This is a genomic window from Pseudolabrys sp. Root1462 (genome assembly GCF_001426945.1).
GTDB lineage: Bacteria > Pseudomonadota > Alphaproteobacteria > Rhizobiales > Xanthobacteraceae > Pseudolabrys.
Map to the genome: position 1 here is coordinate 3,316,675 of NZ_LMFS01000001.1, position 55,653 is coordinate 3,372,327.

General features: G+C 64.1%; 55 protein-coding genes and 1 riboswitch (2 of these 56 cut by a window edge). Of the genes, 26 read left to right on the top strand and 29 right to left on the bottom strand.

The features are described from left to right. The 3 genes from ASD45_RS16035 to ASD45_RS16045 form a co-directional block, all read right to left on the bottom strand. On the bottom strand, positions 1 to 1,101 hold the 5' portion of the coding sequence (locus tag ASD45_RS16035) for a M3 family metallopeptidase (protein WP_056912397.1). The gene continues 948 nt to the left of window position 1, outside the view; 1,101 of the gene's 2,049 nt are visible here — the first part of the coding sequence; the start codon lies at positions 1,099 to 1,101; its stop codon lies off the left edge, out of view. A gap of 138 nt (positions 1,102 to 1,239) precedes the next feature. Next, positions 1,240 to 1,743: a ferritin-like domain-containing protein gene (locus tag ASD45_RS16040; RefSeq protein WP_056912398.1), complete on the bottom strand. Its 504-nt coding sequence runs from the start codon at positions 1,741 to 1,743 to the stop codon at positions 1,240 to 1,242. Between the two features lie 120 nt (positions 1,744 to 1,863). Beyond that, positions 1,864 to 3,693, bottom strand: a complete 1,830-nt coding sequence (locus ASD45_RS16045) for a heavy metal translocating P-type ATPase (RefSeq protein WP_056912825.1) — start codon at positions 3,691 to 3,693, stop codon at positions 1,864 to 1,866. A gap of 135 nt (positions 3,694 to 3,828) precedes the next feature. Here ASD45_RS16045 and ASD45_RS16050 point away from each other — a divergent pair, with 135 nt between their 5' ends. From ASD45_RS16050 to ASD45_RS16065, 4 genes are all read left to right on the top strand, one after another. After that, positions 3,829 to 4,071: a hypothetical protein gene (locus ASD45_RS16050; protein WP_056912399.1), complete on the top strand. Its 243-nt coding sequence runs from the start codon at positions 3,829 to 3,831 to the stop codon at positions 4,069 to 4,071. 538 nt (positions 4,072 to 4,609) lie between these two features. Then, complete coding sequence (locus ASD45_RS16055; protein ID WP_056912400.1) at positions 4,610 to 5,752, top strand: type III PLP-dependent enzyme; 1,143 nt, start codon at positions 4,610 to 4,612, stop codon at positions 5,750 to 5,752. Between the two features lie 146 nt (positions 5,753 to 5,898). Continuing rightward, a complete protein-coding gene (locus ASD45_RS16060; protein WP_056912401.1) occupies positions 5,899 to 6,477 on the top strand; it encodes an N-acetyltransferase in 579 nt (192 codons plus the stop codon). A gap of 123 nt (positions 6,478 to 6,600) precedes the next feature. Further along, complete coding sequence (locus tag ASD45_RS16065) at positions 6,601 to 8,037, top strand: homospermidine synthase (RefSeq protein WP_056912402.1); 1,437 nt, start codon at positions 6,601 to 6,603, stop codon at positions 8,035 to 8,037. A 33-nt stretch (positions 8,038 to 8,070) separates the two neighbouring features. On the opposite strand, the gene ASD45_RS16070 is transcribed toward ASD45_RS16065, so the two are convergent. Beyond that, positions 8,071 to 8,967, bottom strand: coding sequence for a LysR family transcriptional regulator (locus tag ASD45_RS16070; RefSeq protein WP_056912403.1), 897 nt, complete (start codon positions 8,965 to 8,967; stop codon positions 8,071 to 8,073). 115 nt (positions 8,968 to 9,082) lie between these two features. Between ASD45_RS16070 and ASD45_RS16075 the strand changes: the two genes are divergently transcribed. Then, on the top strand, positions 9,083 to 9,817 hold the full coding sequence (locus ASD45_RS16075; RefSeq protein WP_056912404.1) for an SDR family oxidoreductase: 735 nt from the start codon (positions 9,083 to 9,085) through the stop codon (positions 9,815 to 9,817). Between the two features lie 160 nt (positions 9,818 to 9,977). Here the strand turns inward: ASD45_RS16075 and ASD45_RS16080 are convergent, their stop codons facing one another. From ASD45_RS16080 to ASD45_RS16095, 4 genes are all read right to left on the bottom strand, one after another. Then, on the bottom strand, positions 9,978 to 10,988 hold the full coding sequence (locus ASD45_RS16080; RefSeq protein ID WP_056912405.1) for a hypothetical protein: 1,011 nt from the start codon (positions 10,986 to 10,988) through the stop codon (positions 9,978 to 9,980). A gap of 12 nt (positions 10,989 to 11,000) precedes the next feature. After that, positions 11,001 to 12,050 carry a GTP-binding protein gene (locus tag ASD45_RS16085; RefSeq protein WP_056912406.1) on the bottom strand — a complete coding sequence of 350 codons (1,050 nt, stop codon included), beginning with the start codon at positions 12,048 to 12,050 and terminating at the stop codon, positions 11,001 to 11,003. A 128-nt stretch (positions 12,051 to 12,178) separates the two neighbouring features. Beyond that, positions 12,179 to 12,448, bottom strand: coding sequence for a hypothetical protein (locus ASD45_RS16090; protein ID WP_056912407.1), 270 nt, complete (start codon positions 12,446 to 12,448; stop codon positions 12,179 to 12,181). Between the two features lie 104 nt (positions 12,449 to 12,552). Beyond that, positions 12,553 to 13,188, bottom strand: a complete 636-nt coding sequence (locus ASD45_RS16095; RefSeq protein WP_244485408.1) for a L,D-transpeptidase — start codon at positions 13,186 to 13,188, stop codon at positions 12,553 to 12,555. Positions 13,189 to 13,641: 453 nt separating this feature from the next. Here ASD45_RS16095 and ASD45_RS23585 point away from each other — a divergent pair, with 453 nt between their 5' ends. Beyond that, entirely contained in the window at positions 13,642 to 13,818 is a 177-nt protein-coding gene (locus tag ASD45_RS23585; RefSeq protein ID WP_156380888.1) for a hypothetical protein, read from the top strand. A gap of 25 nt (positions 13,819 to 13,843) precedes the next feature. Here ASD45_RS23585 and ASD45_RS16100 read toward each other — a convergent pair whose 3' ends face one another. Further along, entirely contained in the window at positions 13,844 to 14,062 is a 219-nt protein-coding gene (locus ASD45_RS16100; RefSeq protein WP_056912409.1) for a hypothetical protein, read from the bottom strand. 141 nt (positions 14,063 to 14,203) lie between these two features. Between ASD45_RS16100 and ASD45_RS16105 the strand changes: the two genes are divergently transcribed. From ASD45_RS16105 to ASD45_RS16115, 3 genes are all read left to right on the top strand, one after another. Beyond that, entirely contained in the window at positions 14,204 to 15,085 is an 882-nt protein-coding gene (locus ASD45_RS16105) for a zinc ABC transporter substrate-binding protein (RefSeq protein ID WP_200949687.1), read from the top strand. 152 nt (positions 15,086 to 15,237) lie between these two features. Next, a complete protein-coding gene (locus tag ASD45_RS16110; RefSeq protein WP_056912411.1) occupies positions 15,238 to 16,071 on the top strand; it encodes an ABC transporter ATP-binding protein in 834 nt (277 codons plus the stop codon). A gap of 44 nt (positions 16,072 to 16,115) precedes the next feature. Then, on the top strand, positions 16,116 to 16,916 hold the full coding sequence (locus ASD45_RS16115; protein ID WP_056912412.1) for a metal ABC transporter permease: 801 nt from the start codon (positions 16,116 to 16,118) through the stop codon (positions 16,914 to 16,916). A 63-nt stretch (positions 16,917 to 16,979) separates the two neighbouring features. On the opposite strand, the gene ASD45_RS16120 is transcribed toward ASD45_RS16115, so the two are convergent. Together ASD45_RS16120 and ASD45_RS16125 are read right to left on the bottom strand one after the other, a co-directional pair. Further along, the gene (locus tag ASD45_RS16120; protein ID WP_056912413.1) at positions 16,980 to 17,945 is read right to left on the bottom strand and encodes a TAXI family TRAP transporter solute-binding subunit; all 966 of its coding nucleotides are present in this window, start codon (positions 17,943 to 17,945) and stop codon (positions 16,980 to 16,982) included. A 106-nt stretch (positions 17,946 to 18,051) separates the two neighbouring features. Further along, the gene (locus tag ASD45_RS16125; RefSeq protein ID WP_056912414.1) at positions 18,052 to 20,259 is read right to left on the bottom strand and encodes a TRAP transporter fused permease subunit; all 2,208 of its coding nucleotides are present in this window, start codon (positions 20,257 to 20,259) and stop codon (positions 18,052 to 18,054) included. Positions 20,260 to 20,505: 246 nt separating this feature from the next. Here ASD45_RS16125 and ASD45_RS16130 point away from each other — a divergent pair, with 246 nt between their 5' ends. From ASD45_RS16130 to ASD45_RS16150, 5 genes are all read left to right on the top strand, one after another. Then, positions 20,506 to 22,344 carry an ATP-binding protein gene (locus tag ASD45_RS16130; RefSeq protein WP_162249443.1) on the top strand — a complete coding sequence of 613 codons (1,839 nt, stop codon included), beginning with the start codon at positions 20,506 to 20,508 and terminating at the stop codon, positions 22,342 to 22,344. 2 nt (positions 22,345 to 22,346) lie between these two features. Further along, the gene (locus ASD45_RS16135; protein WP_056912416.1) at positions 22,347 to 23,702 is read left to right on the top strand and encodes a sigma-54 dependent transcriptional regulator; all 1,356 of its coding nucleotides are present in this window, start codon (positions 22,347 to 22,349) and stop codon (positions 23,700 to 23,702) included. Between the two features lie 239 nt (positions 23,703 to 23,941). Then, positions 23,942 to 24,865 (top strand): TAXI family TRAP transporter solute-binding subunit, encoded by a 924-nt coding sequence (locus tag ASD45_RS16140; RefSeq protein ID WP_056912417.1) that lies wholly within the window; start codon positions 23,942 to 23,944, stop codon positions 24,863 to 24,865. Between the two features lie 124 nt (positions 24,866 to 24,989). After that, entirely contained in the window at positions 24,990 to 27,113 is a 2,124-nt protein-coding gene (locus ASD45_RS16145; protein ID WP_082540881.1) for a TRAP transporter permease, read from the top strand. Then, a complete protein-coding gene (locus ASD45_RS16150) occupies positions 27,113 to 27,496 on the top strand; it encodes a DUF1850 domain-containing protein (RefSeq protein WP_056912418.1) in 384 nt (127 codons plus the stop codon). Before ASD45_RS16145 ends, ASD45_RS16150 begins: the two co-directional genes overlap by 1 nt. Here the strand turns inward: ASD45_RS16150 and ASD45_RS16155 are convergent, their stop codons facing one another. After that, positions 27,497 to 28,012, bottom strand: a complete 516-nt coding sequence (locus tag ASD45_RS16155; protein ID WP_156380890.1) for a polymer-forming cytoskeletal protein — start codon at positions 28,010 to 28,012, stop codon at positions 27,497 to 27,499. It abuts the gene before it with no gap. 134 nt (positions 28,013 to 28,146) lie between these two features. Between ASD45_RS16155 and ASD45_RS16160 the strand changes: the two genes are divergently transcribed. After that, entirely contained in the window at positions 28,147 to 28,446 is a 300-nt protein-coding gene (locus ASD45_RS16160) for a DUF6494 family protein (protein WP_156380891.1), read from the top strand. A gap of 83 nt (positions 28,447 to 28,529) precedes the next feature. Here ASD45_RS16160 and ASD45_RS16165 read toward each other — a convergent pair whose 3' ends face one another. The 5 genes from ASD45_RS16165 to ASD45_RS23590 all read right to left on the bottom strand — a co-directional run bounded on the left by ASD45_RS16165 (position 28,530) and on the right by ASD45_RS23590 (position 36,092). Next, positions 28,530 to 30,143 carry a regulator gene (locus tag ASD45_RS16165; protein WP_156380892.1) on the bottom strand — a complete coding sequence of 538 codons (1,614 nt, stop codon included), beginning with the start codon at positions 30,141 to 30,143 and terminating at the stop codon, positions 28,530 to 28,532. Between the two features lie 17 nt (positions 30,144 to 30,160). Next, the gene (locus ASD45_RS16170; protein WP_056912422.1) at positions 30,161 to 30,853 is read right to left on the bottom strand and encodes an isochorismatase family cysteine hydrolase; all 693 of its coding nucleotides are present in this window, start codon (positions 30,851 to 30,853) and stop codon (positions 30,161 to 30,163) included. Positions 30,854 to 31,102: 249 nt separating this feature from the next. Beyond that, on the bottom strand, positions 31,103 to 34,228 hold the full coding sequence (locus ASD45_RS16175) for an efflux RND transporter permease subunit (protein ID WP_056912423.1): 3,126 nt from the start codon (positions 34,226 to 34,228) through the stop codon (positions 31,103 to 31,105). A 143-nt stretch (positions 34,229 to 34,371) separates the two neighbouring features. Beyond that, a complete protein-coding gene (locus ASD45_RS16180) occupies positions 34,372 to 35,469 on the bottom strand; it encodes an efflux RND transporter periplasmic adaptor subunit (protein ID WP_082540882.1) in 1,098 nt (365 codons plus the stop codon). Beyond that, a complete protein-coding gene (locus tag ASD45_RS23590) occupies positions 35,466 to 36,092 on the bottom strand; it encodes a TetR/AcrR family transcriptional regulator (protein ID WP_056912425.1) in 627 nt (208 codons plus the stop codon). Before ASD45_RS23590 ends, ASD45_RS16180 begins: the two co-directional genes overlap by 4 nt. A gap of 220 nt (positions 36,093 to 36,312) precedes the next feature. Further along, a riboswitch (Fluoride riboswitch) is annotated at positions 36,313 to 36,374 on the top strand. A gap of 90 nt (positions 36,375 to 36,464) precedes the next feature. Here ASD45_RS23590 and crcB point away from each other — a divergent pair. Together crcB and ASD45_RS16195 are read left to right on the top strand one after the other, a co-directional pair. Next, on the top strand, positions 36,465 to 36,839 hold the full coding sequence (gene crcB / locus ASD45_RS16190) for a fluoride efflux transporter CrcB (protein ID WP_056912426.1): 375 nt from the start codon (positions 36,465 to 36,467) through the stop codon (positions 36,837 to 36,839). Between the two features lie 146 nt (positions 36,840 to 36,985). Next, the gene (locus ASD45_RS16195; protein WP_156380893.1) at positions 36,986 to 37,234 is read left to right on the top strand and encodes a hypothetical protein; all 249 of its coding nucleotides are present in this window, start codon (positions 36,986 to 36,988) and stop codon (positions 37,232 to 37,234) included. A 20-nt stretch (positions 37,235 to 37,254) separates the two neighbouring features. On the opposite strand, the gene ASD45_RS16200 is transcribed toward ASD45_RS16195, so the two are convergent. Continuing rightward, the gene (locus ASD45_RS16200) at positions 37,255 to 37,653 is read right to left on the bottom strand and encodes an SH3 domain-containing protein (RefSeq protein ID WP_082540884.1); all 399 of its coding nucleotides are present in this window, start codon (positions 37,651 to 37,653) and stop codon (positions 37,255 to 37,257) included. Positions 37,654 to 37,807: 154 nt separating this feature from the next. Between ASD45_RS16200 and ASD45_RS16205 the strand changes: the two genes are divergently transcribed. The 8 genes from ASD45_RS16205 (at position 37,808) to ASD45_RS16235 (ending at position 42,781) form a co-directional block, all read left to right on the top strand. Beyond that, complete coding sequence (locus ASD45_RS16205) at positions 37,808 to 38,089, top strand: DUF3297 family protein (RefSeq protein ID WP_056912429.1); 282 nt, start codon at positions 37,808 to 37,810, stop codon at positions 38,087 to 38,089. A gap of 43 nt (positions 38,090 to 38,132) precedes the next feature. After that, positions 38,133 to 38,480, top strand: coding sequence for a hypothetical protein (locus ASD45_RS16210; protein WP_056912430.1), 348 nt, complete (start codon positions 38,133 to 38,135; stop codon positions 38,478 to 38,480). A 99-nt stretch (positions 38,481 to 38,579) separates the two neighbouring features. Further along, positions 38,580 to 38,825, top strand: coding sequence for a hypothetical protein (locus ASD45_RS16215; protein ID WP_056912431.1), 246 nt, complete (start codon positions 38,580 to 38,582; stop codon positions 38,823 to 38,825). Positions 38,826 to 38,997: 172 nt separating this feature from the next. Beyond that, positions 38,998 to 39,885: a LysR family transcriptional regulator gene (locus ASD45_RS16220; RefSeq protein ID WP_056912432.1), complete on the top strand. Its 888-nt coding sequence runs from the start codon at positions 38,998 to 39,000 to the stop codon at positions 39,883 to 39,885. Positions 39,886 to 40,181: 296 nt separating this feature from the next. Continuing rightward, positions 40,182 to 41,582 carry an OFA family MFS transporter gene (locus tag ASD45_RS16225; protein WP_056912433.1) on the top strand — a complete coding sequence of 467 codons (1,401 nt, stop codon included), beginning with the start codon at positions 40,182 to 40,184 and terminating at the stop codon, positions 41,580 to 41,582. A gap of 15 nt (positions 41,583 to 41,597) precedes the next feature. Continuing rightward, the gene (locus tag ASD45_RS24190) at positions 41,598 to 41,720 is read left to right on the top strand and encodes a hypothetical protein (RefSeq protein WP_280136406.1); all 123 of its coding nucleotides are present in this window, start codon (positions 41,598 to 41,600) and stop codon (positions 41,718 to 41,720) included. 147 nt (positions 41,721 to 41,867) lie between these two features. Beyond that, positions 41,868 to 42,149, top strand: a complete 282-nt coding sequence (locus ASD45_RS16230) for a hypothetical protein (RefSeq protein WP_056912434.1) — start codon at positions 41,868 to 41,870, stop codon at positions 42,147 to 42,149. Between the two features lie 2 nt (positions 42,150 to 42,151). Continuing rightward, on the top strand, positions 42,152 to 42,781 hold the full coding sequence (locus ASD45_RS16235) for a flavodoxin family protein (RefSeq protein WP_056912435.1): 630 nt from the start codon (positions 42,152 to 42,154) through the stop codon (positions 42,779 to 42,781). Positions 42,782 to 42,826: 45 nt separating this feature from the next. On the opposite strand, the gene ppa is transcribed toward ASD45_RS16235, so the two are convergent. The 3 genes from ppa to ASD45_RS16250 all read right to left on the bottom strand — a co-directional run bounded on the left by ppa (position 42,827) and on the right by ASD45_RS16250 (position 45,017). Next, the gene (gene ppa / locus ASD45_RS16240) at positions 42,827 to 43,423 is read right to left on the bottom strand and encodes an inorganic diphosphatase (protein WP_056912436.1); all 597 of its coding nucleotides are present in this window, start codon (positions 43,421 to 43,423) and stop codon (positions 42,827 to 42,829) included. A 186-nt stretch (positions 43,424 to 43,609) separates the two neighbouring features. Then, positions 43,610 to 44,296 carry a glutathione S-transferase N-terminal domain-containing protein gene (locus tag ASD45_RS16245; RefSeq protein WP_056912437.1) on the bottom strand — a complete coding sequence of 229 codons (687 nt, stop codon included), beginning with the start codon at positions 44,294 to 44,296 and terminating at the stop codon, positions 43,610 to 43,612. 112 nt (positions 44,297 to 44,408) lie between these two features. Next, the gene (locus tag ASD45_RS16250) at positions 44,409 to 45,017 is read right to left on the bottom strand and encodes a TetR/AcrR family transcriptional regulator (protein WP_056912438.1); all 609 of its coding nucleotides are present in this window, start codon (positions 45,015 to 45,017) and stop codon (positions 44,409 to 44,411) included. Positions 45,018 to 45,092: 75 nt separating this feature from the next. Here ASD45_RS16250 and ASD45_RS16255 point away from each other — a divergent pair, with 75 nt between their 5' ends. Continuing rightward, the gene (locus ASD45_RS16255; protein ID WP_056912827.1) at positions 45,093 to 45,671 is read left to right on the top strand and encodes an isochorismatase family protein; all 579 of its coding nucleotides are present in this window, start codon (positions 45,093 to 45,095) and stop codon (positions 45,669 to 45,671) included. A gap of 64 nt (positions 45,672 to 45,735) precedes the next feature. Here ASD45_RS16255 and ASD45_RS16260 read toward each other — a convergent pair whose 3' ends face one another. From ASD45_RS16260 to ASD45_RS16295, 8 genes are all read right to left on the bottom strand, one after another. Continuing rightward, the gene (locus ASD45_RS16260) at positions 45,736 to 47,430 is read right to left on the bottom strand and encodes a formate--tetrahydrofolate ligase (protein WP_056912439.1); all 1,695 of its coding nucleotides are present in this window, start codon (positions 47,428 to 47,430) and stop codon (positions 45,736 to 45,738) included. A 52-nt stretch (positions 47,431 to 47,482) separates the two neighbouring features. Next, entirely contained in the window at positions 47,483 to 48,412 is a 930-nt protein-coding gene (locus ASD45_RS16265; protein ID WP_056912440.1) for a methionyl-tRNA formyltransferase, read from the bottom strand. Between the two features lie 114 nt (positions 48,413 to 48,526). Beyond that, positions 48,527 to 49,810, bottom strand: a complete 1,284-nt coding sequence (frc, locus tag ASD45_RS16270) for a formyl-CoA transferase (protein WP_056912828.1) — start codon at positions 49,808 to 49,810, stop codon at positions 48,527 to 48,529. A gap of 312 nt (positions 49,811 to 50,122) precedes the next feature. Continuing rightward, entirely contained in the window at positions 50,123 to 51,850 is a 1,728-nt protein-coding gene (oxc, locus tag ASD45_RS16275) for an oxalyl-CoA decarboxylase (RefSeq protein WP_056912441.1), read from the bottom strand. Positions 51,851 to 51,931: 81 nt separating this feature from the next. After that, positions 51,932 to 52,693 carry a GntR family transcriptional regulator gene (locus ASD45_RS16280; protein WP_056912442.1) on the bottom strand — a complete coding sequence of 254 codons (762 nt, stop codon included), beginning with the start codon at positions 52,691 to 52,693 and terminating at the stop codon, positions 51,932 to 51,934. 225 nt (positions 52,694 to 52,918) lie between these two features. Beyond that, positions 52,919 to 54,439, bottom strand: coding sequence for a tripartite tricarboxylate transporter permease (locus ASD45_RS16285; RefSeq protein ID WP_056912443.1), 1,521 nt, complete (start codon positions 54,437 to 54,439; stop codon positions 52,919 to 52,921). Between the two features lie 60 nt (positions 54,440 to 54,499). Then, complete coding sequence (locus tag ASD45_RS16290) at positions 54,500 to 55,006, bottom strand: tripartite tricarboxylate transporter TctB family protein (protein WP_056912444.1); 507 nt, start codon at positions 55,004 to 55,006, stop codon at positions 54,500 to 54,502. Between the two features lie 77 nt (positions 55,007 to 55,083). Continuing rightward, on the bottom strand, positions 55,084 to 55,653 hold the 3' portion of the coding sequence (locus tag ASD45_RS16295) for a tripartite tricarboxylate transporter substrate binding protein (RefSeq protein ID WP_056912829.1). It continues 447 nt past the right edge of the window; 570 of the gene's 1,017 nt are visible here — the last part of the coding sequence; the start codon falls outside the window, past its right edge; its stop codon occupies positions 55,084 to 55,086.

Below are 55,653 nucleotides of genomic sequence, written 5' to 3' on the forward strand. Positions count from 1 at the left end.
TTCGATGATCTTGTCGAGCTGGAAGTACGGCTTGATCTCGGACTCGTCGAGGTCGTAGCGCGCCTTGCGCAGTTTCTCGGCGTAATAGCGCCAGTCCCACGGTGCCAGTTTGAAGTTGCCGCCCTCGTCCGTGATCATCGCCTGCAGCGCGTCGCGCTCGCGGCCGGCCTTGGCGCGGGCGCGACCCCACACCTCGTTGAGCAGCTTGCGCGCTTCGTCAGGCGTCTTGGCCATGGTGTCGTCGAGCCGGTAATCGGCGAACGATGAGAAGCCGAGCAGGCGAGCACGCTCGTCGCGGAGCTTTACCATCTCGGCGATGATGGCGCGGTTGTCGGTGGCGCCGCCGTTCTCGCCGCGCTTGATCCAGGCGGCGAACACCTTCTCGCGCAGATCGCGGCGCGCGGAGAACTGCAGAAAGCCTTCGCAGGACGAGCGCGCGAGCGTGATGGCATATTTGCCGGGATGGCCGCGATCCGCCGCGGCGGCGCGCGCCGCATCGCGGGCGTAGTCCGGCAGGCCGGCAAGATCGCCTTCCTCCAGGATCAGCGCCCAGGACTTTTCATCGGCGAGCACATTCTGGCCGAACTGGGTGCCGAGCGAGGCGAGCCGCTCGTTGATGGCGGCAAGCCGGTCCTGCCGCGCCTTGTCGAGCGCGCCGCCGGCGCGGACGAAGCGCAGGTGATAGCGTTCGAGCAGTCGCGCCTGTTCGGCGTTCAGGCCGAGCTTGTCGCGCCTGGCATAGAGATCGGCGATGCGGGCGTAGAGCTGGCGGTTGAGATAGAGCGCGTTGGAGTGGCGGGCGAGCAGCGGCGAGACATCGCGCTCGATCGCCTCGATCTCGTCGCCGGTGTCGGCGCCGGCCTTGACGAAGAACACGTTGGCGACCTTGTCGAGATCGCGGCCGCTTTTCTCCAGCGCCTCGATGGTGTTGGCGAAGGTCGGTGCCGCCTTGTCGGCCGCGATGGCATCGATTTCGGCGCGGTGGCGCTCGAGTGCGGCGTCGAAGGCCGTGCGGAAGTGTTCGGGCTTGAGGTCGGCGAAAGCCGGCAGGCCGAAGGCCTGGGTCCAATCGGCGAGCAGCGGATTTTCGGCAGCGGTCATGAGGCACTCGTTCCGGACGCGGGGGGCGTGAAGCCCCTCATCTAAGGCCACCGTGCCGGTTACGCAAAGCGCCCATACAAAAAGACCCTGACCGAAGGTCAGGGCCTTTTCGGGCCGCAGNGCCTTCGAGAGGCGGTATCACGCGGCCTTGGCGTTGATGCCGCGCTCGGCAAGACTCGTGAGCTTGGCGTCCGCAGCCTTTTCTTCCTTCAACGTCTGCTCGAGCAGGCTGGCAACGTCGGCGCGGCCGAGCTGCTTGGCCCAGGCGATCAGCGTGCCATAGCGGGTCATTTCGTAGTGCTCGACAGCCTGACCGGCAGCGATCAGTGCAGCATCGAGGACGCGCTTGTCATCGACCTCGCCGGCGATCTCGTTGGCCTCGTCGAGAATACCGTCAATAGCCGGACAATCGACGCCTTCAGGTTTCATGCCCATGAGCTTGAAAGCCTGATCGAGACGGGCGACGTGGTTCTTGGTCTCGGCAAGGTGGCTAGTCAGTCCCTGCTTGAGACCCGTATCGCTGGCCTTTTCGATCATGTCGGGCAGCGCTTTCAGAATCTGGTTCTCGGCGTAGTAAATGTCTTTGAGGGTGTGGACGAACAGATCGTCCATGGTCTTGATGTCGCTGCTGAACAATCCCATTGGGGACCTCCGTGTCGGCATGTTTATGAAAGCCGGAGCATCCGGTTGTGGAGTCAATGCGCAACGCGCGAGGCCGTTCCTGTTCCAGGCGAACGATATCGCGCCATGGCGTCGCGGAACTCAGCCCCGCAACGCCCTGAGCGCATTGAAGATGACGGCGACATCGATCGCCTCCTGCAGCAGGGCACCCTCGACCGGCAGCAGATAGCCCCCGGCGGCAGCGAGCATCGCCAGGATCGAGAGGCCCATGCCGGCAACCACGCTTTGTACGGCGATGCGGCGCGAGCGCCGGGCGATGGCGATCGCGGGGAGGATGCGGTCGAGCTGATCGACCAGGAGCACGACGTCGGCAGCCTCGGAACTGGCGGCCGCGCCGCGCGCACCCATCGCCACGCCGACGTCGGCGGCGGCGAGCGCCGGGGCATCGTTGACGCCGTCGCCGACCATCATCACCGGACCGTGCTTGCGCTCCGACAGCACGGCGAGAACCTTCTGGTCGGGCGTCATCTCGGCGCGCACCAGATCGAGGCCAAGCCCGTGGCTGATCAAACGGGCGACGTCGGCGCGGTCGCCGGTCGCCAGCACCAGCCGTTCGATGCCGGCGGCGCGCAGGTCACGCAGCAGCTTCTCGGTGCCGGGCCGCAACACGTCGGCGAAAATGATGACTCCGGCGGCCTTACCGTCGATTGCCACCGCAACGGCGGCGGCGCCGGGTTCGCGGGCGCGGCTCAGGTCATTTAGTTGTTCCTCACCCACCCTGCCGGCGACGTAGCGGAAACCGCCAACCGACACGGTGCGGCCATCGACATGCCCACTGATGCCCTCGCCAGGGGTTTCCTCGACGTAGGCCGGAACGGACAGCACCAGCCCCTGCTCCCGCGCCGCCGCGACCAGGGTCTCGGCGATGATGTGCTTGGACGCCTGGTCGAGCGAGGCGGCGATGCGCAACATTTCAGCCGGCTCGATCCCGGCCGATACCCGCATGTCGACGATGCGGGCCTCGCCGTCGGTCAGGGTCCCGGTCTTGTCGATGACCAGCGCCCGGACCTGGGCGAGGACCTCCAGCGCTTTGCCGCTCTTGATCAGGATGCCGGCGCGGGCGGCGCGCGACAGTCCGGACATCAGCGCCACCGGAACAGCCAGGATCAGCGGACACGGCGTCGCCACCACGAGAACGGCGACGACGCGGACCGGATCGCCGGTCAGCCAGCCGGCAAGACCCGCCAGCACCAGCGTTGCGGCAAGAAACACCAGCGCGTAGCGGTCCGCCATCCGCGCCATCGGCGGCCGCGAGGCCTGCGCCGAGGCCACCAGTCGGACGATGCCGGCATAGGTGGAATCGGCGGCGCGCCGCGTCGCGACGAGGTCGAAGGCGTCGCCGGCGTTGGTCGAGCCGCTCAGCGCGGTGTCGCCGGACTTGAGCCGCACCGGCAGCGATTCGCCGGTCAGCGCCGACTGGTCGAGCACGGCGACGCTGTCACTGATCGCGCCGTCGACCGGCACGACATCGCCGCGGCGAATGAGCACACGGTCACCGGGCTCGAGCTGGTCGAGCGCGACTTCCTCAAGCCGGCCTTCGTGGTGGCGCATGGCGGTGCGCGGCACGCGAGACAGCAGCGCCGACATCTCCTGGCGGGCGCGCCGCGCGGCGAAGCTCTCGAGGATCTGACCGCTGGCGTACATCAGCGCCACGATGGCGGCGGCGAGGCTTTCGCCGGCGGCGAGCGCCGCCGACATCGACAGCGCGGCGACGATATCGAGCCCGAAGTCGCCGCGCCGCAGGCTGACCGCGATCTCGATGGCGAGCACCACGAGCACCGGGACGCTCGCGGCAGTCCATAATGTCGCAGCGAGCGTCTCGTGACCGGCAAGGTGCGCCGCCGCCCCCGCGGCGAGCCCGGCGGCGGGCCATGCGATCAAAAGCGGCCGCAAACGGCCAATAAACGTCATATTCGACATGCTGATGAGCGTGCCGGGACCGCCTCAGGCCCGCCATGCGCCAGATCAATCCGGCCTCAGAGCTGCCTCGGGCCTTGATCCGGCCACCGGTTTCGGAGAGATTGCGGCCGCTTGAAGGAGAGACTTATGGCTCAAGGTCGCCGCATCGTCTGGCTCAACGTCATCACCGTCATCTCGGCGGCGATCCTGATCGGCGCCGAAGTGTTCGGCGCGGCCTTCGCCGGCTCCTGGGCGCTCGCCACCTTGTTCGAGCTCGGCTCCACCGGCCAGCGCGTCCTCGACGTCTGCTTCGTGCTGGTCGGCCTGGTGGTGATGGCGCAGTTCGTTCGCTTCGCGCACCGCATCGAGCCGTTCACCGCGCGCGGCTGAGCACACACGACGCCTTCGAAGCAGCGAAGCACCTGCGCTCCATCCAAAAGTTAAGGATGATTTGAGCCGCGCAGTAGAAATTCTCTTGCAAGCTGCGCGAAAGGTGTTATTTCCACTCTTGCCCAATTTCGCACGTGCCTGTGGTCGTGTGTCAATCGGTAGGTAGCCGGACAAGAGGCCGGCCAGCCGCCTGAGGCGAGCGAGCTCCTTCCCACGGGAAGAGTAAGTAACCTCAAGTCTTCTGATTGGCAGCCGGAGGCGAAACCGGCGCACTCTGCTCTCCGCAGGGGACGCGACTTAAAGCAACGACGGAGCGGGCTTCTTTGGTCTCTGCTGGCCTTCCACCGCCAGCGACGGGTTACCGACGAGGCTTGTCCATCTTTGCCAACAGTGCGGCGGGGTCTCCCCTCCAATCTCACGGCAGCACAGCGGTTAAGAGCTTAAGGCACGGCTGCGTCCCCATCGCGCACCTGCTCTGAGCGCCCATACCGCGCAATCGAGTGGCTAGAGCCGCTCCTTGAGCTGGGAGTTTGCGCCAATGACCGAGCGCATCCGTGAGTTTTTGCGCGACCGCCGCGAGCGCGGCGTCGACGAGGGTCCCGTCCTGGTCGTCGACCTGGACGTGGTCAAGGACAACTACACCGCCTTTGCCAAGGCGTTGCCGGACACGCGCGTGTTCTACGCCGTGAAGGCGAACCCGGCGCCGGAAGTGCTCGCACTTCTGGCCAAGCTCGGCTCGTGCTTCGACACCGCCTCGGTCCAGGAGATCGAGATGGCGCTCGCGGCGGGAGCCAGCCCGGATCGCATCTCGTTCGGCAACACGATCAAGAAGGAACGCGATGTCGCGCGCGCCTACGCGCTCGGCATCCGCCTCTTCGCGGTCGATTGCCAGGCCGAGGTCGACAAGATCGCCCGCGCCGCCCCCGGCTCGAAGGTCTTCTGCCGCATCCTGTCGGATTGCGCCGGCGCCGAATGGCCGCTGTCGCGCAAGTTCGGCTGCGAGCCCGGCATGGCCGTCGATGTCCTGGAGCACGCGTTGCGTCAGGGTCTGGAGCCTTACGGCGTCTCGTTCCATGTCGGTTCGCAGCAGCGCAACCAGCATGCCTGGGACCGTGCGCTCGCCTCGGCGGCGTCGGTGTTCAAGGAGTGCGGCGAGCGCGGCATCAACCTGTCGATGGTCAACCTGGGCGGCGGCTTTCCGACCAAGTACCTGAAGAACGTCCCGACGGTGAAAACCTACGGCAACGCCATCTTCAAGGCGCTTCGGAAGCACTTCGGCAACCGCATCCCGGAAACGATCATCGAACCGGGCCGCGGCATGGTCGGCAACGCCGGCATGATCGAAACCGAAGTCGTCCTCGTCTCGAAGAAGAGCGAGGAAGACGACGTGCGCTGGGTCTACCTGGACATCGGCAAGTTCGGCGGTCTCGCCGAGACGATGGACGAGTCGATCCGCTACGCGATCAAGACGCCGCGTGATGGCGACATCATGGCCCCGTGCGTGCTCGCCGGCCCGACCTGCGACTCGGCCGACGTGCTGTACGAAAAGCAGCCCTATCCGCTCCCGGTCAGCCTGGAGATCGGTGACAAGCTGCTGATCGAAGGCACCGGCGCCTACACGTCGACCTACTCGGCGGTGGCGTTCAACGGCTTCCCGCCGTTGAAGACGATCCACATCTGATCGCTCCGCGATCGGTGACACATCTGACGGTTCGCCCCGTCTGACGGTTAAGGGAGGCGGTGATCCGCCTCCCCCTTTCCCTACCTCTTGAACTGTTGCGCCTTGGGCGCGCGCTCGCGCGCGCCTTCGGCCGGGAAGGAACTGACATGATCCAGATTCGCCATGAACGGCTCGCCGACCTCGACGCGCGCGAAGCGCTGCTCGATCAGTCCTTCGGCGAGACCCGTTACCGCAAGTCGTCCGAGCGCCTGCGCGAGGACCGCCTGCCGGCCGAAGGCCTGTCCTTCATCGCGGCGGAAGGCCGCCGTGTGATCGGCACCGCGCGGCTGTGGGACATCTCGACCGGCAACGGCGCCAGCACCCTGCTGCTCGGCCCCGTCGCCGTTGCGGAAGATTGCCGCGGCCAGGGCCTCGGCGGCGCCATGGTGCGCCGGGCGATCCAGGCCGCGCGCAAGCTGGGCCATGGCGCGATCGTGCTGGTCGGCGACCCGGAATATTACGAGCGCTTCGGCTTCTCCGGTGACAAGACCGGCGCGCTGTGGATGCCGGGGCCGTTCGAGCGGCGCCGCCTGCTCGGCCGCGAACTCATCGCCGGGGCGCTCGACGGCGCCCGCGGCATGATCGCGCCGACCGGCCGGCTCGCGCCGACGCCGGACCTCAACGTGCTGGTGGCGCAGGACGGCCGCGCCAACCGTCTTCGCCGCGCCGGCACGCGCGCCGCGTAAGCCTAAAAAACAGCCGTAAACCCGGCAAGAAATCGTGGACGCCGCGTGCTAATCACGCGGCGTCTCTTTCGTTCGTCACATGCGGCGGATATTCACTTTTCGAGGCTCCCGGAGGACTTGCACATGGCTGATTGGCCCATCTACGCCACCATCACCGGACCGATCGTCATGGTCGGCTTTGGCTCGATCGGCAAAGGCACGCTGCCGATGATCGAGCGGCACCTGAAGTTCGACAAGTCGCGCATGGTGGTGCTCGATCCCAAGGACGAGGGCCGCAAGGCGCTGTGCGAGAAGCACGGCGTGCGCTTCATCCTGCAGGGCCTGACCCGGGACAATTACCGCGACGTGCTGCGGCCCCTGCTGACCGCGGGCGGCGGCCAGGGCTTCTGCGTCAACCTGTCGGTCGATACCGGCTCGGTCGACATCATGGAGTTCTGCAACGAGATCGGCGCGCTCTACATCGACACCGTCAACGAACCGTGGCTCGGCTTCTATTTTGACGCATCGAAGGGACCGGAAGCGCGCTCGAACTACGCGCTGCGCGAAACCACGCTCGCCGCCAAGAAGGCGCGCAAGCCCGGCTCGACCACGGCGGTGTCGTGCTGCGGCGCCAATCCCGGCATGGTGTCGTTCTTCGCCAAGCAGGCGCTGCTCAATGTCGCCGCCGACCTCAAGCTCAACGTCCCCGAGCCGAAGACCAAGGCGGAATGGGCCGATCTGATGCGCCAGGCCGGCGTCAAGGGCATTCACATCGCCGAGCGCGACACGCAGCGCTCGAAGAAGCCGAAGCCGCCGGAAGTGTTCGTCAACACCTGGTCGGTTGAAGGCTTCCTGTCGGAAGGCATGCAGCCGGCCGAACTCGGCTGGGGCACCCATGAGAAGTGGATGCCGGCCAATGCGCACACCCACGACACCGGCTGCGGCGCGGCGATCTACCTGATGCAGCCGGGCGCCAACACGCGCGTGCGCACCTGGTGCCCGACGCGCGGCGCGCAATACGGCTTCCTGGTCACGCACAACGAGTCGATCTCGATCTCGGACTATTTCACCGCGCGTGACGCCTCGGGCAAGGTGACCTACCGGCCGACCTGTCACTACGCCTATCACCCGGCGGATGACGCCGTGCTGTCGCTGCACGAGTTGTTCGGCTCGGGCACCATGCAGACCAAGCATCACATCCTCGAGGAAGATGAAATCGTTGACGGCATCGACGAGCTCGGCGTGCTGCTCTACGGCCACGGCAAGAACGCCTACTGGTTCGGTTCGCAGCTCTCGATCGAGGAGACGCGCGCGCTGGCGCCCTACCAGAACGCCACCGCGCTGCAGGTGACCTCCGCGGTCATCGGCGGCATGGTGTGGGCGCTGGAACATCCGAACGAGGGCATCGTCGAAGCCGACGAAATGGACTTCCATCGCCTGCTCGAGATCCAGTTGCCCTATCTCGGACCGGTGAAGGGCTTTTACACCGACTGGACGCCGCTCACGGGGCGTCCGGGCCTGTTCCCGGAGGACATCGATACGTCCGATCCGTGGCAGTTTAGGAACGTGCTGGTCGGGTGAGTGCTTGCTGATCCCTCCCGTGAAAGGGAGGGATCACTTCACCGCCTCCGCGACGAACTCGGTGAAGGCCCTGACCCTGGCCGACTGCTGGCGGCGCGAGGGAAATTCAATATAGAGCGGAAAGCGCTCGCCATTCCATTCTGGAAACACGTCTACCAATCGCCCGTTGCGCAGGCCGAGCGCGGCGAATTCCAGCACCTGGGCGATGCCATGGCCCTGCTCGCACAAGGTCAACATGGTCTCAGCGTCGTTGAGCGTGAGCCGCCCCTTGACGGCAACCTTTTCGATGCGGCCTTTGCCGTGAAACTCCCAGGTGAAGGGACGACCGGTCGCGGCATCGACATAATAAATGCATTCATGCACCGCGAGATCGCGCGGATGCGCCGGCTTGCCGCGGCGCTTGAGGTAAGCAGGCGACGCGCAGGTCACAACCCGCGTATCGGTGAGGCGGCGCACGATATGCCCCGGCCGTGCCGGCTCGCCGAAACGCACCGCGGCGTCGAATCCGCCTACCACAAGATCGCCCGCCACATCCTGTGCATCGATCGACAGCGATAGCTCGGGATAACGCGCGAGGAAGGCGGGAAGCCGGCCCGCCAGCAGCATGCGCAGCGCCAGCGGATTGACGCTCACGCGCAGAGCGCCGCGAACCGAGGACGAAGCTCGGCCGACCTCGTTGACCGCATCGTCAAGCTCCGCGAACAACGGCGCGGCGCGTTCGAAGAAGCGGCGGCCTTCGTCGGTCAGTGTCACGGCGCGGGCATGACGCTCGAACAGGCGCACGCCGACGCGGCTTTCCAGTCGCGCCACCGCGCGCGACACGCCGGATTGCGTCATGCCGAGCGCGTTCGCAGCACCGACGAAACTGCCGGACTGAACGACGGCCGTGACCACGCCGACACCGCTTAACAACCGTCCGTCGAAGCTCATGACCGTCCTCTCCATGACAAAAAGTCATTCATGGAGTGACATTAATGCTCTGGAATCATGCTGTGTCCAGCCGCATTTTCCGGTCTTCAGCACGGCACCAGCCAGGACCCAAGTCATGACGAGCATCGTAAAATCACTGAACGGCAAAAAGATCGTCCTCCTCGGAGGAACCTCCGGCATCGGCCTCGCCACCGCTCAGGCAGCGGCCGCTGAAGGCGCACAGGTTATCGTTGCGTCAAGCCGGCAGGACAGCGTCGACCGCGCGCTCGAGGCGCTGCCGGCGGGCACGCAAGGCCACGCCGCCAATCTCACCGACGAGACCCAGGTGAAAGCGCTGTTCGATGGCATCGGTGACTTCGACCATCTGGTCTTCACTGCCGGCGAGACCCTCGCACTCGCCGAACTCGACAAGACGACGGTCGCCGACGCGCAAGGTTTCTTCAAACTGCGCTTCTGGGGCGCGTTCACCGCGGTGAAACACGCGAGCGCGCACATCCGCACCGGCGGCTCAATCGTGCTGACCACCGGCGTCGCCGGTTTGCGGCCGCATAAGGGCTGGTCGGTCGCCGCGAGCCTCTGCACCGCGATGGAAGGGCTCACCCGCGCGCTTGCCGTCGAACTGGCGCCGATCCGCGTCAACGCGGTATCGCCTGGCGTGATCAGGACGCCGCTGTGGGCCGGCATGACCGAGCAGGATCGCGAAGCGCTGTACCGTCATGTCGGCGCGTCGTTGCCGGTCGGCCGCGTCGGCGAGGCCGAGGACGTCGCACAGACTTATCTCTATCTGATGCGTAACGGCTTCGTCACCGGGCAGATCTCGATCGTCGATGGCGGCACGGTGCTGGTGTAGCCGGTCAAGGGCGGCCTGCGGGCCGCCCTTTTGATTTGGTCGCTTGATCAATCTGCGCTCGTCCCGCGGAAGCGAGGACCCAGACTAGGCTGCCTCTGGAAAAGAACTGGATTCTCGCCTTTGCGGGATGAGCGGAGCATGAAGCGAGGCTCCGCGACGCTTACAGCGTCAGCACTCTTGCATCACCCTGCTCGGTGCCGAAGGCGAGCACCTGACCACCCTGATCCCAGGCCAATGCGCTGACCGGCTGACCGTCCGCCTCACGCGCCATGATCAGCGCGCCGTCCTCCAGACGAACCATCAGCACCGTGCCGTCGGCAAAGCCGGCAGCGCAAACGGGCTGTTTCGGATGACAGGCGACACGCGTGCAGCGGGCCGGCGACTGCGCATACATCGTCGGCTGCTTGCCCATCGGGCCGTCCTTGCCGTCGAACGGCCACAGGATCAATTGCTCGGAGCCCGAGGTCGCGAGCAGGCCGCCATCATGCGACCATGACAGCGATCGCACCCGCGCCGAATAGCCGGACATGCGCATGTGCTTGGCATCGACAAGGCGCCAGCCGTGCAAAGTCGGCTCCTGCATCATGGTGACGAGGAAACGGCCGTCCGGGCTGAGGGTGACGCCGAGATGCGAGCCCTTCCATTCGAGCATTTCGGGCTTGGCACCGGCGGCATTGGGAAACCAGAGCGTCACGCCGTTGTAATGCGCAACAGCGACCCGGAAGCCTTTCGGAAAGAACGCCAGGCCGCCGACGGTCGAGGCCGCCTGATGCTCGCGTATCTCGCCCTTGGCCGTCCGCACGCGCGCGATCTTGCCGGTGGACCACGCCACCGCGCCGTCGGGTCCGAGCGCAACCTGATCGATCCAGCGCTTGCGCTCGTCAGTGGCGATGATTTCAGTCTTGCCGTCACGGTCGGTCGCGACCAGTTTGCCGTCGTCGCCACCGGTGACGATGCGCGACTGATCCGCCGCGCTCACCAGGATGCCGCCGTCATGCGCGACGACGCGCGTGCGTTTCTCGGCCGGCGCAAACAGCAGCGCTTCCTCGCCGAGCACGAAGACCGGCGTCTGCCGCAGGAAATGTACGCCGACGATGGTCGAGCCTTCGGCTTCGGAAACGATCCGCGCGCGGTCGGCGAGCGAGGGCAAGGGCGTGTTGAGGTCGGTCATGCTTGAAGAACGCTACGCCACGCAGCTCTCGAAGCCCTTGCGGATCTTCTCTTCCGGCAAATGGCGGCCGATGAAGACGGCGCGGCTGATGCGCTCCTCGCCGTCCTTCCATTTGCGCTGGTGATCGCCGTCCAGGATCATATGCACGCCCTGGAACACGAAGCGCTCGTCGTCGTCCTTGAACGACAGGATGCCCTTGCAGCGCAGGATATCCTTGCCCTCGGTCTGCACCAGCTCCTGAATCCACGGGAAGAACTTGTCGGGCGACAGCGGCTTGTCCGACGATACGGAAATGCTCTGCATGTCCTCGTCGTGATAGTGCTTCAGCCCGCCATGATGATGGTGGCCGGGGCCATGGTCGTGATCGTGATGATCGTGGTCGTGGTCATCGGCCTCGAGGAAGGCCGGCTCGATCTCGAGAATGCGGTCGAGGTCGAAGGCGTTGCGACCGAGCACGTCCTTGATGTCGACCTGGGCGCGCGTCGTGCGATGCAGCTTGGCGTAAGGATTGATGCCGCGGATGCGGGCCTCGACTTCCTCGAGCTCGGCGGGCGTCACAAGATCGGTCTTGTTGAGCACGATGACGTCGGCGAAGGCGATCTGGTTCTTGGCTTCCGGCGCGTCCTTGAGCCGGTCCTTGAGCCACTTGGCGTCGGCCACCGTCACGACGGCGTCGAGCCGGGTCTTGGCGCCGACATTCTCGTCCATGAAGAAGGTCTGCGCGACCGGCGCCGGATCGGCCAGGCCGGTCGTCTCGACGATGATGGCGTCGAACTTGCCCTTGCGGCGCATCAGGCCGTCGATGATGCGGACGAGATCGCCGCGCACCGTGCAGCAGATGCAGCCATTGTTCATCTCGAACACTTCCTCGTCGACGTCCACCACGAGGTCATTGTCGATGCCGATCTCGCCGAACTCATTGACGATGACGGCGTATTTCTGGCCGTGCGGCTCGGAGAGGATACGGTTGAGCAGCGTGGTCTTGCCTGCGCCCAGATAGCCGGTGAGCACGGTAACGGGAATTTTGCCGGCCGGATCGGCCGCGGAAGTGGCGTCGGTCATGAAATGAGCTCCTTGCGCCAGACATATAAGGCGTCCCCGCCGCCCGTGCAAAACCGCCGTTTTGCCCGCCCAAAACGCAAAAAAGGCCGCCCCGAGGGGCGGCCTTCCGATCTGATAGCCCAGATGTCTTAGCGGCAGCGCACGTAGTGACGGCGGCCGTAGCGATCGTGGTAATAGCAGCGGCCCGGACGGGTCGCATCCGCGATGATGCCGCCCGCGGCCGCACCGATCAGGCCGCCGGCAACCGCGCCGCCAACCGAATTCGAAGCCAGACCGCCGATCAGGGCACCAGTACCGCCGCCGATCAGCGCGCCACCGGCGACGCGATCCTGCCGCGCAGTTTCACAACCAGCCAGCGCCAGAGCCATGACGCTCACAACCAAGACCTTCTTGAGCATGTTCTATCTCCCGGGGTGTCGAATTGACGTACTAATCGTTACAGGCCGTAGGTAGCACATGGCCCGCCTTGTAATGCCCGAGAGGCCAGAAAGTTCCCGAAGATCTAACCCTGGACCACCTTGACCTGGGTACCGACCGGGACGCGGCTGTAGAGATCGAGAATGTCCTGATTGTACAGCCGGATGCAGCCGCTCGATACCGCCGTGCCGATAGTTTCCGGCTCGGTCGTGCCGTGCAGCCGGAAGTAGGTATCGTGGCCGTTGCGGTAGAGGTAAAGCGCACGCGGCCCGAGCGGATTATCGGGGCCGCCCGCCATGCCGCCGGCATAGGCGCGGTAGCGCGGAATGGCGTGCATCATGTTAGCCGTCGGCGTCCAGCGCGGCCATTGCTCCTTGCGACCGATCACGGCGCTGCCGCGGAAATTCAGGGCTTCGCTGCGACCGACGCCGACGCTGTAGCGAAGGGCCTTGCCGCCGGCTTCGACCAGATAGAGCCGGCGCTGCGGCACGTTAACGACAATGGTGCCCGGCTTCTCGTTGCCGTTCCAGGACACCTCGGTACGCGCCAGGCTGGGATCGATGTTTTCGACGGCTGCAATCGAATGTCCACCGTCGTTCACGCTGCCATAGTCGGCAGTCACGCAACCGGCCACAAACAATGGCAGGCCAATGGTAAATGCCCGCCGGCTGAGACGGGCGACGGTCGCGGAATCGGGAAGGTCCATTTTCGGTCTTTTCATTGTCCACTCGAAGCATTTTGCGGCATTTTGCGGACATCCGTCGCATATGCAACTGGCGGAAGACGAAACACACACGCTGTTGCCCTTGGGTGACAAGAATTATGCGGGCGATACGGCGCGAGCGACCGCGGCGGGCGGGCTTGGGCTTTACCACGCCGATTAACTACCAGACCAAGCCGCAACCGCGCCGTTCGCGCCGGGCTGGTAATCTGGCCGAAGCCCTAGGACAGATTAGTGATGCCGTTTGTCCGGGCGAGAGGCAGCCGGGTGGTCAAACATCCGGTTGCCTCGCTTGCTTTTGCGGCCCGCCGAGCGTCGCTCCGCGCCGTTTACATCAAGTTTCAGGGCAATTTTTCAGTTTTATTCACTCTTGCCGCCTAGGCTTTGTGGAACAACGCGTCATCACCACGCGCGCCGAGGCCCCGCGGCGTCGCGCAATTTTGGGTTCCGCCCATGTCGTTTACGGCTATCGAGAACTTCCTGCAGAACGCGCGGGCCCAGATCGGTCAGCGGGACATCAACGAGAGCATGTTGCGCGCCCTCACCGAGATGACCCGCGAGATCAAGCGGCTCGAAGACGAACTGCGACGCGTCCAGCGCGACGTCCGCGTCGGCCGGCGATTCGGCTGAGTCGTCTCCTTCTGGCCGGCTTTTCCTAGCGCTTGCGCAGCTCGTAGCGCGCCTCGGCGATATCCTGCACGACATCGCAGCCGCATTCCCGCGCAAAGGCGCGTAACGCCGAACGGGCGAAGGGATCCGGCTCCCCCGGCGGAAACAGCCCGGCGAACTGGCCATAGGTCAGATCGAAGACATGACCGATGGGCATGTCTTCGAGGTAGCTCTTCAACACCTCGCGGGTAAGCATCGCCGCCATCGGCATGGTCCTCTGCGCCCGAGCGAGCCACTCGGTAACGCCTGATAGCGCCGAATGCCGCCCGATCAAGCGCCGCCTCAGTCTTGCCAAAGGAAATGTTATAATGTTACATATCTGACCCACTCATTATGAGGAATGCCGATGAACGTCCGTTTCGCCGCCCTGCTCGCCGTTGTCGCCGCGCCCTTCATCAGCGCGCCGGCGCATGCCGCCGACGCCAGCATCCAGGTTGTCGCCGCCGAGAATTTCTATGGCGATATCGCCCGTGACATCGGCGGCGCGCATGTCGCTGTGATCAGCATCATGTCCAATCCGGACCAGGACCCGCATCTGTTCGAGACGACGCCCGGCGTGGTCAAGCAGATCGCGGACGCGCAGATCGTCATCCTCAACGGCAATAATTACGATCCGTGGATGCCGAAACTGATGCAGGCCGCGCCGCGGCCGAACCGCGTCGTCATTGATGCCGGGCAGATCGTCAACGCCAAGGCCGGCAGCAATCCGCATCTGTGGTACGCGCCGGCAACCATGCCGGCCGTCGCCAAGGCGATCGCCGCGGCTTTCAGCAAGTCAGACAGCGTGCACGCTGCCGATTACGCCGCCAATCTCGACAAGACCCTGGCCCAGCTCGCGCGCATCAGCCAGCGCGTCGGTCAGATCCGCGACAAACACAAGGGCAAGGCAGTCACCGCCACTGAACCGGTGTTCGGCCTGATGGCCGAGGCCGCCGGCCTCACCATGCGGAACGAGAAATTCCAGCTCGCGATGATGAACGACACCGAGCCGAGCGCCCGCGACATCGCCGCCTTCGAGGACGATCTCAAGAACCACAAGGTCAAGGCGATGATCTACAACAAGCAGGTCTCGGAGAAGCTGACCGAACGGCTGCTGGCGGTCGCCAAAAAGGCCAAGGTGCCCGTCATCGCCGTCACCGAGACCCAGCCGCAAGGCCTAACCTTCACCGAATGGATGCTCGGCGAACTCGATTCGCTGGACAAGGCGCTTGACGGCGCCAATTCGTGAGTCTTCCTTTCCAGGGAAAACATTAAATCGTCATGGCCGGGCATAGCCGTTCGAAGAACGCCTATGTCCCGGCCACCCGCGACTTCATAAAGCTGCTAGAAAGTCGTGGATGCCCGGCACAAGGCCTGGCGTGACCTCTAAAGCCACCGCGCATGAACAGCCCTGTCGTCGAGCTCACCCACGCCACCATCGCCGTCGGCAAGCGCGCCGTGCTGCGCGATGTCAGCTTCAGCATTCAGGCTGGCGATTTCGTCGGCGTGCTCGGCCCCAATGGCGCCGGCAAGACGACGGTGATGCGCGCGATCCTCGGTCTGCTGCCGCCAACCTCAGGTACCATCCGCGTGTTCGGCGAAGCGCCGAAGTTCGGCGCCTCGACCATCGGTTATCTGCCGCAGCTGCGCACGGTGCTGCCCGATCTGCGTGTCCGCGGCCTCGATTACATTGCCATCTCGCTGCACGGCGAACGCTGGGGCTTGCCATCGCTCGCCGCCGCCGACCGCCACGCCATCGAGGAAACGCTGGATGCCGTCGGCGCCAGCGATCTGGCGCGCCGGCCCTTGTCCGACATGTCAGGCGGTGAGCGCCAGCGGCTGCTGCTGGCGCAGGCGTTAATCGGCAAGCCCAAGCTTTTGCTGCTCGACGAACCGCTGATCAGTCTCGATGCCCGGCACCAGGAGGTCGTCATCGACGTCGTGCGCCGGATCGCGCGCGAGCGCGGGATTACCGTGTTGTTCTCGGCACACGAACTCAATCAGTTGCTCGGCGCCATCGACAAGGTGCTCTACCTTGGCAACGGTCACGCCGCACTCGGCACCGTCGATGAAGTGGTGACAGCGCCGGTTCTGTCGCGGCTTTACGGCACCGAGATCGAAGTGCTCCGAGCCGGCGGCCACATCTTCGTGATGTCGCGCGGCCGCGATGTCGAACGCGACGCGCACCAACATGACCATGATCACGGACACGACCATCATGGCCATGGGCATTGATCTTGCCTCACCTTCCACTCGCGGGTGAGGGTAAAGGACGACGCATGTTCCAGTACGAATTCATCACCAACGCTTTCATCGCCTCCGGCATCGTCGCTGTGGTGTCGGGTGTGACCGGCTATTTCCTGGTCATGCGCGGCCAGACTTTCGCCGGCCACGCGCTGTCGCACATCGGCTTTGCCGGCGCGACCGGCGCCGGGCTGATCGGCCTGTCGCCGCTGTGGGGCCTCGTGGGCTTCACGCTGATGGCCGGCATCGGCATGGGGCTGATGAGCGAGCGCATCTCGAACCGCGATGTCGCTATCGGCGTCGTGCTGGCGCTGTCGCTCGGCTTCGGCCTGTTGTTCCTGCACTACTACACGTCATTCGCGTCTCAGGCGACGGCGCTGCTGTTCGGCAACGTGCTGGCGGTGGACCGCGGGATGATTGCCGCGCTCGGCGTGCTCGGCGCCGTCGTCGTCGTCGGCCTCGGCGTGATCATGCGGCCGTTGATCTTCGCGACGCTGCAGCCGGAACTGGCCGAAGCCAAAGGCGTGCCGATGCGCTTCATCTCCACCGCCTTCCTGGCCATCGTGGCGCTGGCGGTCGCCGCCTGCGCGCAGATCGTCGGCGTGCTGATGGTGTTCACGCTGATGGTCGGACCGGGCGCCACGGCGCAGCGCCTCACCGGCGGACTGTGGAGCGGCCTTGCGGCCGCTGCCCTGCTCGCGCTCGCCGAAGCCTGGCTGGGCATCGCCATTGCGTTCGAGACCGACTGGCCGGTGAGCTTCTGCATCGCCGTACTCAGCGCCATCGGCTATTTCGCCGCCATGATGGTACCGGCGACGGCCCGTCACGCGCATTGAGAAAGCAAACGGCCCCGCCGAAGCGGGGCCGACCTGTCCACCATCACGCCCGGCTTTCGGGCGCTACATCTTGGCGCCGCGCTCCTTGAAGAACTTCACCGCGCCCGGATGCCACGGAACCGGCGAGTTGTCCTTGATCTGGTTCTCGACCGAGAAGCTGGCGGCTTCCTTGTGGACCGCCACCAGATCCGCCTTCTTGTCCACGATCAGCTTGACGATATTGTAGGCATCCTGCTCCGACATCTTGTCGCCGGTGACGAGGATGTTCCAGACGGCGGAGGCCTTGTTCGGCTTGTCCTGGTTCGGATAGGTGCCGGCCTTGATGTCCGTCGCCGCGTAAAGGTTGTTGTACTTCTCGTTCATCTTCTTCACGACGTCCGAGTGATCGATCAGCTTGATCTTGACGCCGGGCGTAGCGCCGAGATCGGTCACCGCCGCCGTCGGCAGGCCGCCGACCCAGAAGAACGCATCGATCTTGTGGTCCTTGATGGCATTGACCGATTCCGCGACGCCGAGGCGCTCGCGCTTCATGTCCTTATCCTTGTCCAGACCGCCGGCCTCGATGACACGAAACGCCATGACTTCGGTCGCGCTGCCGGGCGAGCCGGTGGAGACGCGCTTGCCCTTAAGATCCGCGATCGTGTTGACGCCGGTGCCCTCGATCGTCACGACGTGCATGACGTTCGGATAGAGCACCATCAGGGTCTGCAAGCCGACCTTGTTGCCCTTGAATTTGTCGACGCCGCTGAAGGCGTCAAGCGCCGCGTCGGCCATCGAGAAGCCGATCTCGCTTTGGCCCGAGCCGATGAGCTTGAGGTTGTCGACCGAGCCGCCGGTGACCTCGGCGGTCGCCTGCGTGTTCGGCATATTCTTCGACAGGAGATTCGCGAGGCCGCCGCCGATCGGATAATACACGCCGCCGGTACCGCCGGTGCCGATGGCGATGGTGCGCTGCTGTGCCGCCGCGCCGCCGATTGAAAGCGTCACGGCCGCCGCGGCTGCCAGTACGCCGACGAAAAGTTTATTCATTGTTGTCGCCTCCCATTGCTGATTTTTAAATCCGGCCGGGTAGCTCCCGGCTTCTCGCCAATATTGTGCCGTCTCGAACCGGCGAATCCAACGCCTTTCTAAGGCGTCACGCCGACGCAGCCGAAGGCCGCGGCCGTTGCCACTGCCAGAGCAGCAGCGCCGCACCGAGCACGAGCCCGAACGGCGCCGGATGCGGAATATCGAGCCCTGTGATCAGTTCCAGCAGCGCCTCGAGCAGGCTGGGGAAGACCAGGAGCAGGCCCGAGATCAGGAACAGAAAGCGCTCGACGGGTGTGGTGTGACGCAGCGCCCAGCTTTGCGCAGCAACCGACAGCGCGCCGAGACCAGCGGCGGTGATAGCGGTGATCCAGACGACGTCGAGCCACGAGCCGCCCTTCGGAATGTTCATCAGGAGACCAATACCAAGCGGATCCAGCACGAAGACGAACGGCACGAGGAAGGCGGGCAGCGTGTATTTCCAGGCCTGCAGCGTGGTCTTGTACGGGTCGCCGCCGGTGATGGCGGCCGCGGCGAAGGGCGACAGCGCCGTCGGCGGCGATACTTCCGAAAGCACCGCGTAATAGAAGATGAACATATGCGCGGCGTAGTCCGGTACGCCGAGCTTGATCAGCGCCGGCGCGGCGATGACGGCGCAAATGATGTAGGACGCCGTCACCGGCACGGCGAGGCCGATGATCCAGACGACCAGCGACGTGTAGATCGCCGTCATCAGCAGGCTGCCGCCGGCCATGTCGATCACGATCGACGAGAACTTGAGGCCGAGGCCGGTCAGCGTGACGACGCCGACGATGATGCCGGCCGCGGCGCAGGTGGTTGCAGCGCTGAGCACCCCGATCGAGCCATCGGCCAGCGCCGAAGTCAGCTTCGCTGAACCCGGCACCTTCTCGCGGCCCTTCGTCGTGAGGCCGGCATAGGCGATGGTACCGATGATGATCAGGAGCAGCATCGGGAAATAGGTCTGCAGCGCGCCGCCGAAGGCCGACTGCGACAGCCCTGGAATGCCGAGCACCACGGCGACGACGAGGCTCGCAGCGAGCAGCCCCAGCAAAAGGCGGCGCGGACCGAGCGCCGTCTCCGGCGCCAGCGCGCTCATGGTGAAGGCCAGCACGGTTGAATAGAACACCGCGAGCATCGGCGAAAAGCCGACGATCATGAAGACCACCACCGCGACCAGCGAGACGAAGTGGAAGCCGTAGCGACGCGTCATCTCGCCGATGGTCATGTCCTGCTTGAACACGACCTCGCGCGCACCGAAGCGCAGCGCGTCGAGCTCGACCATGAAGACGAGTGACAGGTAATAAAGACATGTCGGGATGGTCGCCATCCAGATGACGTCGAGATAGCCGATCTTGAGAAATTCGGCGATCAGGAACGCCGCTGCGCCCAGCACCGGCGGCGAGATGATGGCGCCGAGACCGCCGGCGGCGAGCAGCCCGCCCGCGGCGTTGGCCTCGAAGCCGGCCTTCTTCAGCATCGGCCAAGCGACGGTGCCGATCATGACCGTGGTCGCGACGCCGGAGCCCGACGGACCGCCGAGCAGGAACGACGAGGCGACCACGGCGCGCCCGGCGCTCGACGGCTTGCCGCCCATGACCGCGAGGGAGAAGTCGATGAAGAACTTTCCGGCGCCGGAATGCTGGAGGATGGCGCCGTAGATCGTGAACATGATGATCAGCGACGCCGACACATCGACCGCGACGCCGAAGATACCTTCCAGCGTGATGAACAGATGGCCGACCAGGCGCGCGATATCGAAGCCGCGATGCGTCCACGGCGGCGGCAGATGCGGACCGAGCATTGCATAGGCGATGAACAGGATCGCCACGATCGGCATGATCGGGCCGGTGGTGCGACGCGCGGCCTCGAGCACGAGCACGATGAAGATCGCGCCCATGACGACATCCATGCGGTCGGGGACCGTGGCGCGATCGGTGAAGTCCTCACCGCCCCACAGGGCGTAGAGGATGATGACAATGCCGGCGAGCGCCGGGATGACGTCGAACCACTGCAGGCGATTGCGGAAACGATCCGCCATCGGAAACAGCATGAAACTCAGGAGCAGCACGAAGGCGACGTGGATGTAGCGCAGCGGTTGTGTGGGGACGATGTCGTAGGCCGCGTAGAGATGAAACAGCGTCATCGCGATCGCGATGCCGATCACGGCGGTGCCGACCCAGCCGGTCAGGCGGTTGCCCGCGCCCTCTTCCTGCTGCACATATTCTTCGGCCTTGCGCAGGCGCTCAGCAGAGATGCCGTCGTCGGCTATGGCGGCAGATTCCTGATCCGCGGTCATCGTCCCCCCAATTCTTACTTTCATTCGAACGGCCGGGCTTTGCGCCTTCGATCCGATCGCGGGGTCGGTCGCGACGACCCCATACCGGCCATATCACGTTTGTCGCCCCGGCAAAATCTCCGTTGCCATTGCAACGCAAAAGGGCCGAACGACCGGCCGCGGCCTGGAAGCGGTTCCGAACGGATAACCCTCGCGCTTGTCTTGGCCGCCACCTTCACGCACATTGCCAGCCGTGGAGTATTGCGCGTGAAAGCCCCCTCAAAATCCATCCTGTCCTGGTGCGCCGCCCTGTTGGTCATCGCCGCCGTCGGCGTCTCCGGCTTTGCCGTTTATGATCGCAGCGGCCGGACCGATGCCAAGGCAACCGGTGATGAGCGCATCGGACTCTATGCCTCGACACTGGATCAGGTGGTCGAACGGTTCCGAACACTGCCGTTCGTCCTCGCCAACGACGAGAGCATTCACAAACTGCTCGAAGCGCCCGCCGATCGCGCGCTCATCGATCGCGTCAATCGCTCGCTGGCCGCGCTGGCAACGGCAGCCGGGGCCGATGCCCTTTATGTGATGGATAGCTCGGGTCTCACGCTGGCGGCGAGCAACTACGATCAGCCGAAGAGCTTCGTCGGCGAGAACTACAACTTCCGCCCTTATTTCCGCGACGCCGTGGAGCACGGCCGCGGCCAGTTCTTCGCCATCGGCGTCACCACCGGCGAGCCGGGTTATTTCCTGTCGCGGCCGGTGTGGCGCGAGGGCAAACTGCTTGGCGTAGCGGTGGTGAAGATCTCGCTCGAAGGTCTGGAAGCAGACTGGCGTTCGGCCGGGGGAAATATCGCGCTCGCCGACAACCGCGGCGTCCTGTTTCTCGCCAGCCCACCGAACTGGAAATACCGTCCCATTCGACCGCTGAACGAAGCCGAGCGCACGGATATCAGGCGTTCGATGCAATATTCCGGCATCTCGCTCGAAGGCTGGCCGCTGCTCAAGCACCGGCAGTCGCCGGATAACGGGGACGTCGTCAATATCTCGATGGAAGACGGCGACCTGCACAGTTTCCTCGTGACCCGTTCCGATCTTCAGGGCTACGGATGGACGCTCTACTCCTTCACCGATCTCGCGCCGATCCGCCGCGCCGCCGTTCTCGCCGGTGCGGCCTCGGCGCTGACGGCGGCGGTGTTGCTGCTGCTGTTCCTGTGGTGGCGCGGCCGCCAGGCTACCCTGCGCGTCAAGCTCGACGCCCACGACATGCTCGAACAGCGCGTCACCGAGCGTACCCAGGAACTCGTACGCGCCAACGACAGCCTGAGCCGCGAGATCGAAGAACGCCGCCGCGCCGAGGACGCGCTCAAGCGCGCGCAGGACGAACTGGTGCAAGCGAGTAAGCTCGCCGCGCTCGGGCAAATGTCAGCGGCGCTGGCGCACGAAATCAACCAGCCGCTTGCCGCGCTCAAGACGACGCTGGCCAGCGCCAAACTGCTGATCCGCAACGGCGCGACCGAACGTGCCGCCGCAACCGTGGCGACGATCGACGATCTGGTCGCGCGCATGGGCGAACTGACGCAGCACCTGCGCACTTTTGCGCGCAAGGATTTCGGCGAGATGGAGCCGATCGATATTACGGTCGTCGTGCAACGCGCCCTGGCGTTGGCGAATGCCCGGCTCGGCGCCGAAGGCGTGCGCACCGTGATCGACATGCCGGCAGGCGGCGTCACCGTTACCGGCAACGCGACACGACTCGAACAGGTGCTGCTCAATCTCCTCAGCAATGCCGCCGATGCGGTCTCGAGCGAACCGGAACGCATCATCGCCCTGTCGGTGCTGCAGAATGGAGGAGAGGTGCTGCTCAGCGTCGCCGATTCCGGCCCGGGCATCGCGCCGGACCATATGGCCTCGGTGTTCGATCCGTTCTTCACGACCAAGCAGGTCGGCAAGGGCCTCGGGCTGGGACTGTCGATCTCTTACGCCATCATCGACGATCACGGCGGGCGCCTGCGCGTGCGTAACCGGACAGATGGCGGCGCCGAATTCTCGTTCGTCCTGCCGGTGGCGCAGTCCGCCGCGCCGGCCGCCACCGCGATCGGGGCGTGACGATGGCGTGCCGTGTCCTGTTCGTCGATGACGACGCCGCGTTGCGCAACTCGACCGTGCAATGGCTGCAACTCTCCGGCTTCGACGTCGCCGCCGCCGAGAACGCCGAGGCTGCCTTCAGCATCGCCTCAGCTTCCCCGCCCGACATTGTCATCAGCGACGTGCGAATGCCGGGCTCCGACGGCCTCACGGTGCTGCGGCATTTCACCGATGCCGATCCGACCCTTCCGGTCATTCTGGTGACCGGTCATGGCGACGTCCCGCTCGCCGTCGAGGCGATGCGCCTCGGCGCCTACGACTTCCTGCAGAAGCCGTTCGAGCCCGAGCATCTGGTCGAGGTCATTCGTAAGGCGGATGACAAGCGGCGGCTGATGCGCGAGGTCATCCGGCTGCGCTCGCTGCTCGGCGGCGATGAGAATCTCGCCGGCCGGCTGATCGGATCGAGCGCGCAGGCCGTGGCCCTGCGCCAAAAGATTGCGGCGCTCGCCAGCGTCGATTGCGACGTCATCGTCATGGGCGAAACCGGGACCGGCAAGGAAGTCGTGGCGCGGGCATTGCACGATTTATCCCGGCGAGCGTCCGGCCCCTATGTCGCCATCAACTGTGCCGCGATCCCGGCCGATATGTTCGAGAGCGAATTGTTCGGGCATGAGGCCGGCGCCTTCACCGGCGCTCGCGGCGTGCGTGTCGGCCGCCTCGAATATGCCAATGGCGGAACCTTGCTGCTCGATGAGATCGAGAGCATGCCGCTGCCGCTGCAGGCGAAGGTGTTGCGCGCGGTGCAGGAGCGTCAGATCGAACGCCTCGGTTCCAACCAGTCGATCCCGCTCAATCTGCGCATCGTCGCCGCCACCAAGGAAGACCTCAAGGCGGCGAGCGAGGCCGGCCGCTTCCGCAAGGACCTCTACTACCGCCTGCATGTGGGCGAGGTGGTGCTGCCGCCCTTGCGCGAGCGCAGCGAGGACATCCCTCTCCTGTTCCTGCATTTCGCCAGCGAAGCCGCGCATCGTCACGGCCGCGAATTGCGGCCGCTCGACAAGGATAATATTGCTGCGCTGCTGCGCCACGATTGGCCGGGCAATGTGCGTGAATTACGAACCGCGGCCGAACGCTTCGCCATAGGGCTGGAGACGCCGGCAGAGCGGCTCGCTTTGCCCGCCATCGGCACGACGGAGGCCTGGCTGCCGGCGCAGATCGCGGCTTTCGAACGCGAGATGATCGCTGCGGCGATCCGCCAGCACGACGGCGACATGGCCAGCGCGGCGAAGGCTCTCGGCATCCCGCGCCGTACGCTCAACGAAAAGATGAATCGGCTCGGAATTGGCCGCCGCGACATCACGCAACAGGCGAGCGGCTAATTCCGGCAAGATTCCGCCGAGCCAGAGGCGCCTATCGGCAAGATTTTGCCGAGCCCAGGCTGGCATCCGCGCGACTGTGAACTAACCTCTTGAACCTGCGGGGCGATAGTGCACAGAGTGCGCGCATTCGCTGCTGGCACGGATCTTGTTAGCGTCCAGGCGCAAGCCGTAAAGGCAAATTGAAAAATTGAGGAAACCAGGAGGATCGATCGATGATTTCCACTCGACGTTTTTGCGCTATGGCTCTCGTCGGCGCGATGGTCGCGCTGCCGCTTAAGGCCAACGCCGACCAATTCATCAATATTCTGACCGGTGGCACAGGCGGCGTGTATTACCCGCTCGGCGTCGCGATGTCGAAAATCTATGCCGAGAAGATCAAGGATTCGAAGCCGACGGTGCAATCGACCAAGGCCTCGGTCGAGAACCTCAACCTGATCCAGCAGGGCAAGGGCGAAATCGCCTTCACGCTCGGCGACTCGCTCGCCGATGCCTGGAAGGGTAACGCCGAAGTCGGCTTCAAGTCGAAGCTCGACAAGCTGCGCACCGTCGCCGCGATCTATCCGAATTACATCCAGATCGCCGCGCTGAAGGACTCCGGCATCAAGACGCTCGCCGACCTCAAGGGCAAGCGCCTGTCGGTCGGCGCGCCGAAGTCGGGCACCGAGCTCAACGCCCGCGCCATCCTCGACGGCGCCGGCATGAGCTACAAGGACCTCGGCAAGGTCGAATATCTGCCGTTCAACGAATCCGTCGAACTGATGAAGAACCGTCAGCTCGATGCGACGCTGATCTCGGCCGGCCTCGGCGTCTCGGCGATCCGCGACCTGTGCGCGTCGGTCGAATGCGTCATCGTCGAGATCCCGAAGGCGGTGGTTGACAAGATCGGCACGCCCTACCAGTCGGTAACCATCCCCGGCGGCACCTATCCGGGCAACGACAAGGACGTGAACGCGGCCGCCGTGCAGAATTATCTGGTGACCAGCTCCGCGCTGTCCGACGATCTGGTTTATCAGATGACCAAGGACCTGTTCGACAGCCTGCCGTCGCTGCAGGCGGCGCACGCCGCGGCCAAGGACATCAAGATCGACGCCGCGGGGAAGAACCCGCCGGTGCCGCTGCACCCGGGTGCTGCCAAGTTCTACAAGGAAAAGGGCGCGCTGTAAGGCGCGCTTCGGGCGGTGCGAAGGCGTAACGCCTTCGCACCGTTTCTCTATTCATTTCCTCATCCCACGGCGCGGACCGGCCGCGCCGCGGAATGATGAAATTACATTGCCACAGGATTGATCCATGACCGACGTCGACGTCGCCGCCGTGCAGCCAGGGACACCCATCCCCGGCCAGACCAAAGCCGAAGCCCAGCTCGAAAAAGGCTGGGGCACCAGTTTCGAAGGACGCACGCTGTTCTGGATCGCTGTGGCGTTCTCGACCTTTCAGATCGTGACCGCGATGTTCTCGCCGCTGCCGAGTCAAATCGTACGCTCGGTGCACGTCGGCTTTCTGATGATTGTGGTGTTCGGCGTCACTTCTACGCTGACGGACAAGCGTCTGGCCAAGGTGGCTTATTGGGCGCTCGGCATCGCCGGCTTCGTGCTCGGCCTTTATCACTGGGTATTCTACGAAGATCTCATCACCCGAGCGGGCGACCCGAGCACGCTCGACATCACGGTCGGCGTTCTCGTCGTGGTCCTCGTGTTCGAGGCCGGCCGCCGCATGATGGGGCCGATCCTGCCGATCATCTGCGCCATCTTCGTCTGCTACGGCCTGTTCGGCCAATACCTTCCGAGCCCGCTGAACACCCGCGGTTACGACTTCTCACAGGTGGTCGATCAGATGTTCGGCGGCACCGAAGGCATCTACGGCACGCCGATCTACGTCTCCTCCACCTACATCTTCCTCTTCATCCTGTTCGGCGCCTTCCTCGAGCGCGCCGGCATGATCAGCCTGTTCAATGACGTATCGATGGGCCTGGTCGGTCACCGGCGCGGCGGCCCCGCCAAGGTGGCGGTGATCTCGTCCGGCCTGATGGGCACCATCAACGGCTCCGGCATCGCCAATGTCGTTACCGTCGGCCAGTTCACCATTCCGTTGATGAAGCGCTTCGGCTATCCGGCCTATTTCGCCGGCGCCGTCGAAGCGACCTCGTCGATGGGCGGTCAGATCATGCCGCCGGTGATGGGCGCGGTCGCCTTCATCATGGCGGAAACCATCAACGTGCCCTACTCGGCGGTGTGTATCGCCGCGATCGTTCCGGCCGTGCTGTATTACTATTCGGCGTTCTGGGCCGTGCATCTGGAAGCGGGCAAACGCGGTCTCGTCGGCCTGAAGAAGGACCAGATCCCGAGCCCGATCGCGGCGCTGCGCAAGAACTGGTATCTCCTGATGCCGCTCGTCGCCTTGGTGGTGCTGCTGTTCGCCGGCTATACGCCGCTGTTCGCCGGCACCGTCGGCCTCGGCCTCACCGTGATGGTGATCTTCAGTCACCCGATCGTCGCCGCCATCCCGGCGCCGCTGCTGCGCATTGTCTTCTGGATCGCGCTCGGCCTGTCGGCGGCGCTGTTCTTCGAATTCGGCATCTGGCTGCTGATCTCGATGGTGGTGGCGCTGATGGCCGTCACCGTCTTCGTCAAGGGCGGACGCGAGACGCTGACCATCGCGCTGAACTCGCTCGCCGACGGCGCCCGTCACGCGCTGCCGGTCGGCGTCGCCTGCGCGCTGGTTGGTACCATCATCGGCACACTGACCTTGACCGGCGCCGCCACCAATTTCGTCCGTGTCATCGTCACGGTCGGCGAGAGTTCGATCTTCCTGTCGCTTTGCCTCACGGCATTGACGTCGCTGATCCTTGGCATGGGCATCCCGACGATCCCGAACTACATCATCACGTCGTCGATCGCGGCGCCGGCGCTGCTGCATCTCGGCGTGCCGCTGATCGTGTCGCACATGTTCGTGTTCTACTTCGGCATCATGGCGGACCTGACGCCGCCGGTGGCGCTCGCCGCCTTTGCGGCCGCGTCAATCGCCAAGGAGAGCGGATTCAAGATCGGCTGGACCGCGGTAAAGATCGCGCTGCCCGGCTGGATCGTGCCGTTCATGGCGGTGTACTCGCCGGCGCTGATGCTGCAGCCGGTCGGCAACCGCGTCGCCGAATGGGGCTTCATCGCCGCGGCAGCCTATATGGTGCTGAAGGCCGTGATCGCCGTGACGTTGTGGGGCGTGACTGCGATCGGCTATTTCTTTGCACCGGTCGGCTGGATCGCGCGGCTCATCGCATTCGGTTCGGCCGTCCTGTTGGTGCTGGAATATCCGTACACCGACCCGATCGGCTTCGTCTGCTGCGCCGCGTTCTTCGCCTACCAGTTCTGGCAGCATCGCGGGCGGCAGACGGCCGCCGGCGTGAAAGCCGCAGGGTGATGGAGTTCTGCCTTCTAGCGGCAGGCGCCACCGTGCGGCTCGGCACGATGGCGCTGACGCTGGCCTGGACCCACTCGATCGAGAAAATCCGCTGGGAAGAAGACTATCGCGCGACGCCAGCCGGCGTCGTGCTGCTCGAGGATCGCATCCAGGGCACGGGCGCGGGCATGGAGCCGCCGTCCGATGCCAAGTTCGACGGCAAATGGTGGCGCTACAATCCGCACGTCGCGCCGCTGCCGCAGGTCATCCTGCGGCGTTCCGGCATGACGGTCGGCGATTGGCAGGTCTGTATCGGCGGCGCAAATGGCCAGACCTGCAAACCGATGGGCGACTATCTGCCCGATCCCAAAGCCGATCCGGTGACGCTGACGACCTGCCCGTGATCAGGCCAGCACGTCGTGATCGACGTCGGCCGGCAGATCGGCGAACTGCTGGGGCACCAGATCGAGCGGTTCGTCGACCGGCGGCAGCGCCGCTGCCGCCTGGCCGTTGGTTTCGGCCGCGCTCGGCGCATCCACCGCCCGTTCCAGACGGCGCGACGAGCCCTCGAACACGACATTCGACTCGATGCTCAGCGACTTGTTGTAGACCTCGCCCTGCACCAGCGCATCGCCCTGCAGCTTCACGGTGTTGGCGTAGAGCGTGCCCTTGAAGGTGCCCTGCACCACCGCATCGTGCGCGGTGACGGTGCCTTCGACGTAGGCGCCCTGGCCGATGATGAGATGGACGGCGCGGATATCGCCGAGCACGCGGCCAAAGATCTGCACCGCGCCGGCGCAGACCACGTTGCCGGTGACCAGCATGCCGGAACCGAAGGTGGTGACGATATCGGGCTGCGCCCGGAGCGAGGAACCGAACCGCGGTTCGACGGCCGTGTTGTCCTTGGACATGAAACTCATGTCGGCACCCTCTGCATCGGCCGCAACGGCACAGCCGGCGGCATGGTTATAATTGGCCTGCAAAAGGTACCCCGCGGCGCGGCGACCGCCAGCACAACCTCCATTAATGACTAATTCGGCCGCGCATTAACTTAATGCGCCGCGTCAACTTGATTAATAACGGGCTGCACCGTTTAAATAGCGCCATGCCAAACAGCGCGTTGCAGAAACAAACATCGGCCGGCGCTTCGGTTCAGGACCAGGTCATCGAAGCCGCGGTCCGTCAGTTCATGCGGACGATGGATCACGCCGCGCGTCGCGAATTGGAAAAACACATTCGCAAGGCGATCGCCGACGGCCGGGTCAAGGCCGGCGACAGCCTCACCACCGGCATGGGCGTTTCGAGCCGCGCGCTCGACCTCGATGTCACCGTGTACGGGAAGATCGAGCTCTAGAAGCGCTGCTGAATTCGTCACGGGCAAGAAAAAGAGCCGCCGACCCGAGGGACGGCGGCTCAAGTTTGAGGCTTGCGGGAAATCTATTCGGCCGGCACGGCGTTCGGCATGCCTTTGGCCGGCAAGGCGATGGTGGCCGGCTGCCGCGACAGCGCGAACAGGAAGCCGGAGACGATCAGATAGGCCAGCGCCACCTGCGGCGTGACGCCGAAGCCGTGGCCGATACCGACCTGCTCGCCGTGCATGAAGCCGAAATAAGTCAGCACCGCGCCGGCCAGGGCAAAGCCGGCGGCGTTGGCAAATTTCTTCTCGATGACAAAGACGCCGATCGCGCCGAGCACCAGCCCGACCAGGATCGAGCCGCCGCCCATCAGCTCGAGGCCGTGCGCCAGCACGCCGTTCTGCGCCATCTTGCCGACGAACTCCGGGGCATGCTGCGCACCGAAATTCAGGCCGGCAGCGCCAAGCGCGCCTCCGAGCAGTGTCGTCGCCCAGGCGGCAAGATGCGGCGTCAGCGCCAGCGCAATGGCGGGCGCATGTTCGCGAGGCGTGGTCTGGAACGCCTGCGCGCAGATCAGCATGCCAATATACAAGAGGATCGGTGAGATCGCGACCACCGGGACGATCGCCAGCATCAGCGAGATGACGCCAAACCATGACAGCACGATCACCATCAGGCCCGTCGCCGCCGAATATCCGATGCGGCCGCCCATCGCCTTCCAGCCGGGATGGCCGATATAGACCGCGTTGATGAACGGATTGCCCATCAGGCAGCCGATGAGGCTGACGACGCCGTCGGCCGTCAGGACGCGCGTGGTCGGATAAGTATCGCCCGCGGCTTCCGCGCTTTCGACATTGTCCATCGCCTCGACCAGATCGTAGATGCCGTAGGGGATCGCGGTGACGAGGATGACGCCGAGATACTGGAAGCCGGAGAACACGTGATCGACCGCCGGCAGCGGCACCGAGAAGCCGAAGTTGGCGAATGCGGCCTTGACGCCGGCGACGTTGACGCCGCCGACGTCGAGGCCAAACAAGGTCGAGCCCCAGGCGATCGCCATGCCGACACCAATGGCGACGAGGCCGGCGGGAATGCCGCGCGGATAGCGATAGCCGCCGAACCAGCTCACCAGGATGATGGCAAAGCATGTCAGCCCGATCACCGGCGTCATGAACATCTCCAGCGCCGGTCGCATGGCGATGAAGGCGATTGAGACACCCGCCAGCGTGCCGAGCAGCGCCGCGCGCGGCGTGACCTTGCGGATGATCGGCGCGATGAAGCCGCCGATCATCAGGATGAAGCTCTGGAAGAACACCCAGACCAGGCCCGCCTCCCAGCCCTTGACGGGATCGCCGGTGGAAATCGCGATCGGCAGCATGATGACGAAAGTGACGATGAACATGTGCGGCACGGACACGCCCGAGGGCAGCGCGCAGACATCGGTGCGGCCAGTCTTCTTCGCCAGATTGTAGGCGAGGAACGCGTAATAGAGGGTCGACAGGCACATCATCAGGCCGAGCGCCGGCAGGATGCGGCCGAACACGATGGCGTCCGGCATCTTCAGGACGAAGCGCAACAGGCCGGTGAGCACCAGCATGTTGACGAGGATATTGGTGCCGAAGCCGAAGAAGGCGTTCCAGTCGCCCGGCGTCCATAACGTTGGCAGTCCCGCAGCTTTGCCCGTTGTCTTGATCATGACCCTACCATCCCCTGTCAGATCGCTCGTAACGTCCGCCCCTCATTCGCCATCGCGGCGAGCAATTGCCGTGAACCCGTCACCCAACCGAAAATGCCGCCTTGAGCCTTGATCATGGCGAGGCCGGCTTCGTGGAATTCGGGAAAGTAGGACGCGCAGCAGTCCGCCAGCACGATGCAGCGGTAACCGCGGTCGTTGGCCTCGCGCACCGTGGTGTTGACGCAGACTTCGGTCGTGACGCCAGCCACCAGCAGGTTCTCGATGCCGCGATTGGCGAGGATCAGGCCGAGATTGGTGGCGTAGAACGCGCCCTTGCCGGGCTTGTCGACCACCGGCTCGCCGGCGACGGGATAGAGTTCGTCGATGATGTCGTGGCCGGGCTCGCCCTGGATGAGAATGCGACCCATCGGGCCGGGATCGCCGATACGCTTCGACGGCGCGCCACGCTCGACCTTGGCCGGCGGCGCATCGTGCATGTCGGGGCTGTGACCCTCACGCGTATGAATGATGAGCATGCCGGCTCGGCGCGCGGCGGCGAGCACCGCCTGGCACGGCGCCACCGCGGCCTTGAGCAGCGAAACGTCATTCCCGAGCGTCTCGCCGAAGCCACCGGGCTCCAGAAAATCGCGCTGCATGTCGATGATGATGAGCGCGGTGCGATGGAGATCGATCGCGATCGGCGCGGGTTCTGCGGCAATCTGAATGACCAAGGGCTTTCCCTCCTTCGGGGAAAACGACGCCTTGGTCCGATCTCAGCAATTGGCGTGCCAGCCGGTACACAATCGCATTGGATTGCCCGCCGATTGGTCAATCCCGGTGATTCATTACGAATACCATCGGCTTAACAAGCCACAGTGCCCTGCCGATAAAACAAGCAGCGGCTCAGCGCATCGTATAACTGCGGTGAGAAATTAGGCGACGGCGCGCAAAAGCGCGCCGCCTCCTGGGACCGTCTGGCGTTACTCCGCCGGCATGCCCTGCCTGGCCAGCCGCCGCGCGGCGCGGCGATCGCGCCAGCGGTCGCGCCAATCGGCGAGATTGGCGATGCCCATCAGCGCCGCCGGGGTCACGATCAGCGTCAGCACAGTGGCAAAGCCAAGGCCGAACACGATCGCGGTCGACAGGCTGATCCACCACTGCGTCGCCGGCGCGCCATGCGTCACCTCGCGCTGGAGGAAGTCGAGATTGATGCCGAAGGCAATCGGCAGCACGCCGAGAATGGCGGTCACCGCGGTCAACACCACCGGGCGCGCGCGCTCGCGGCAGGTCTCGAGGATCGCCTCGTAGGCGCCCTGCCCTTCGCGTCGCAGCCGGTCATAGGTGTCGATCAGCACGATGTTGTTGTTCACGATGACACCGGCATTGGCGATGATGCCGATGCCCGTCATCACCACCCCGAAGGGCTGGCCCATGATCATCAGGCCGAGCAGCACGCCGATGGTCGACAGCAGCACGGCCGACAGCACCAGGCCGACCGAGATGAAGCGGTTGAACTGCGCCAACAGGATCGCGAAGATCAGGAACAGCGCGGTGCCGAAAGCCTTGCCGAGGAAGGCGCCGGCCTTGTCGCGCTCCTCGTCCTCGCCCTTGAGCTTGAAGGTGACGCCGCTGCCCAGATCCATCTTGGCGAGCTGCTCGGTAATCTCCTTCTGCACCACCGCGTTCTGTACGCCGTCGGCGATGTTCGACGACACCGTCATTACGCGGCTTGCATTGACGCGGTTGATATAGCCGACGCGCTGCGCCGGCTCGCGCTGCACGAAGTTGCCGATCGGCACGTAGCCGGCCTGCGTCTGCACGCGCAGTTCGTCGATCGTGTCGAGGCTGCGGCGGTCTTCCGGGAAGCGGACGATGATGTCCACCGCCTTGTCGTTGTCGGACGGGCGATATTCGGTGACCTTGACGCCGTTGGTGACGAGCTGCACGGCGTTGCCGACCGAGCCGAGGCCGGCGCCATATTTGGCGGCTTCGGTCTTGTCGACCTTGATCTTCCAATCGATGCCGGGCAACGGCAGGCCGTCGTCGAGATCGCGGACTTCGGGCATGGTCGAAAGCGCGGCCGCGACCTTCTTGGCCGCCGCGGGCAGCTTGTCCGGATCGAGCGCCGCCAGTTGCACCTGGATCGGCTTGCCGGTCGGCGGCCCGGCGCGCGGCGCCGTCACCTCGACCAGAACCCCCGGAATGCTCCGCGTCTGATCGCGGATTTGATCCATGATCTTGTGCGCGGGCAGACGCTTCTGCCAGTCGGCGAACTCGTACTGGATGACGCCGATCGTATCTTCGGTGAGTTCGTTCGAGCCCTGCGGCTGTTCACCGACGCGGGTGTAGACCGTCTTGAGACCATCGGTCGCCAGCACGACCTTTTCGACCTGGCGAAGGATGCCGTCCTTCTCGTCAAGCGACAGGTTGCCGCGAGCATGGACGATCACCTGCCCGTAATCCGGCTCCACACTGGGAAAGAACTCGACGCCGTTGCCGAGCTTGCCATAGGTGAAGATCACCGCCACGAGAAGACCGACGGCAAGGCTCAGGATCAGCCCCGGGCGATGCAGCGCGAACCGCACTGTCCGCATGTAGAAGCCGCGGTCCGAGGCGCGTTCGTCGTGCGGCACCGGCGCGGCGCGGCCGAGCAGCGCGCCCAAGGTCGGCGTGAAGAACAAAGCCACCGCGAGCGATGCCGACAAGGTCGCGATCAGCGTAATCGGCATGTACTTCATGAACTGGCCGACGATGCCGGGCCAGAACAGCAGCGGCGAGAAGGCGGCGACGCGTGTCGCCGTCGCCGCGATCACGGGGCCGGCCATGCGCGAGGCGGCCTGTTTGTAGGCTTCCCGCGCCGGCACGCCTTCGGCCATGCGACGTTCGGCGAATTCGGAGACGATGATGGCATCGTCGACCAGCATGCCGACCGCGAGAATGAGCGAGAACAGCACCACGATGTTGACCGTGAGCCCGGCCAGTTGCAGGCCGAGCACGCCGGCGAGGAAGGACGCGGGAATGGCGATGCCGATGAACAGCGAGGCGCGGAAGCCGAGCGCGAACAGGATGATGACGGCGACCAGCAACACGCCGGTGGCGACCGAGTTCTGCAGATCCGCCAGCATCTGGCGGATCAGCTTGGACTTGTCCTGCGTATAGCCGACCTCGACGCCCTGCGGCCAGGTCTGCTTCATGCGCTCGACCTGTTTCTTCACCGCATCGACGGTTTCGATCAGGTTGGCCCCGGTTCGCTTCGACACTTCGATGGTCATCGCCGGACGGCCGTTGACCCGCGTGATCGAGGTCGCGTCCTTGAAGGTCGGCCGCACGGTGGCGACGTCGCCGAGCGACACCGACGCGCCCGCGGTCGACGCGATTGGGATATTGAGCATGTCCTGCGGCCGCTCGATCAGACCGGGTACCTTGACCGCGAAGCGGCCGGTCGCGCTCTCCAGCGCGCCGGCGGCGATCAGGCTGTTGGACTGCTGCGTCACCTGGATGAGCTGGTCGAGCGAAATGCCGTAGCTCTTCATCAGCATCGGCTCGGCGACGACCTCGACGGCTTCGTCGCGGGCGCCGCGCAGTTCGGCCTTGAGCACGCCGGGCTGCTGCTCGATCTGGTTCTTGGCCTCGCGCGCAATGTGCAGCATGGTGCGCTCCGGCACGTTGCCGGCCAGCGTCACCACCAGCACCGGGTAAAGCGACAGGTTGACCTCCTGCACCGAAGGCTCATCCGCGTCCTTGGGCAAGTCGTGCTTGGCCTGATCGACCTTGGCGCGGACATCGGCCAGCGCGGCGTCTGAATTGAAGCCCGCCTCGAACTCGAGCAGCACGTAACCGCCGCCCTCATAGCCGGTGGCGCGCATTTCCTTCACGTTCGACACCGACTTGAGCTGGGTCTCGACCGGGCGGATGAGCAGGCGCTCGGCGTCCTCGGGGCTGATGCCACGCTGGGTCAGTTGCACATAGATGATCGGCACCTTGACGTCGGGCTCGGCCTCCTTCGGGATCGTGACATAGGCGATCAGGCCCGCGACCAGCAGGAAGGCCAGTGTGGCCAGCGTCAGCCGCGCATGCGAGATGGCGTAGTTGATGAAGCCGCTCATTTTGACAGTCGCCTTGTCATCTCCCGCTCACCCCCACGCAAGCGGGGGGTCCAGAAAGCGGCATGTTCCGTCCACTGTTTCAAAGACTGGGTCCCCGCCTTCGGCGGGGACGAGCGGAGTCAACGGCTCCGCCCCAGCACCACTTACTTCGCTGCCGTCGCGTTCGGCTCGTCGACCGCTTCGACGACCTGCCCATCGCGCACGAAATCCTGGCCGCGCACGATGACGCGCGCGCCATCTTGCAGGCCCGACAGCCACATCGTGTCCTGCAGATCCTCGACGATCTTCACCGGCACGAACTGCACCTTGGACTGCGCGTCGGCTACGCGCACGCCGATATCGCCCGCCGAGGAGATCGTCAGCGCCGACCGCGGCACGCGGGCCGCCTGCACCGCCTGCAGCGAGACCACTACTTCGGCCGTGATGCCGTCGGGAATCTTGCCGTCGGCATTGCTCATCTCGACTTCGACGCGATAGGTGCGCGTCGTCGCGCTCGCCGACTTCGAGACGTAGCGCACCCGACCTTGCACGGTCTGGCCGGTAATCAGCTTGACCGCGGCCGTTTCGCCGACCTTGACGCCGGCGAGCTTGCGCTCTGACACCTCGACCACCGCGAGCATCGGATCGAGCGCCACCAGCGTGGCGATTTCCTTGCCAGCCATCGAGAACGCGGCGCCGCCGACTTCCGCAGGCACGTCGGTGATGACGCCAGCCCAAGGCGCGCGCACGACGCTGCGCTCAAGCTCGGCTTTCGCAGCGCTGAGCGAAGCTTCGGCCGCCTTATATTGCGACTCGAGGTTGACCATATCGAGCTTGGGCAGCGCGCCGCTCTGGATCAGTGTACGCTTGGCGTCGAGCTCGGCCCGGCGTTGTTCGACCAGCGCCTCGGCCTGCGCCAATTGCGCCTTGCGCGCATCGTCGGACAGCACGGCGACGATGTCGTCTTTCTCGACGTGCTGGCCGCGCTTCACGCGCAGTTCGGTCAGCGTACCGCCGGTGCGCGCGGTGATCGTCACCTTGTGATCGGCTTCGGTGCGTCCGGACAGAGTCAGCGTCGGCGAGTGCTGCGCCGCCAGAGCCGGCATCACCGAGACGCGAAACGCCGGCTGCTGCTTGGCCTCGCCGGGACGGACGGCGGCTTCGCCCTCTGCGCTGTCGTGCGGCAGAAGGTGTCCCGACGCGATCCAGAGCACGGCGGCGATAACAACACCGACGGCAGTTATGCGGCTTGCCTTCATCATGATTTCGCCCCGTCACTGCCGGCGTCCTTCTTCGGAGCAGCCAACAGACCATGCACCATGTTGAGAATGAGCGGCAGCGACTCTTCGGCGCTGAACTTCGGATCGACCGACCGACGCCAAGACATGCCGTCGCCGATCGCCATCAGCAGGCCGGCGACGGCCTGCGGATCGAGGTCGGCACGGATCTCGTTCCGCTCCGCCGCGCGCTGAAGCAGCGCCGCCATACGCTCACGAATGTCGTTTTCGATGGTCTGATACAACTGGCGGATATCCGGATGGCGGCGGCTCTCCGCCATGATCTCCGCGCAGATGCTGACCTCATCGTCGGTCCGATCGACGAGGTGATAGCGGGCGAGACCCGCGAGCGCCTCGAAGAAGTCCGGCGCCTCTTGAACATGATTGAAGCTGTCGACCGCATCGGCCCGGTTGCGTTCGCAGATACCGGCAATCAGCGCCTCCTTCGACGGGAAGTAGCGATAGAGATTGCCCGGGCTCATCCCGGCTTCGGTACAGATGTCTTGCATCGAGGCGCGGTGGAAGCCGGCGCGTGCGAAGCAACGTTCGGCCGCATCCAGAATCTCGGCGCGACGATCGGACTGCCGCTGCAGGTTTGGGTGTCGCATGACTTTTTCCAGCCGGTCTGGTCGTCCGGATGGCTTTCCTGTCCGGATACGGCTCCTGACGGAGCGAACATCGGCGAAAGCGTGCGGCCGCCGAAGGCGACGATAATGAGAATGAACGTTCACTCTATAATTCGGTAGCGGCGCACCTGTCAATTGAGATTTGAGCGAACTCGCGTGGCCGGCGGCCAGAGTTGACCGCTTCCCGCGCGGGCCATACTTTCCGCACGATGGGGATGGGGTCCCCCGATAACCGCCGGAATGGCTGATGACTCCTGCCGGATGCAAAACGCGTGACCGCAACGGTCCCGCGGATGGCAGGAATCCAACCGTTTCAGGCGGTTTTTTGCGCCTGAACCTGAACAGGTGACTTACATGCTTTATGCGATCGTTTTCATTGGCGGCGGTATCGGCGCGGCGCTGCGCCATGGGGTCAACATCGCCGCCGCGCGGCTGTTCGGAACATCGTTCCCGTACGGGACGCTGACGGTGAACGTGGTCGGCTCGCTGGTCATGGGCCTGCTGACAGCCTACTTCGCCTTTAAAGTCGATATGTCCCAGCATTGGCGGCTGTTCCTGACCACCGGGATCCTCGGCGGCTTCACCACCTTCTCTACCTTCTCGCTCGACGTCGCCGTCCTGTACGAGCGCGGCGAGGTCGCCATGGCCGCTTTCTATGTCCTGGTCTCGGTCATCGTCTCGATCGCCGCTCTGTTTGCCGGAATGGCGCTGGTCCGCAGCCTCACCTGAGCACCGCGGAGCCGCTATTTAATCAAGGATTTCAGACGATTGAGGCGCTGCCGCCGGCGTGGTAACTTGCCTTAAACTCATCGCAAATTGCGAGCACAAGGCCGCGCAAGGCGACGTTTTTCGGGGAACGCCGGAGGAGACACATCGTGATCAGGCTATTGGTTTCAGCCTTGGTTCTGGCTGGATTGCTGGCGCAGCCGGCTTTCGCGCAAAACGGGCGCAAGCCGTTCAGCGCGATGTCCGACGAGGAAAAGGCGAACGCGAAGATCGCGGAATCCGTCGATGCGCAGTATCGCAACGCCTTGAAGAATACCGACAAGACCGCGAACGAGATCTCGATCGACCCGTGGTCGAACATGCGCGGGACACCGGCGTCACCAGCCAAGAAGAAATAACGTCTTTTGCGCCGTTTGCGTTACCAGTGGCGCCGCCAGCCCCAATAGGGACCGAAATAGTGCCGCCGGTAATACGGCACATAGTAGGGCGGTGGCGGCGGCACGTAATAGACGGGCGGTTCCTCGACGTAGTACCGCCGGCGCACGGTGCGCCGCGGCGGCACGCGGCCGGAGAAGTCGATCGCACTCTCGATGGCGAAGCCGTTCTTGTCCTGCCAGCCAACGGCGCACCAGCCATTGGTGCATTCGCCGACATCGATCAGGCTGCCGCTCGGGATTTTGCCCAGGATTTCCTTGTCGGTGCCGGGGCCGGCCCGCAGGTTGACTGTCGACGGCACATAAGCCGGCTTGGCCAGCGCCGGTGTGCCACCGATCAACGCCAGTGTCCCAATGACTAATCCAAGAGCCTTCGTGCGCATCGATCATATCCCGCACGGTTTGGCGGGCCATCCCGTTCGATCTTAACCGAACCGCCATGTAGGTCGTCAAAAAGGGCGGCTTCGCGGCAAAAGCCGAGCTGGGGCAAGCCGAGTCGGCTTGCAAAAAGCCGTATCTCTGTGAGAGAAGCGCGCCATGTCCGATCAACAAAAGACCCCGAACGCCACCGCTGCCGACACGCCGCCCGACCGGCTATCGACCGACCCGCGCAGCCCCTATTTCAACGCAGAGGTTCTCGCGCGTGACGTCGGCATCCGCTTCAAGGGTGCCGAGAAGACCAACGTCGAGGAATACTGCGTGAGTGAAGGCTGGGTCCGCGTGGCGGCCGGCAAGGCGCTCGACCGTTACGGCAATCCGCTGACCATCAAGCTCACCGGCACCGTCGAGCCTTATTTCCGCGACAAGACGCCGGATTGATTTTCAGCCGGTGAGATGACGGCGACTTCGGCCGGGCCCGTGCATGAACGACGAATTCGCCCACTCCGAAATCGCTCGGCTGGAAGAGCGGATCGAAGAACTCCATCAATCTCTGGCGCGTTGTGACAAGGTTGCCTTGGTCGCCAAAATCGCCGTTGCCGGCGGCGCTCTTTGGCTGGTTTTGACTGTCGCGACCATCCTGCCCTTTTCGCCGACCGGACTCTTCGGCGCACTGGCCGCCCTGCTCGGCGGCTTCGTGATGCTCGGCTCGAACAAGACCACACGCGAGGAGTTCGAGGCGCAACTCCGCACCGCTGAAGACAGACGGCGGGCGCTGATCGATGCCATGCGGCTTCGCCTGGTCGAAGATCCCGGCATCACGTTGCACTGACACGGGACCAGCCACGGTTAACGCGGTTACTCAACTTGTAAGCGCCGTTTCCGCCGATTGTTAGGGCCTGCCAAGCAAGATGCCTCCCTTAGGAGAGACGTGGGAGACTTCGACGTGATCCGCATTCCGATCAAGAACGGCGATATCGACGCCGCACTCGATAAACTCAACATCGCCAAGAAAGAACAGGACAAGGTGTTCAACGAACGCCTGGCGGCGGTTTTCGCGCCGGGAGCTCAGCCGCAGCAGCAGGAGCAGAAGCAGCCGGAGCTGCCGAAACAACCGAAGCGCCCGCCGGCGCCATCCTATGAGAGCATCCTGGCGCGCTCGCGCCGGATGGGCTGATACGGCTCACGCTATTCGCTGAAAAGCCCTGCCTCGGCAGGGCTTTTTTTGTGCGTCCTGCTAGTTCTTTGATAGACAAAGACTATTAATTCTACGATCTTTGAAAGAATTATTTACACCACCCAACAGTGGCGTTATTCTTTTAAGTTACTGAATTAACGAGGCTATCAGCGTGATCGACAAGCTGGAATTCCTTCTGGCGCTGGCGCGCGAAAAGCACTTCGGCCGAGCGGCCGAGGCCTGCGGCGTGACCCAGCCGACCCTTTCCGCCGGCGTCAAACACCTCGAAGAACAAATGGGTGTTCTTCTGGTCAAACGCGGCTCGCGCTTCCAGGGCTTTACCCCCGAGGGCGAACGCGTGCTCGAGTGGGCTCGCCGCATTGTCGGCGACAGCCGCGCCATGCGCGAGGACATCAGCGCACTGCGCCACGGTCTGTCCGGCCGGTTGCGCATCGCCGCGATTCCGACCGCGCTCGCCATGGTTGCCGCGATCACGACCCCCTATCGCGATCGCCACCCGAACGTTCAGTTCACCGTCTATTCTCGCACCTCACTGGAAATCCTCGATCTGCTCGAGAACCTCGAGATCGACGCCGGCATCACCTATATCGGCAACGAACCGATCGGCCGTGTCAGCATCGTGCCCCTCTACCAGGAGCACTACCGCCTCGTGACATCGGCCGACGCGCCGCTGGGCGATCGCGACAGCGTTACCTGGGCCGAGGTCAGCCAGGTGCCCTTATGTCTGCTCACCCCGGACATGCAGAACCGGCGCATCATCAATCGTCTCCTGAAGAGCGCCGGCGGCGAATCACGGCCAACCCTTGAGTCCGATTCGATGATCCTCTTGTTCAGCCATGTCCGCACCGGACGCTGGGCAAGCGTCATGCCGGAAAAAATTGCACAGACTCTTGGGCTCAGCGAGCCGATCCGAGCCATCCCAATCCTTCAACCTGACGCAGTGCAAACCATCGGTCTGGTCGTGCCGCAACGCGAACCGATGACACCGACGACCGCGGCGCTCGTCGCCGAGGCCCGCCGGATCGCGCCGTCATTGTGAACTGAAATCAAACCCTTCAACAACGCGTTACGCCTTTAGTCGTATTACGATATATTGACCGGCTTCGTCCGTCTGGACAATTTTTACAAAGCCGATCCGAGAGAATCCGAAGCACGCGCCGCATCTTCTTCGCGTATGCGGCATGTAATTCTCCTATTGCATGATCGAAATTCTGAATTTGATTCAAGTGTGCGCGCTCCGCACTGTTTAAAAAGCAGGCGTGGGGGCGACGAGGCTTGTCCGCGATCTGTCACAAAACAAAAAGCAATCGCATCGCAAATGGGGAGAATCGCACAATGAGCTTTCTCGACCGCAGTCACACAGTCGCAGGGCCCGGCTTCAGCCGGTGGTTAGTGCCTCCTGCCGCGCTGTGCGTGCATCTTTGTATCGGCCAGGCTTACGCCTTCAGCGTGTTCAATCTGCCGATGAGCAAATTGCTGGGCATCACGCAATCGGCGCCTGATGACTGGAAGCTCACGCAGCTCGGCTGGATATTCTCGATTGCCATCTTCTTCCTCGGTGTCTCGTCAGCGGTGTTCGGTCGCTGGGTCGAGGAAGGCGGCCCACGCAAGGCCATGTTCACTGCCGCACTGTGCTGGGCCGGCGGCTTCTTCATCTCGGCGATCGGCGTCTATATGCATAACCTGTGGCTGGTCTATCTCGGCTACGGTGTTCTCGGCGGCATTGCTCTGGGCATCGGCTACATTTCGCCGGTCTCGACGCTGATCAAATGGTTCCCCGATCGGCCGGGCATGGCGACCGGCATGGCCATCATGGGCTTCGGCGGTGGCGCCTTCATCGCCTCGCCGTTGTCGGTTTGGCTGATGGCCAAATTCTCGACCGCAACCCACATCGGCGTGGCCGAAACCTTCATCGTACTAGGCGTCGTCTACTTCTTCTTCATGATCGTCGGCTCGATCATCGTTCGCGTGCCTGCGCCAGGGTGGAAACCGGAAGGTTATACGCCGCCTGTCGTAGCGCAGAAGCTCATCACCAAGAACGACGTCTTCGTTTACGACGCGCTGAAGACGCCGCAGTTCTGGCTGATCTGGGCGGTGCTTTGCCTGAACGTGACCGCCGGCATCGGCGTGCTCGGCCAGGCTTCGGCCATGAGCCAGGAGATGTTCCCCGGCCACATCACGCCCGTCGCCGCCGCCGGCTTCGTCGGTCTGATGAGCCTGTTCAACATGGGCGGCCGTTTCTTCTGGGCCTCGACATCGGACTATATCGGTCGCCGCAACACCTACTTCGTCTTCATGGTGCTGGGCTTCTTCCTCTACTGTGCGGTGCCCTACACCGGATCGATCGGCAGCGTCGCGCTGTTCGTCATCTGCTTCCTGATCATCATCTCGATGTATGGCGGCGGCTTTGCCACCGTGCCGGCCTATCTCAAGGACATGTTCGGCACCCGCTATGTCGGCGCCATTCACGGGCTATTGCTCACCGCCTGGTCGGCGGCGGGCATCTTCGGGCCGGTGCTGGTGAACTACATCCGCGAATATCAGATCGCGCATGGCGTGCCGAACGCGCAGGCCTACAACATGACCATGTACATCATGGCCGGACTTCTGGTGGTGGGCTTCATCTGCAACTTCATGATCGAGGCCGTGCACCACCGCTTCCACATGAAGCCCGACCACGAGGCTGAACGCGCCCAGGCGGAAGTTGCCGCCGTCAGCGAACCGGCCGGCGCCTAAGGAAGGAAGAAAGCAATGCAGCAAGCACAAGAAACCTCGATCGGCCTCAAGCTGGTACTGGCCTGGGCCTTTGTCGGGATTCCGTTGGCGTGGGGCGTCATCCAGACGCTCATCAATGCGATGAAGCTGTTCCAGTAACGGTCGTCATCTGACACACGGCTGGGCGCCGCCTTCGGCAACGGAGGCGGCGCCCATATTTTTCGGTCCGGGCGGCGCCGGGACCGACGGAACTGACCGGCCCGCTGTTCCGTTATCAGGCACAACTTCCTCCAAGGCCGGGCTACCATGATCACCCAGCTCCATCCGCCGCTGCCCCTCGAGACGCCGAAAGGCTCGGGGCTGGCTCATTTCGTCATCGATTACGGTCCGGAAGCCGACCTGATCTGGGTCGTGTTCATGGACAAGGACGGCGCCTGCTGGTCCGTGCCCAATCCGGACGTGCGAATGTCGTTCAACTGGACGATGGGCCGGCGCAAGCCGAGGGATACGCCGTCGCCCCCCACCGCACCCGATGCGCCGGCGCCGGGCAAGGTCCATCGCGTCTTTCCACGTGCCAATGAAGGTTGAGTATGACCCCGACACTCAAGGCATTGGCCTTTAACTGCTCCCTCAAGGCCAGCAGCAACAAAGAGAGTTCATCGACCGACGTGCTGCTGCGGCAACTGCTCGATGCGCTGGCGTCGTATGACGTCAATGGCGATGTCATCCGCGCCGCCGACTACAACATCAAGCCCGGGGTCACCTCCGATGAAGGTGACGGTGACGACTGGCCGTCGTTGCGCAAGCGTGTGCTGGCCGCCGACATCCTGATCATCGGCTCACCGATCTGGCTCGGCCAGCCGTCGAGCATCGCCAAGCGGGTGCTCGAGCGCATGGACGCATTCCTCGACGAGAAGGACGGTCGCGGCCGCATGCCGTCCTACGGCAAGGTGGCGATCTGCGCCATTGTCGGCAACGAAGATGGCGCACACCACAGCGCCGCGGAAATTTTATCGGCGCTTCTCGAAGTCGGCTTCACCGTGCCATCGGGCGGACCGACCTACTGGGTCGGCGAAGCCCTCGGCTCGACCGATTACAAAGACCTCAAGGAGCCGCCAAAAGCCGTCGCGGAGTGGACGAGGATGCTGGCGTCCAACACCGCGCATTTGGCGACGCTGCTGAAAGGTGCGCAATATCCCGGGCTGGCCGGCGGAAGATAGCCGCTGGTCATTTCAGGCTGTCGCGAAGCGCCCGAATGACAAGGGTCACCTCTTCCCGGACTTCTTCGCCGCCTTGGCTTTCGCCTTGTCCTTGCCAGACTTGTCCTTGCCGTCCTTGGCCTTGGCGCGCTTCATGCCTTCGAGGATGAGCGTCTCGGCCTCGCGCGCGTCGAGCCAGCGCACGATCGACACCCACTTGCCCTTTTCCAGGTCCTTGTAGTGCTGGAAGAAGTGGGCGATCTGTTCGATCATCACGTCGGGGAGATCGCGGTAGCTGGTGACGCCCTTGTAGAAGGGATGAAGTTTGTCGACCGGCACCGCAAGTATTTTCTCGTCGTTGCCGGCTTCATCTTCCATCAGCAGCGCGCCGACCGGACGGCAGCGGATGACCGCGCCCGGCACCACCGGCACCTGCGTGACAACCATGACGTCGCAGGGGTCGCCGTCACCCGACAACGTATGCGGGATGAAGCCGTAGTTGCCCGGATAGAACATCGCGGTGTGCAGGAAGCGGTCGACGAGGAGCGCGCCCGAGGTCTTGTCGAATTCGTATTTGACCGGCACGCCGCCCATCGGCACCTCGATGATGGCGTAAACATCGTGCGGCGGGTTCGGGCCGGTCGGTATCCGGGTCAGGTCCATCGTGAATATCTCGTTTTGATCGACGTTACGGCACGCATGAGCGGCCAACAAGGTGAGAAGATGGCAGGTAATCTGCCCCCGGCCCGCACCCTTTAGCGTCTCCGGCGTTACCGAGCCCCTAAAAAGCGACGGCCGGGACCCAGACCAATGTCTAAGTCCCGGCCGCGATCTTTCGCGAAGAGGCTGTCAGGCGACCTTTTCGTGCATGTGCCGGAACATCGCGCGCTTGGCCTCGTCGTCGAACTCAGTCTTGAACGTATGCTTGTCCTTGATGGCCAGCGCGCGCGCTGCGGCCGGCCGCGCGTTGATTTCGTCGATCAGCCGCTTCAGGTTCGGGAGTTTGGCCCAGTAGGTTTCGCCCAGTGCCATCGGGATAAGACGCGCCCAGCCCCAAAGCGCCATATCGACGACGGTGTAGGTGTCGCCAATCATGTATTTCTGCTTGGCCAGCCGCGCATCGACGATGCCGTAGTGACGCTGCGCCTCGTACATGTAGCGGTTGATGGCGTATTCGATTTTATCAGGCGCGTAGTTACGGAAGTGCACCGCCTGGCCCGAATAGGGACCGACGCCCGAGGCGATGAACATCAGCCACGACAAAAGTTCGCCGCGCAGCTTGTCGCCGGCCGGCGGCATGAACTTGCCGGTCTTCTCGCCGAGATAGAGCAGGATCGCATTCGAATCGAATACGGTGACGTCGCCATCGACGATCGCGGGCACCTTCGCATTCGGATTGATGGCGGTGTATTCCGGCTTGTGCTGGTCGCCCTTGCGGGTATCGACCGGGATCGCCTCGTAGGGCACGCCGGCCTCTTCAAGAAAAAGCGCGACCTTCATCGGATTTGGCGCGCCGGAATAATAGAACTTCAGCATCAATCGTCTCCCTGGGATGTCCCGGTTCAAACCGCGCGCAGTCGATCATTCCGCCCCGGGCGGCGCAAGCGCCGGCACCCGCAAAAATGTGTGATCCGGCATGCGGCGCGCGTCAGCGTCCGGCCAGGTGGTGCTTGAGCATCAGACGGATCTCGTCGAGCACGGCGCCGCGGCCTTCGAGATCCGCCTCGCCCTCGATCGCCACGGCGACGCGCAGCAGATGCAGGATGACGATCGCCAGCGCCTGGGCCTGCGGCCGCGCCACCGGCGGCTTCGTCGCCGTCAGGAGCTTGACGATCTCGCCGCGCAGTTTCTGCCGCGTCGCCTTCTTGCGCTTGGGATCGATGCTGCGGCGGTCGGCCAGCGCGACGAAGGCCGGATGTTCGGCCAGGAAGCCGGAAAACTCGCCGAACAGGACCTCGGCCAGCGCCTCGGGCGGCTTGCCGGCGAGCCGCGGCGCCAAGGCCTCGAGCAGCGCCGTCAGCGCATCCGCATTGGCGGCATGCAGGGCCTCGGCCAGCAATTCCTTGGTCGAGAAGAACTGATACAGCGAGCCGATGGACGCGCCAGCGCGGGCGGCGATCTCCGTCATCGTGGCCGCGTCATAGCCCTTCTCGGCGAAAACCGCAGTCGCGGCCGCCAGCAGCGCGGCGACCCGGGCGCGGCCGCGCTCGCGCTGCGGGGCGCGCGGTTCGACGGCGCTTGACTTTTGTGAGGGCATCCTCATATTTCCAGATACATGAGCCGTCCCTCATATAACGCCGGGCCGGCCGCGCTCCAAACCGAAGGCTCCGTCATGCTTGAACTCAAGGCGAAAACCACCGCGCTCATTCTCATCGACCTGCAGAAGGGCATCCTCGCCCGGCCGCTGTCACCCTATTCGGCCGATCAGGTCGTCTCAACCGCGGCCCGGCTCGGCCGCGCCGTCGTCGATGCCGGCGGCCTTGTGGTCCTGGTCAACGTCGAGTTCGGCGCTGACCTTTCAGCGGCACCACGCGGCCTGACCGATCAACCGCTCGCCGTGCCGCCCGGCGGCCTGCCGCCGGATTGGTCGGAAATCGTCGGCGAGGTCGCCCATCTGTCCCATCTGCCGATCACCAAACGCACCTGGAGCGCCTTCCACGGCACCGAGCTTGATCTGCAACTGCGCCGCCGTGGCATCGACACCATCATCGTCGGTGGCGTCGCCACCAATTTCGGCGGTGAGCAGACCGCGCGCGACGGCTGGCACCTCAACTACAACGTCGTCGTCGCCGAGGATGCCTCGACCAGCATGGGCGACGGTCTGCATGCCTTCGCCATCGAGAAGGTGCTGCCGCGGGTGTCCCGGGTGCGCAAGAGCGACGAGATCATCGCCGCGCTGAAGGGCTCATGAGCCGACAACAAAACGGCCGCCGGTTTGACCCGGCGGCCGCAAGTCTTCGCACAATAGCCTCGGATCAGAACAGCCCGACGATCTTGCCGTCCTTGACGTCGATCGCATCAGCCGACGGAGTCTTCGGCAGGCCGGGCATGGTCATGATCTCACCGCAGATCGCGACGACGAACTCGGCGCCGGCGGAGAGACGCACCTCGCGCACCGGGATCGAGAAGCCGGTCGGCGCGCCCTTGGCATCGGGGTTGGTCGAGAACGAGTACTGAGTCTTGGCGATGCACACCGGCAGCTTGCCGAAGCCCATTTCCTCCCAGGTCTTGAGCTGATCCTTGACCGACTTGTCGGCGGTCGCGTCGTCGGCGCGGTACAGCTCCTTGGCGATGGTCCGCACCTTCTCGAACAACGGCATGTCGTCCTGATAAAGGAACTTGAGGTTCGCCTTGCCTTCGTCGCAGATCTTGACGACGGCCTTGGCGACGTCTGCCGCGCCTTCGCCGCCCATCGCCCAGTGATCGGCCATCAGCGCCTCGACGCCGAGCGCCTTGCATTTCTCCTTGACCAAGGCGACTTCAGCATCGGTATCGGCCGAGAAACGGTTGATCGACACCACCGCCGGCAGGCCGAACTTCTTCACGTTCTCGATGTGACGCTGCAGGTTGGCCATGCCGGCCTCGAGCGCCTTGAGATCTTCCTTCTTGAGGTCCTCTTTCTTCACGCCGCCGTGCATTTTCAATGCGCGGATGGTGGCGACGAGCACCACGCAGTCCGGCTTGAGGCCGGCCTTGCGGCACTTGATGTCGATGAACTTCTCGGCGCCAAGATCGGCGCCGAAGCCGGCCTCGGTCACCACATAGTCGGCGAGCTTGAGCGCCGTGGTGGTGGCGACGACCGAGTTGCAGCCGTGGGCGATGTTGGCGAAGGGACCGCCGTGGATGAAGGCCGGCGTGCCTTCGAGCGTCTGCACCAGGTTCGGCGCGATCGCTTCCTTGAGCAGCGCGGTCATCGCGCCGTGAGCATTGAGATCGCGGGCGCGGATCGGCTTACGCTCGCGCGTATAGGCGACGATGATGTTGCCGAGGCGCTCCTTGAGATCCTCGAGGTTCTTGGCGAGGCAGAAGATCGCCATGACTTCCGAGGCCACGGTGATGTCGAAGCCCGCTTCGCGCGGATAACCGTTGGCGACGCCGCCGAGCGAGCAGACGATCTCGCGCAACGCGCGATCGTTCATGTCCATGACGCGGCGCCACACGACCCGGCGCGAGTCGATGCCGAGCGCATTGCCCCAGTAAATGTGGTTGTCGATCAGCGCCGAGAGCAGATTGTGCGCGGAAGTGATGGCGTGGAAGTCGCCGGTGAAATGGAGGTTGATATCCTCCATCGGGATCACCTGCGCATAGCCGCCGCCGGCGGCGCCGCCCTTCATGCCGAAGGACGGCCCGAGCGAGGGCTCGCGCAGCGCGCACATCGCCTTCTTGCCGATATGGTTGAGCGCGTCGGTGAGACCGACGGTGGTCGTGGTCTTGCCCTCGCCTGCCGGCGTCGGCGAGATCGCGGTGACAAGGATCAGCTTGCCGTTCGGTTTCGACTGCAGCGACTTGACGTATTCCATCGACACTTTGGCCTTGTAGTGGCCATACGGCTCGAGGTTTTCTGCGGCCACGCCGAGCTTGTCCTTGGCAACGTCAAGGATCAGCCGCTTCTTGGCGGACTGGGAGATTTCGATGTCGGATTTCGGGGACTGATGCTGCGAGGCGGGCATGGTGCGTTTCCAACTAATACGGTGAACCGGCGAGTTATTCTTTGTCAGTCAATCAGGTGAATCTCGTCTTCGGCGCGAGGCTGACGGACTTCGCCCACTCGCCCGCGCTCATCTTCTTGCCGCCATCAGGCTGCACGCGGGTGATGTTGAAGCGGCCGTCCGCGCAAACCACGGTGATGCTGTTGTCGTCGCTGACGACGATCTCGCCGAGCTTGCCCGCGATGCCCTTCGGATCACGCGCCGGCAGCGGCTTGGCGTCGAATACCTTCACGGTGGCCCCGTTCAGCGTCGTCCAGGCACCCGGCGCCGGGTTGCAACCGCGGATCAAGCGGTCGATCTGCTCCCACGGCTTGCCCCAGTCGATCTTGGCGTTCTCGGCGCGGCACAGGCCTTCATAGGTCGCCTTGGATTCGTCCTGCTTGATCTTCGGCGCCTTGCCAGCCTTCACCAGATCGACGCCCTCGAGCATGGCATCGACACCCATCGGAAACAGGCGGTCGAAATAGACGGTGCCGAGCGTGTCGGTATCGGAGATCGGTGTCTTCTTCTGGATAAGAATGTCGCCGGTATCGAGGCCATTGTCCGGCCAGAAGATCGACAGCCCGGTTTCCTTCTCGCCCTTGATGATCGGCCAGTTGATCGCCGAGGCGCCGCGATAGGCCGGCAGCAGCGACGGGTGATACTGGATCGAGCCGTGGGTCGGGATGTTGAGGAATTCTTCCGGCACAAACAAAGTGACGAAGGCCATGACCTGCAGATCCGGCTTCAGCGCCTTGAACTCCTCCCACACCTTGGGATCCTTGTAGGACGCCGGCTGATGCACCGGCAGCCCGGCGGCCAGCGCCGCTTCCTTCAGCGGATCGGCCTTGGCGCCCTCTTTTTCCGGCGCGACATAAACGGCGATGACGTTGTCGCCGCGCTTCAACAGCGCTTCGAGCACCGCCTTGCCGAAGGCCTGCTGGCCGTGGACTACGATACGCATGTGTGAGTCTCCCAAATCATACTTCTGTCGTTCCGGCCGAGCGCAGCGAGGGCCGGAGCCCCTATCCACCGACCGGTGGTTATGGGCCCCTCGCCTTCGCGGAGCGACAGCTTCTTACGCCGCCTTTTCCTTCTTCTCCGGCGCGCTGAGAGCGCCGGAGTTCTTGATGTCGGCAATCTCGGCCGCCTTGAAGCCGAGCACGTCGGAGAGGATCTCGTCGGTGTGCTCGCCGAGCAGGGGCGAACGCTTCACTTCAGAAATCGAGTCCGACAGCTTGATCGGATTGCCGACGCTCAGATACTTGCCGCGGGTGGGGTGATCGACCTCGACCACCGTGCCGGTCTTGCGCAGCGACTGATCCTCGGCCAGTTCCTTCATCGACAGGATCGGACCGCACGGAATGTCGAACTTGTTGAGGATTTCCATGGCCTCGAACTTGGTCTTGGTCATGGTCCACTCTTCGATGCGCGCGAAGATCTGGTTGAGCTTCGGCAGCCGCGCCTTCGGCGTGGCGAATTCCGGATCGGTCTTCCAGCCCGGCTCGCCGATGACGTCGCAGATCTCGCCCCAGACCGGCGCCTGCGTGATGAAGTAGATGTAGGCGTTCGGGTCTTCCGGCGCGCCCTTGCACTTCAGGATGCGGCCGGGCTGGCCGCCGCCCGAGTCGTTGCCGGCGCGCGGCGTCGCGTCGCCGAACGGAATGCCCTCGCCGTACTGGGAATATTCGGTGAGCGGACCGTGCTTGAGGCGCTGCTGGTCGCGCAGCTTGACGCGGGCAAGGTTCAATACGCCGTCCTGCATGGCGCAGAGCACCTTTTGGCCGCGGCCGGTGCGGGTGCGCTGATAGAGCGCGGTAACGATGCCAAGCGCGAGGTGCAGGCCGGTGCCGCTGTCGCCGATTTGCGCGCCGGTCACGAGCGGCGGCCCATCGCGGAAGCCGGTGGTCGAGGCCGAGCCGCCGGTGCACTGCGCCACGTTCTCATAGACCTTGCAGTCCTCGTAGGGGCCCGGGCCGAAGCCCTTGACCGAAGCGACGATCATGCGCGGGTTGAGCTTGTGGATGTGCTCCCAGGTCAGGCCCATGCGGTCGAGCGCGCCGGGCGCGAAGTTCTCGACCAGCACGTCGCACTTCTTGATCAGCTCATCGAGCACGCGCTTGCCCTGCGGGTGCTTGGAGTCGATCGTGATCGAGCGCTTGTTGTGGTTGAGCATGGTGAAGTAGAGCGAGTCGGCCCCCTTCACATCGACCAACTGACCGCGGGTGATGTCGCCAACGCCGGGGCGCTCGACCTTGATGACGTCGGCGCCGAACCAGGCCAGCAACTGCGTGCAGGTCGGACCCGACTGCACGTGCGTGAAGTCGAGAATGCGCACGCCCTGCAGCGCCTTGCCGTCCATGCCGAACGGCTTCGACGATGGCTTGGGATAGGCGCCATTGCCGTTGGGCTTTTTGGCGGCGGGCTTGGCGCTCGCCTTCTTCGCAGCCGGCTTGGCCGCGGCTCTCGCCGCTTTGCGGGCGGGCTTTTTCGCCGCCGGTTTGGATTTGGCTTTCGCCTTCTGCTTCTTCTTGGCCATACTGTAGTCCTCCATCATGTCGGTCATTTCGGGGCTTCCAGCACGAGCTGGGAGAACCCGAAATCCAGAGCCGAAGCTCTGAGGTTGTTTGTGGGTTCCGGGTTCGCGCATTCACGCGCGCCGGAATGACGGTCGTTATTTCTTCTTCAACTGGCTCTGCGGGTTTAGATTGCCGATGCGACCGGACTCGCTGCCGGCGCCCGGATCGAGCACGGCGTTGATCAGGGTCGGCTTGCCGGAATCCATTGCCGCGTTAACGGCGCGCTTCAGTTCGTCCGGCGAGGTGGCGTTGATGCCGACGCCGCCGAAAGCCTCGATCATCTTGTCGTAGCGCGCACCCTTGACGAACACGGTGGTCGCCGGATCGTCGCTCGCCTTGTTGACGTCAGTGCCGCGATAGATGCCGTCATTGTTGAAGATGACGATGCAGACCGGAAGCTGGTAGCGGCAGATCGTCTCGATCTCCATGCCGGAGAAGCCGAAGGCCGAGTCGCCTTCGACGCACAGAACCGGATTGCCGGTCTCGACCGCGGCGGCGATGGCATAGCCCATGCCGATGCCCATGATGCCCCAGGTGCCGACATCAATGCGCTTGCGCGGCTTGTAGACGTCGATGATGCCGCGGGCGAGGTCGAGCGTGTTGGCGCCTTCGTTGACGAGCATCGCGTCGGGGCGCTCCTTCACGATGTTCTTCAGGACACCGAGAGCGCCGTGATAGTCCATCGGCACGTTGTTGTTCATCAGACGCGGCGCCATCTTGGCGACGTTGTCTTCGCGCTTCTTGCTGACCGCCGAAATCCAGTCGGCCGGCGGCGCCGGCCATTTCGACCCCATGCCGTCCAGCAGCGCGCTGACGCAGGAGCCGATGTCGCCGACCACGGGCGCGACGATCTCGACGTTGGAGTCCATTTCCTTCGGCTCGATATCGACCTGGATGAACTTCTTCGGGGCGTCGCCCCAGTTCTTGCCCTTGCCGTGCGACAGCAGCCAGTTGAGACGTGCGCCGATCAGCATGACGACGTCGGAGTCCTTCAGCACGGTCGAACGCGCCGCGCCGGCGCACTGCGGATGCGTGTCGGGCAACAAGCCTTTGGCCATCGACATCGGCAGGAACGGAATGCCGCTCTTTTCCACCAGTGCCTTCACCGCGTCGTCGGCCTGCGCATAAGCCGCGCCCTTGCCGAGGATGATGAGCGGGCGCTTGGCGCCCTTGAGCACGTCGAGCGCACGCTTGACAGCGTCGGGCGACGGGATTTGGGCCGGCGCCGGGTCGATCACCTTGACCAGCGACTTGCGGCCCTTTTCGGCGTCGATCACCTGGCCAAACAACTTGGCCGGCAGATCGAGATAGACGCCGCCGGGGCGGCCCGAGACGGCGGCGCGGATGGCGCGGGCGAGACCAATGCCGATGTCCTCGGCGTGTAGCACGCGATAGGCCGCCTTGCACAGCGGCTTGGCGATGGCGAGCTGGTCCATCTCCTCGTAATCGCCCTGCTGCAGATCGACGATCTCGCGCTCGGACGACCCGGAGATCAGGATCATCGGAAAGCAGTTGGTGGTGGCGTGCGCCAGCGCGGTGAGGCCGTTGAGGAAGCCCGGCGCCGAGACGGTTACGCAGACGCCCGGCTGCTTGGTCAGGAAGCCTGCGATCGAAGCCGCATAACCGGCGTTCTGCTCATGGCGGAACGACAGGACGCGGAGCCCCTCGGCCTGGGACATGCGCAGGAAGTCGGTAATCGGAATACCGGGAACGGCATAGAGCGTCTTGATGCCATTGAGCTTGAGCGCGTCAATGATCAGGTTGAAGCCGTCGGTCAGTTCCTGTTCGGTATCCGCCGCGCTTTTCACCGCTGCTTCAGCCATAGTTTCTACTCCCCTTCTTTCCTTGTGCTCGCCTGCCGCCGCTCACCCTGGGCGCGACGCGCGCATGTCAGTTTTTTGTGTTCAGTCGAGATAATCGGCAAATTTGGCGACGTGATCGGCAAGACCGAGCGCGTGATCGCGCACCAGTTGCTCGGCGCGCTTGGTGTCGCGCGCTTCCAGCGCTTCGATGATTGCCATATGATCCTTGATCGAACGGTCTGCGCGATCCTTTTCGCCGATAGTGGTGCGCCGGATCATGCGCATATGTGTGAACAGGTTGGCCGCCAGATCGATCAGCACGCTGTTCTTGCTGAGCCGGATGATGGTCTGGTGGAATTCGATGTTGGCGTCGGAATATTCGTCGAGATGGGCGCGCAGTTCGCCGTCGATGAAGGCGGCGAACATCTCGCGCAGGCCCTCGATCTCGTCGTCGGTCGCCGCGATGGTGATGAGGCGCGCGGCCATGCTCTCGAGCGCCGCCCAGGCCGTGATCATCTCGATCACTTCCTTCTTGGTCTTGCGCACCACATAGATGCCGCGGCGCGGCACGGAGCGCACGAAACCCTCGCTCTCGAGCTGCGCCATCGCCTCGCGCACCGGAGTGCGGCTGATGCCAAAGTCCTGCGCCAGCTTGCGCTCGTCGAGGCGGATCTCGTCGCGGCTGTGATAGACGTCCATCGCGACGATGGCGTTTTTTAACGCCGCGTACGCCTTGTGCTTGAAGCTCGGCGACTCCTCGATCGGCGGCAAGCTAGGCCGCTGCGCGGCTGCCGGCGTGCGCGCGGCGTTGCCGGCGCGGCTGCGCGGAGAAACGTTACGGGTACTGACGCCTTTGGTGCTCATGTGCGGCTTCTACCGTGCTGGTATACATAATGCCAGATGCTCGAAAGGACCGCAACCGCCGGGCAGAGCCCAGGAACCGCCGTCCCGCGGCATCAGGACTGCAAACCCGGTCCCGGCCCCCCTGTCCTGCCCCCCGAGATGGCCTGCCCTGGCCACAGGATGGCAGTTCAGAAGTCACGCGGGTTCCTCACTTCTCCACCGGCGCACTCATGTGTGCGCGCCGGACTATTCAGCAGGGTGCGGTTCGCCAGCCGAACCGCGCAGCTTCGTCCAGGCATTCTGAATGAGCGGCCAGAACAGCGCGATCAGACCGAGCGTCATGATCGTGGAGACGAGCGCGCTCGACCAGAACACGCTGAACGACCCTTGCGAGCCAAGCAGCGACTGACGGAATGATTCCTCCGCCTTATCGCCAAGCACGATGGCGAGCACCATCGGCGCCAACGGATAATTCGTCTTCTTCATCAGGTAGCCGGCGATGCCGAAGACGACCATCATGACGACGTCGAACGTATTGTTGTGCACGGTGTAGGCGCCAATGGCGCAGAACACGAGGATGATCGGCGCAATCACGCTGAACGGGATGCGCAGGATTGCGGCGAACATCGGCACGCAGGTCAGCACGATGATCAGGCCGACAATATTGCCCATGTACATCGACGCGATCAGGCCCCAGACGAAGTCCTTCTGTTCGGTGAACAGCAGCGGGCCGGGCTGAAGGCCCCAGATCAGGAGACCGCCGAGCAGCACAGCCGCGGTCGGCGAGCCGGGAACGCCGAGCGAGATCATCGGTAGCAGCGCCGCGGTGCCGGCGGCGTGCGCCGCGGTTTCCGGGGCCACGACGCCCTCGATCTCGCCAGTGCCGAAGAAGCGGCCGCGCTTAGAGATGCGCTTGGCGATGCCGTAGCTCATGAAGGACGCCGGCGTCGCGCCGGCCGGGCTGATGCCCATCCAGCAGCCGATCAGGCAGGAACGCAAAGACAGCATCCAATAGCGCGGCAGCTCGGCCCAGGTATTGAGCACCACTTTCATATTCAGCTTGGCGGACTTGCCACGAAACGACAGCCCCTCCTCCATGGTGAGGAGGATTTCACCGATGCCGAACAGACCGATAACCGCGATGAGGAAGTCGAAGCCGTTGAGCATCGATTCGAAGCCGAAGGTCAGACGCAATTGCCCGGTCATCTGGTCGAGGCCGACCGCGCCGAGGCCGAAGCCGAGCATCATCGACGCAATAGTCTTGAATGGCGGCTCCTTCGACAGGCCGACGAAGCTGCAGAAGGCCAGGAAGTAGACCGAGAAGATCTCGGGCGGGCCGAACTCGAGCGCAAAGCTTGCGACCAGCGGCGCGACCAGAGTGATGACGATGACGGCGAACAGCGCGCCGACGAACGAAGACGTAAAGGCCGCAGTCAGGGCTTCGCCGGCCTTGCCCTTCTGCGCCATAGGGTAACCGTCGAATGTCGTGGCCACCGACCATGGTTCGCCGGGAATATTGAACAGGATCGAGGTGATGGCGCCGCCGAACAGCGCCCCCCAGTAGATGCAGGACAGCATGATGATCGCCGATGTCGGCGACATCGAGAAGGTCAGCGGTAGCAAGATGGCGATGCCATTGGCGCCGCCGAGGCCGGGCAGCACGCCGACGATGACGCCGAGTACGATGCCGACCACCATCAGCAGGAGATTGTACGGCTGGGCGACTACCGCGAAGCCGTGAAACAGATTGCCGACGTCTTCAAGCATGACCGGGGTCTTTCGCCTTCACGAGATGAATTGTGTGCAAGCAGCGCTTGACGCGCACCTTTAGAATCCCAAGGCGGCTTCAAAGGGGCCCTTTGGCAACGGCACCAGGAACCAGATTTCGAAGGTGACGAAAGTGAAGATGGGCAGCCCGATCGCCACGGCCGCGACGATGAGCCAGTTGTACTTGCCGAACCAGCGCATGAAGAGGGCGATCAGGAGCGCGGACGCGACATAGATTCCGGTCGACGGGATGACCAGCGCATAGATCGCGGTCGGCACCAGAACCTGCATGACTTTGACGAGCTGGCTCCACGTCGCGAACACGCCACCGTCTTTGGCCTGCATCGCCGCCGAAGCGACGTTGAAGGCGCAAGAGATCAAAACGATCAAGCTGATGTAGAAGGGGAAGAATCCGGCGCGCGGACCTTCGGCGGCCCATCCGATCCCAACACGAAGGCTGCCGATGATGCCGATGATCGCAATGATCGCCATGGCGATCCCGACCCCGATCTCGGCCCCCCGCTGGGACGGTCCGGTCTCCGCGGCTTCGTTGACGCTATGGCTCATTCGTTCCTCGCCCTTGGTACGAAGGTGGCCGGCGCCGTCTGACGACGGCGCCGCGCCGTTGGCATCAGATCTTCGGATCAGTTGGTCTTGGCCATGAAGCCGGCTTCTTTCATGAGGCCTTCATGCAGCTTCTCGGCGTCCGCGACCCACTTGGCGTACTCGTCACCGGTCATGAAGGTCTGGTTGAAAGCGCCGTCGCTCATCAGCTTCTTCCACTCGGGCGTTTCGCGCACCTTCTTGAAGAGGTCGACGTAATAGGCCACCGCATCCGGGCTGACGCCCGGCGGCATGAAGTAGCCGCGCAGCATCACGTATTCGACGTCCAGACCGGCCGACTTGCAGGTCGGGATCGAGTCCCAGGCCAGGTCGCCGGCGATCTTGTCGTGGTAATCGAGCTTCTTGGAGTCGAAGACGCACAATGGACGGAGCTTGCCGGCACGCCAGTGCGCCACCGCCTCGATCGGGTTGTTGACCGACGAGTCGATGTGATTGCCGACAAGCTGCACGGCGACTTCGCCACCGCCTTTGTACGGGATGTAGGTCATCTTCTTGCCGGTCGCTTTCTGCAGCGCGACCGTGATGATTTGGTCTTCCTGCTTCGACCCAGTACCGCCCATCTTGAAGCTGTTGTCGGGCTTGGACTTGAT

What these genes read in the sequence shown, in the direction of transcription:
- ASD45_RS16040 (WP_056912398.1), bottom strand. Translation starts at nt 1,743, where the DNA reads ATGGGATTGTTCAGCAGCGACATCAAGACCATGGACGATCTGTTCGTC.
- ASD45_RS16045 (WP_056912825.1), bottom strand. Translation starts at nt 3,693, where the DNA reads ATGACGTTTATTGGCCGTTTGCGGCCGCTTTTGATCGCATGGCCCGCC.
- ASD45_RS16050 (WP_056912399.1), top strand. Translation starts at nt 3,829, where the DNA reads ATGGCTCAAGGTCGCCGCATCGTCTGGCTCAACGTCATCACCGTCATC.
- ASD45_RS16055 (WP_056912400.1), top strand. Translation starts at nt 4,610, where the DNA reads ATGACCGAGCGCATCCGTGAGTTTTTGCGCGACCGCCGCGAGCGCGGC.
- ASD45_RS16060 (WP_056912401.1), top strand. Translation starts at nt 5,899, where the DNA reads ATGATCCAGATTCGCCATGAACGGCTCGCCGACCTCGACGCGCGCGAA.
- ASD45_RS16065 (WP_056912402.1), top strand. Translation starts at nt 6,601, where the DNA reads ATGGCTGATTGGCCCATCTACGCCACCATCACCGGACCGATCGTCATG.
- ASD45_RS16070 (WP_056912403.1), bottom strand. Translation starts at nt 8,967, where the DNA reads ATGAGCTTCGACGGACGGTTGTTAAGCGGTGTCGGCGTGGTCACGGCC.
- ASD45_RS16075 (WP_056912404.1), top strand. Translation starts at nt 9,083, where the DNA reads ATGACGAGCATCGTAAAATCACTGAACGGCAAAAAGATCGTCCTCCTC.
- ASD45_RS16080 (WP_056912405.1), bottom strand. Translation starts at nt 10,988, where the DNA reads ATGACCGACCTCAACACGCCCTTGCCCTCGCTCGCCGACCGCGCGCGG.
- ASD45_RS16085 (WP_056912406.1), bottom strand. Translation starts at nt 12,050, where the DNA reads ATGACCGACGCCACTTCCGCGGCCGATCCGGCCGGCAAAATTCCCGTT.
- ASD45_RS16090 (WP_056912407.1), bottom strand. Translation starts at nt 12,448, where the DNA reads ATGCTCAAGAAGGTCTTGGTTGTGAGCGTCATGGCTCTGGCGCTGGCT.
- ASD45_RS16095 (WP_244485408.1), bottom strand. Translation starts at nt 13,188, where the DNA reads ATGAAAAGACCGAAAATGGACCTTCCCGATTCCGCGACCGTCGCCCGT.
- ASD45_RS23585 (WP_156380888.1), top strand. Translation starts at nt 13,642, where the DNA reads ATGTCGTTTACGGCTATCGAGAACTTCCTGCAGAACGCGCGGGCCCAG.
- ASD45_RS16100 (WP_056912409.1), bottom strand. Translation starts at nt 14,062, where the DNA reads ATGGCGGCGATGCTTACCCGCGAGGTGTTGAAGAGCTACCTCGAAGAC.
- ASD45_RS16105 (WP_200949687.1), top strand. Translation starts at nt 14,204, where the DNA reads ATGAACGTCCGTTTCGCCGCCCTGCTCGCCGTTGTCGCCGCGCCCTTC.
- ASD45_RS16110 (WP_056912411.1), top strand. Translation starts at nt 15,238, where the DNA reads ATGAACAGCCCTGTCGTCGAGCTCACCCACGCCACCATCGCCGTCGGC.
- ASD45_RS16115 (WP_056912412.1), top strand. Translation starts at nt 16,116, where the DNA reads ATGTTCCAGTACGAATTCATCACCAACGCTTTCATCGCCTCCGGCATC.
- ASD45_RS16120 (WP_056912413.1), bottom strand. Translation starts at nt 17,945, where the DNA reads ATGAATAAACTTTTCGTCGGCGTACTGGCAGCCGCGGCGGCCGTGACG.
- ASD45_RS16125 (WP_056912414.1), bottom strand. Translation starts at nt 20,259, where the DNA reads ATGACCGCGGATCAGGAATCTGCCGCCATAGCCGACGACGGCATCTCT.
- ASD45_RS16135 (WP_056912416.1), top strand. Translation starts at nt 22,347, where the DNA reads ATGGCGTGCCGTGTCCTGTTCGTCGATGACGACGCCGCGTTGCGCAAC.
- ASD45_RS16140 (WP_056912417.1), top strand. Translation starts at nt 23,942, where the DNA reads ATGGCTCTCGTCGGCGCGATGGTCGCGCTGCCGCTTAAGGCCAACGCC.
- ASD45_RS16145 (WP_082540881.1), top strand. Translation starts at nt 24,990, where the DNA reads ATGACCGACGTCGACGTCGCCGCCGTGCAGCCAGGGACACCCATCCCC.
- ASD45_RS16150 (WP_056912418.1), top strand. Translation starts at nt 27,113, where the DNA reads ATGGAGTTCTGCCTTCTAGCGGCAGGCGCCACCGTGCGGCTCGGCACG.
- ASD45_RS16155 (WP_156380890.1), bottom strand. Translation starts at nt 28,012, where the DNA reads ATGAGTTTCATGTCCAAGGACAACACGGCCGTCGAACCGCGGTTCGGT.
- ASD45_RS16160 (WP_156380891.1), top strand. Translation starts at nt 28,147, where the DNA reads ATGCGCCGCGTCAACTTGATTAATAACGGGCTGCACCGTTTAAATAGC.
- ASD45_RS16165 (WP_156380892.1), bottom strand. Translation starts at nt 30,143, where the DNA reads ATGATCAAGACAACGGGCAAAGCTGCGGGACTGCCAACGTTATGGACG.
- ASD45_RS16175 (WP_056912423.1), bottom strand. Translation starts at nt 34,228, where the DNA reads ATGAGCGGCTTCATCAACTACGCCATCTCGCATGCGCGGCTGACGCTG.
- ASD45_RS16180 (WP_082540882.1), bottom strand. Translation starts at nt 35,469, where the DNA reads ATGATGAAGGCAAGCCGCATAACTGCCGTCGGTGTTGTTATCGCCGCC.
- ASD45_RS23590 (WP_056912425.1), bottom strand. Translation starts at nt 36,092, where the DNA reads ATGCGACACCCAAACCTGCAGCGGCAGTCCGATCGTCGCGCCGAGATT.
- crcB (WP_056912426.1), top strand. Translation starts at nt 36,465, where the DNA reads ATGCTTTATGCGATCGTTTTCATTGGCGGCGGTATCGGCGCGGCGCTG.
- ASD45_RS16200 (WP_082540884.1), bottom strand. Translation starts at nt 37,653, where the DNA reads ATGCGCACGAAGGCTCTTGGATTAGTCATTGGGACACTGGCGTTGATC.
- ASD45_RS16205 (WP_056912429.1), top strand. Translation starts at nt 37,808, where the DNA reads ATGTCCGATCAACAAAAGACCCCGAACGCCACCGCTGCCGACACGCCG.
- ASD45_RS16210 (WP_056912430.1), top strand. Translation starts at nt 38,133, where the DNA reads ATGAACGACGAATTCGCCCACTCCGAAATCGCTCGGCTGGAAGAGCGG.
- ASD45_RS16225 (WP_056912433.1), top strand. Translation starts at nt 40,182, where the DNA reads ATGAGCTTTCTCGACCGCAGTCACACAGTCGCAGGGCCCGGCTTCAGC.
- ASD45_RS24190 (WP_280136406.1), top strand. Translation starts at nt 41,598, where the DNA reads ATGCAGCAAGCACAAGAAACCTCGATCGGCCTCAAGCTGGTACTGGCC.
- ASD45_RS16230 (WP_056912434.1), top strand. Translation starts at nt 41,868, where the DNA reads ATGATCACCCAGCTCCATCCGCCGCTGCCCCTCGAGACGCCGAAAGGC.
- ASD45_RS16235 (WP_056912435.1), top strand. Translation starts at nt 42,152, where the DNA reads ATGACCCCGACACTCAAGGCATTGGCCTTTAACTGCTCCCTCAAGGCC.
- ppa (WP_056912436.1), bottom strand. Translation starts at nt 43,423, where the DNA reads ATGGACCTGACCCGGATACCGACCGGCCCGAACCCGCCGCACGATGTT.
- ASD45_RS16245 (WP_056912437.1), bottom strand. Translation starts at nt 44,296, where the DNA reads ATGCTGAAGTTCTATTATTCCGGCGCGCCAAATCCGATGAAGGTCGCG.
- ASD45_RS16250 (WP_056912438.1), bottom strand. Translation starts at nt 45,017, where the DNA reads ATGCCCTCACAAAAGTCAAGCGCCGTCGAACCGCGCGCCCCGCAGCGC.
- ASD45_RS16255 (WP_056912827.1), top strand. Translation starts at nt 45,093, where the DNA reads ATGCTTGAACTCAAGGCGAAAACCACCGCGCTCATTCTCATCGACCTG.
- ASD45_RS16260 (WP_056912439.1), bottom strand. Translation starts at nt 47,430, where the DNA reads ATGCCCGCCTCGCAGCATCAGTCCCCGAAATCCGACATCGAAATCTCC.
- ASD45_RS16265 (WP_056912440.1), bottom strand. Translation starts at nt 48,412, where the DNA reads ATGCGTATCGTAGTCCACGGCCAGCAGGCCTTCGGCAAGGCGGTGCTC.
- frc (WP_056912828.1), bottom strand. Translation starts at nt 49,810, where the DNA reads ATGGACGGCAAGGCGCTGCAGGGCGTGCGCATTCTCGACTTCACGCAC.
- oxc (WP_056912441.1), bottom strand. Translation starts at nt 51,850, where the DNA reads ATGGCTGAAGCAGCGGTGAAAAGCGCGGCGGATACCGAACAGGAACTG.
- ASD45_RS16280 (WP_056912442.1), bottom strand. Translation starts at nt 52,693, where the DNA reads ATGAGCACCAAAGGCGTCAGTACCCGTAACGTTTCTCCGCGCAGCCGC.
- ASD45_RS16285 (WP_056912443.1), bottom strand. Translation starts at nt 54,439, where the DNA reads ATGCTTGAAGACGTCGGCAATCTGTTTCACGGCTTCGCGGTAGTCGCC.
- ASD45_RS16290 (WP_056912444.1), bottom strand. Translation starts at nt 55,006, where the DNA reads ATGAGCCATAGCGTCAACGAAGCCGCGGAGACCGGACCGTCCCAGCGG.